Source organism: uncultured Sphingomonas sp. (assembly GCF_964021865.1).
Lineage (GTDB): Bacteria > Pseudomonadota > Alphaproteobacteria > Sphingomonadales > Sphingomonadaceae > Sphingomonas.
In genome coordinates, this window is record NZ_CAXIAM010000023.1 from 1 (window position 1) to 48235 (window position 48235).

The 48235-nt window shown below is 66.5% G+C and carries 43 protein-coding genes and 2 pseudogenes; 13 read left to right on the forward strand and 32 right to left on the reverse strand.

What is annotated here, in order from left to right:
• Positions 1 to 13: 13 nt before the first annotated feature.
• From AADI75_RS08170 to AADI75_RS08180, 3 genes are all read right to left on the reverse strand, one after another.
• Positions 14 to 433 carry a hypothetical protein gene (locus tag AADI75_RS08170; protein WP_341208543.1) on the reverse strand — a complete coding sequence of 140 codons (420 nt, stop codon included), beginning with the start codon at positions 431 to 433 and terminating at the stop codon, positions 14 to 16.
• Positions 434 to 558: 125 nt separating this feature from the next.
• The gene (locus tag AADI75_RS08175; RefSeq protein WP_341208544.1) at positions 559 to 921 is read right to left on the reverse strand and encodes a hypothetical protein; all 363 of its coding nucleotides are present in this window, start codon (positions 919 to 921) and stop codon (positions 559 to 561) included.
• 71 nt (positions 922 to 992) lie between these two features.
• Positions 993 to 1637: a hypothetical protein gene (locus AADI75_RS08180; protein WP_341208545.1), complete on the reverse strand. Its 645-nt coding sequence runs from the start codon at positions 1635 to 1637 to the stop codon at positions 993 to 995.
• A 567-nt stretch (positions 1638 to 2204) separates the two neighbouring features.
• Here AADI75_RS08180 and AADI75_RS08185 point away from each other — a divergent pair.
• On the forward strand, positions 2205 to 3122 hold the full coding sequence (locus tag AADI75_RS08185; protein WP_341208546.1) for a restriction endonuclease: 918 nt from the start codon (positions 2205 to 2207) through the stop codon (positions 3120 to 3122).
• 9 nt (positions 3123 to 3131) lie between these two features.
• Here AADI75_RS08185 and AADI75_RS08190 read toward each other — a convergent pair whose 3' ends face one another.
• The 11 genes from AADI75_RS08190 to panC all read right to left on the reverse strand — a co-directional run bounded on the left by AADI75_RS08190 (position 3132) and on the right by panC (position 14900).
• Positions 3132 to 6278 (reverse strand): type I restriction endonuclease subunit R, encoded by a 3147-nt coding sequence (locus AADI75_RS08190; protein WP_341208547.1) that lies wholly within the window; start codon positions 6276 to 6278, stop codon positions 3132 to 3134.
• Positions 6275 to 6964, reverse strand: coding sequence for an abortive infection family protein (locus tag AADI75_RS08195; RefSeq protein WP_341208548.1), 690 nt, complete (start codon positions 6962 to 6964; stop codon positions 6275 to 6277). The genes AADI75_RS08190 and AADI75_RS08195 overlap by 4 nt, the downstream gene beginning before the upstream one ends.
• Before the next feature lie 8 nt (positions 6965 to 6972).
• Positions 6973 to 7911, reverse strand: a complete 939-nt coding sequence (locus tag AADI75_RS08200) for a hypothetical protein (RefSeq protein ID WP_341208549.1) — start codon at positions 7909 to 7911, stop codon at positions 6973 to 6975.
• Between the two features lie 345 nt (positions 7912 to 8256).
• The gene (locus AADI75_RS08205; protein ID WP_341208550.1) at positions 8257 to 9837 is read right to left on the reverse strand and encodes a class I SAM-dependent DNA methyltransferase; all 1581 of its coding nucleotides are present in this window, start codon (positions 9835 to 9837) and stop codon (positions 8257 to 8259) included.
• A gap of 147 nt (positions 9838 to 9984) precedes the next feature.
• A complete protein-coding gene (queA, locus tag AADI75_RS08210; protein WP_341208551.1) occupies positions 9985 to 11010 on the reverse strand; it encodes a tRNA preQ1(34) S-adenosylmethionine ribosyltransferase-isomerase QueA in 1026 nt (341 codons plus the stop codon).
• 4 nt (positions 11011 to 11014) lie between these two features.
• Positions 11015 to 11683 carry a peptidylprolyl isomerase gene (locus AADI75_RS08215; protein WP_341208552.1) on the reverse strand — a complete coding sequence of 223 codons (669 nt, stop codon included), beginning with the start codon at positions 11681 to 11683 and terminating at the stop codon, positions 11015 to 11017.
• A gap of 263 nt (positions 11684 to 11946) precedes the next feature.
• Entirely contained in the window at positions 11947 to 12447 is a 501-nt protein-coding gene (gene coaD / locus AADI75_RS08220; protein ID WP_341208553.1) for a pantetheine-phosphate adenylyltransferase, read from the reverse strand.
• Between the two features lie 15 nt (positions 12448 to 12462).
• Positions 12463 to 13371, reverse strand: a complete 909-nt coding sequence (locus tag AADI75_RS08225) for a farnesyl diphosphate synthase (protein ID WP_341208554.1) — start codon at positions 13369 to 13371, stop codon at positions 12463 to 12465.
• Positions 13368 to 13607, reverse strand: coding sequence for an exodeoxyribonuclease VII small subunit (locus tag AADI75_RS08230; RefSeq protein ID WP_028967147.1), 240 nt, complete (start codon positions 13605 to 13607; stop codon positions 13368 to 13370). The genes AADI75_RS08225 and AADI75_RS08230 overlap by 4 nt, the downstream gene beginning before the upstream one ends.
• A 50-nt stretch (positions 13608 to 13657) precedes the next feature.
• Positions 13658 to 13948 carry a hypothetical protein gene (locus AADI75_RS08235; RefSeq protein ID WP_341208555.1) on the reverse strand — a complete coding sequence of 97 codons (291 nt, stop codon included), beginning with the start codon at positions 13946 to 13948 and terminating at the stop codon, positions 13658 to 13660.
• Between the two features lie 109 nt (positions 13949 to 14057).
• Complete coding sequence (gene panC, locus AADI75_RS08240; protein ID WP_341208556.1) at positions 14058 to 14900, reverse strand: pantoate--beta-alanine ligase; 843 nt, start codon at positions 14898 to 14900, stop codon at positions 14058 to 14060.
• Between the two features lie 122 nt (positions 14901 to 15022).
• Between panC and AADI75_RS08245 the strand changes: the two genes are divergently transcribed.
• Genes AADI75_RS08245 through AADI75_RS08255 form a run of 3 tightly spaced genes read left to right on the forward strand, consistent with a single transcriptional unit; the run spans position 15023 to position 17420 of the window.
• Positions 15023 to 15784 carry a division plane positioning ATPase MipZ gene (locus AADI75_RS08245; RefSeq protein WP_341208557.1) on the forward strand — a complete coding sequence of 254 codons (762 nt, stop codon included), beginning with the start codon at positions 15023 to 15025 and terminating at the stop codon, positions 15782 to 15784.
• A gap of 2 nt (positions 15785 to 15786) precedes the next feature.
• Complete coding sequence (locus AADI75_RS08250; protein ID WP_341208558.1) at positions 15787 to 16053, forward strand: DnaJ domain-containing protein; 267 nt, start codon at positions 15787 to 15789, stop codon at positions 16051 to 16053.
• Entirely contained in the window at positions 16050 to 17420 is a 1371-nt protein-coding gene (locus AADI75_RS08255) for a phosphomannomutase/phosphoglucomutase (protein WP_341208559.1), read from the forward strand. The genes AADI75_RS08250 and AADI75_RS08255 overlap by 4 nt, the downstream gene beginning before the upstream one ends.
• 30 nt (positions 17421 to 17450) lie before the next feature.
• On the opposite strand, the gene AADI75_RS08260 is transcribed toward AADI75_RS08255, so the two are convergent.
• On the reverse strand, positions 17451 to 18191 hold the full coding sequence (locus AADI75_RS08260; RefSeq protein WP_341208560.1) for a Crp/Fnr family transcriptional regulator: 741 nt from the start codon (positions 18189 to 18191) through the stop codon (positions 17451 to 17453).
• A gap of 127 nt (positions 18192 to 18318) precedes the next feature.
• Here AADI75_RS08260 and murA point away from each other — a divergent pair, with 127 nt between their 5' ends.
• From murA to AADI75_RS08275, 3 genes and pseudogenes are all read left to right on the forward strand, one after another.
• Positions 18319 to 19602, forward strand: coding sequence for a UDP-N-acetylglucosamine 1-carboxyvinyltransferase (gene murA / locus AADI75_RS08265; RefSeq protein ID WP_341208561.1), 1284 nt, complete (start codon positions 18319 to 18321; stop codon positions 19600 to 19602).
• A gap of 145 nt (positions 19603 to 19747) precedes the next feature.
• Complete coding sequence (locus AADI75_RS08270; RefSeq protein ID WP_341208562.1) at positions 19748 to 19960, forward strand: hypothetical protein; 213 nt, start codon at positions 19748 to 19750, stop codon at positions 19958 to 19960.
• A gap of 176 nt (positions 19961 to 20136) precedes the next feature.
• Positions 20137 to 20216: pseudogene (locus tag AADI75_RS08275) on the forward strand.
• 880 nt (positions 20217 to 21096) lie between these two features.
• Here AADI75_RS08275 and AADI75_RS08280 read toward each other — a convergent pair.
• The 3 genes from AADI75_RS08280 to AADI75_RS08290 form a co-directional block, all read right to left on the reverse strand.
• Complete coding sequence (locus AADI75_RS08280; RefSeq protein ID WP_341208563.1) at positions 21097 to 22320, reverse strand: threonine synthase; 1224 nt, start codon at positions 22318 to 22320, stop codon at positions 21097 to 21099.
• 70 nt (positions 22321 to 22390) lie between these two features.
• Positions 22391 to 23677, reverse strand: a complete 1287-nt coding sequence (locus AADI75_RS08285) for a homoserine dehydrogenase (RefSeq protein ID WP_341208564.1) — start codon at positions 23675 to 23677, stop codon at positions 22391 to 22393.
• Between the two features lie 341 nt (positions 23678 to 24018).
• Complete coding sequence (locus AADI75_RS08290; protein WP_341208565.1) at positions 24019 to 24501, reverse strand: GNAT family N-acetyltransferase; 483 nt, start codon at positions 24499 to 24501, stop codon at positions 24019 to 24021.
• 111 nt (positions 24502 to 24612) lie between these two features.
• Here AADI75_RS08290 and AADI75_RS08295 point away from each other — a divergent pair, with 111 nt between their 5' ends.
• From AADI75_RS08295 to AADI75_RS08315, 5 genes are all read left to right on the forward strand, one after another.
• The gene (locus AADI75_RS08295; RefSeq protein ID WP_341208566.1) at positions 24613 to 25401 is read left to right on the forward strand and encodes a DUF6454 family protein; all 789 of its coding nucleotides are present in this window, start codon (positions 24613 to 24615) and stop codon (positions 25399 to 25401) included.
• A gap of 159 nt (positions 25402 to 25560) precedes the next feature.
• Positions 25561 to 27498 (forward strand): oligopeptide transporter, OPT family, encoded by a 1938-nt coding sequence (locus tag AADI75_RS08300; RefSeq protein ID WP_341208567.1) that lies wholly within the window; start codon positions 25561 to 25563, stop codon positions 27496 to 27498.
• Positions 27495 to 27956, forward strand: coding sequence for an OsmC family protein (locus AADI75_RS08305; protein WP_341208568.1), 462 nt, complete (start codon positions 27495 to 27497; stop codon positions 27954 to 27956). The genes AADI75_RS08300 and AADI75_RS08305 overlap by 4 nt, the downstream gene beginning before the upstream one ends.
• A 59-nt stretch (positions 27957 to 28015) precedes the next feature.
• Complete coding sequence (locus AADI75_RS08310) at positions 28016 to 28402, forward strand: DUF2946 family protein (protein WP_341208569.1); 387 nt, start codon at positions 28016 to 28018, stop codon at positions 28400 to 28402.
• Between the two features lie 45 nt (positions 28403 to 28447).
• Positions 28448 to 29764 (forward strand): PepSY domain-containing protein, encoded by a 1317-nt coding sequence (locus AADI75_RS08315; RefSeq protein ID WP_341208570.1) that lies wholly within the window; start codon positions 28448 to 28450, stop codon positions 29762 to 29764.
• Here AADI75_RS08315 and AADI75_RS08320 read toward each other — a convergent pair.
• Both AADI75_RS08320 and AADI75_RS08325 read right to left on the reverse strand, forming a co-directional pair.
• A complete protein-coding gene (locus AADI75_RS08320; RefSeq protein ID WP_341208583.1) occupies positions 29719 to 30912 on the reverse strand; it encodes a multidrug effflux MFS transporter in 1194 nt (397 codons plus the stop codon). The genes AADI75_RS08315 and AADI75_RS08320 overlap by 46 nt on opposite strands.
• 43 nt (positions 30913 to 30955) lie before the next feature.
• Entirely contained in the window at positions 30956 to 32137 is a 1182-nt protein-coding gene (locus AADI75_RS08325) for a Xaa-Pro peptidase family protein (protein ID WP_341208571.1), read from the reverse strand.
• A gap of 121 nt (positions 32138 to 32258) precedes the next feature.
• Between AADI75_RS08325 and AADI75_RS08330 the strand changes: the two genes are divergently transcribed.
• Positions 32259 to 32576, forward strand: coding sequence for a hypothetical protein (locus tag AADI75_RS08330; protein WP_341208572.1), 318 nt, complete (start codon positions 32259 to 32261; stop codon positions 32574 to 32576).
• Here AADI75_RS08330 and AADI75_RS08335 read toward each other — a convergent pair.
• The 12 genes and pseudogenes from AADI75_RS08335 to sufC all read right to left on the reverse strand — a co-directional run.
• Entirely contained in the window at positions 32558 to 34306 is a 1749-nt protein-coding gene (locus AADI75_RS08335) for a glycogen debranching enzyme (RefSeq protein ID WP_341208573.1), read from the reverse strand. The two genes, AADI75_RS08330 and AADI75_RS08335, sit on opposite strands and share 19 nt — an antisense overlap.
• Positions 34303 to 35922, reverse strand: coding sequence for an alpha-D-glucose phosphate-specific phosphoglucomutase (locus AADI75_RS08340; protein WP_341208574.1), 1620 nt, complete (start codon positions 35920 to 35922; stop codon positions 34303 to 34305). Before AADI75_RS08340 ends, AADI75_RS08335 begins: the two co-directional genes overlap by 4 nt.
• Positions 35919 to 37367, reverse strand: coding sequence for a glycogen synthase GlgA (glgA, locus tag AADI75_RS08345; RefSeq protein ID WP_341208575.1), 1449 nt, complete (start codon positions 37365 to 37367; stop codon positions 35919 to 35921). The genes AADI75_RS08340 and glgA overlap by 4 nt, the downstream gene beginning before the upstream one ends.
• Before the next feature lie 4 nt (positions 37368 to 37371).
• Complete coding sequence (glgC, locus tag AADI75_RS08350) at positions 37372 to 38634, reverse strand: glucose-1-phosphate adenylyltransferase (protein WP_341208576.1); 1263 nt, start codon at positions 38632 to 38634, stop codon at positions 37372 to 37374.
• Positions 38635 to 38898: 264 nt separating this feature from the next.
• Positions 38899 to 41070 (reverse strand): 1,4-alpha-glucan branching protein GlgB, encoded by a 2172-nt coding sequence (gene glgB, locus AADI75_RS08355; protein WP_341208577.1) that lies wholly within the window; start codon positions 41068 to 41070, stop codon positions 38899 to 38901.
• The gene (locus AADI75_RS08360; RefSeq protein ID WP_341208578.1) at positions 41067 to 43490 is read right to left on the reverse strand and encodes a glycogen/starch/alpha-glucan phosphorylase; all 2424 of its coding nucleotides are present in this window, start codon (positions 43488 to 43490) and stop codon (positions 41067 to 41069) included. The genes glgB and AADI75_RS08360 overlap by 4 nt, the downstream gene beginning before the upstream one ends.
• Positions 43491 to 43519: 29 nt before the next feature.
• Positions 43520 to 44419: a YihY/virulence factor BrkB family protein gene (locus AADI75_RS08365; protein WP_341208579.1), complete on the reverse strand. Its 900-nt coding sequence runs from the start codon at positions 44417 to 44419 to the stop codon at positions 43520 to 43522.
• Positions 44420 to 44519: 100 nt separating this feature from the next.
• Positions 44520 to 44873 carry an iron-sulfur cluster assembly accessory protein gene (locus tag AADI75_RS08370; RefSeq protein ID WP_341208580.1) on the reverse strand — a complete coding sequence of 118 codons (354 nt, stop codon included), beginning with the start codon at positions 44871 to 44873 and terminating at the stop codon, positions 44520 to 44522.
• Positions 44873 to 45337: an SUF system Fe-S cluster assembly protein gene (locus AADI75_RS08375; RefSeq protein WP_335309451.1), complete on the reverse strand. Its 465-nt coding sequence runs from the start codon at positions 45335 to 45337 to the stop codon at positions 44873 to 44875. Before AADI75_RS08375 ends, AADI75_RS08370 begins: the two co-directional genes overlap by 1 nt.
• Entirely contained in the window at positions 45334 to 46545 is a 1212-nt protein-coding gene (locus AADI75_RS08380; protein ID WP_341208581.1) for a cysteine desulfurase, read from the reverse strand. Before AADI75_RS08380 ends, AADI75_RS08375 begins: the two co-directional genes overlap by 4 nt.
• A gap of 43 nt (positions 46546 to 46588) precedes the next feature.
• Positions 46589 to 47653: a SufD family Fe-S cluster assembly protein gene (locus tag AADI75_RS08385; RefSeq protein WP_341208582.1), complete on the reverse strand. Its 1065-nt coding sequence runs from the start codon at positions 47651 to 47653 to the stop codon at positions 46589 to 46591.
• A gap of 220 nt (positions 47654 to 47873) precedes the next feature.
• Positions 47874 to 48235 (reverse strand): annotated as a pseudogene (gene sufC, locus AADI75_RS08390) (Fe-S cluster assembly ATPase SufC); the annotation flags it as partial.

A 48235-nucleotide genomic window follows, 5' to 3' on the forward strand; every position in this document is an offset into this window, starting at 1 on the left:
TTTTCGACGCCGATCACCCCGCTACCGGGGTCCCTTTTCCACGCCGATCCACAGCCCGGCAAAGCGATAGCAGCTCCGGCTGGGTGTCGTCGGCGTCTTGGATCAACAGCACGTAGGCGAAGGTGCTGCCGAATGTGACGATCATTTCGAACCAGCCGCCGTGGTCAGCCAGCCAATCCCAGAACGGGTGAAAGCCGGGATCGCCGAAGCGGATGCCGTCGATCGGCTCGACGAGAGGGGAGAAGCCGACGGTGCGCTGAATGTCGTCTTCGGTGTCGCCCGGCTGGACGATGACGAACTCGGTGTCGGCAGTCAGATCGAACGGCCCTATCGTCAGGGCGTCGATCCTCTGTTGGAGAAGCGTCTCCAGCCGTGGGTCCAAATTGCTGGTGAGCGCGCGCGCCATGGTGGCACGGTCGTACAGGTGGATCATGATGGTGCCTTTCAGACATAAAAAATGCGCCCGAGGCGGGATGCCTGGACGCTGCGGTTTCGATGGATTTGCTGGGCGAGGCGTTCAGGAGGCCACGCCCGAGAGGGTAGTTTGCTGTTGGTCGGTCAGCTCCGAGGATCGGGGAGAGGGCTGATTCCTTCCGACGATTCGGCATGATCGCGAAGGATCGCCCTCAGGGTCGGATCGATGGTATCGTCGTCGGGGACGATCAGCACGACGCCCGAACCGTCATCGCTGGTGATGATCGGCGCTTCGAAGGTGCCACCGTGATCGAGGACCCATTCCCAAGGCGGGTAGTCGTGGTCGATCGGATAGCCGGCTGCATCCTCGACCGCCTGTTTCGTGTCACCCGCACCGACGATCACGAACGTGGCAAGATCGATCAGGTCACGGCGCAGATCGAGGATGTGGCGCGCATAGCTAGGAAGCGGCCGGCTGAGCGCCTCCGCGGTGTTGATGATAAGCATGTGGTCGGCTCCAAAAAGCAAAACCCCCGGCGGTGAAGCCGAGGGTTTGTGGTGGGGGTGGGTAGTGGGCGTCAGCGAAGCTGCATCGTAACGAGCTCTTTGCCTTGCGGCGTTCGCCTGGCTCCAAAGTCGATATCGCGATCGCCATTGGTCGTGATGGCGGACCCGGTGCAGGAGATCGCCTCGGCGTCGCCAGTGAGGCTATGTTTGACATCGTTGATTTCGATAACCGTCGGGCCGCTTCGCTCTTTCGACAGCTCGATCACGTTCGGGACGATGCTTTCGCAGAATGCCAGCCCCTGCTGTTCGACCCGATCGAGGTTGGCAGCGGCTTCCTCACGTTCCTTTGCTTGCTGCTCGGCCTTGGCGTTCTCGGCTTCCTTGGCCTGTTGAGCCGCCTCTAGCTGCTCGGCTTGCTTGCGTTCAGCGGCTTCTTTGGCTCCTTGCGGCGTGCGTTCCCATACCGGCTGTATTTGGCCGGCGTAGGTGCCGAGCAGGATCATCATCGGAAAAATCGCACCGTATGCCGCCCACTTGGCCTGCTTCGGCAGACGCCGGAAAGCAAACGGGAGATGGACGATCGCCAGCAGTACCGCAGCGGCTATGCTGGCATAGAGCAAGGCGACCGGTGCGCCCGGTAGCGAGGCCTTCGAAATGTCTGATACGATCGCGACCGCGATGAGCGTCAGCAGTGCGAACACGATCCACTGCAGCACATGTAGCAGCCTAGCGAATGCGCCGCGTTTAGGCGCAGGTGTAGCGTCTTTCATAGTCACTCCCTGTTGATTGGCTGGTGGAAGCGTCCGCTCGGGACGCGCGTCATCGCGTCAGGGACAAAAGCCGCTGACGTTGAATCTTTGAAACTGTCACCTGTATCGCCCCTGTTTCAGCGGCGATCTTCGGCTCAACCCTCGTGCCGCCCCTATGTACCTCTCGGGAGCAGCGGCCGAAGCCGGATGTTGGAAACCTGACCAAAGGAACAGGCGCATGCGCCTTTATCGGCCGGAGCCGACTGGACATGCGCGCATGCCACCCGGCCACAGTTATCCTGTCGACCGAGTCCTTTGGTTTTGAGGTTTCCACGCCCCTCCCCCTGGCTTTCACAGGAGGCGCGGCGATCATGAAAGGCTGATAGGCGGATCGCAATAGCTGTTTGCAGGCGCTGCGATCGCGCGTTTTCAAGACCTTCAAATATGATACCGCAGTCTGCGTGTGCTCGGCGGTGACATCGTGTGCCATGTAAGCCAAACAGCAGCTGCAAAAATGTGAGTGGAGCGGACCTGTTGCCGATACCTGACTACCAAGCGCTGATGCTACCGGTCCTGCGCGAAGCAGCAGCCCGCGAAACGCGCGTTCCTATCGCCGCCGACCGGATCGCCGACCAGCTTGGCCTCTCAGATGAGGAGCGGGAGGAGATGCTGCCGAGCGGACGGCAGCGTGTGCTGCACAATCGGCTGCACTGGGCCAAGTTCTACATGACAAAGGCTGGCCTGATCGAAAGCCCCAGCCGCGGGCGGTTCGTAGCTAGCGACGAGGGACGGGCTTTGCTTGCGCGGACGCCGCCCGCCATCGACATCGACGTGCTGAGCACCTTTCCGGCGTTTCGCGAGTGGTATCAGAAGACGGGGGAGGCTGCGGGCGAGGAGGAGCCGGCGACGAAGGCGGCGGTGGCGTCTGAGGCAACGCCGGAGGAGCAGATCGACGCGGCTTACGCGGCGATCCAGGCGGCGCTGAAAGCGGACCTGCTGCAGCGCGTGCTGGGGCAGACGCCTGCCTTCTTCGAGCGGCTAATCGTCGAGCTGCTAGTCGCGATGGGGTACGGCGGGACCCACGACCGAGCCGCCCTCCAGCTTGGCAAGAGTGGTGACGGGGGTGTGGACGGTGTGATTGATGAGGACCGGCTCGGGCTCGATCGCATCTATGTTCAGGCGAAGCGTTACGCGCCGCACGTCGGGGTTGGGCGTCCGGAAATACAGGGCTTTGTCGGTAGTCTTGTTGGGCTAGGTGCGACCAAGGGCGTGTTCGTCACCACATCGACATTCAGCACGCCAGCTGTGGAATATGTCAGGCACCTGCCGCAGCGCGTGATACTGCTAGATGGAGAGCGCCTCGCTGCTTTGCTAATTGAGCATGATGTCGGCGTTCGTGTAAGCCGAAATATTGCGGTAAAACGAATAGATGAGGACTTCTTCGAATATTGATAGGGACTGCTAGAGAGCCCAGTCAACTGCGATCGTATTGGCCTGCGCCAGAACAAGATCCACTGCCGCTTTCTGCAAGTCCGGCGGATAGCCGTAGCGGGCAAGCAGCTTGCGAACCTCGATTCGCATCTTTGCGCGCACACTTTCCTTCTGCGTCCAGTCCACCGTCACGGTGCTTCGGATCGTTTTAACCAGCAGTTGGGCAAGGGTGCGGAGCGTCTCGCGTTCCATCAACTCTCTTGCTGAGCCGTTCTCAGCCAGTGCGTCGTAAAAAGCCAGCTCCTCAGGGGCCATGCCAAGCTCGTCGCCCCGCCTCGCGGATGCGGAAACGTCGCGCGCCAATGAGATCAGCTCATCAATGACCTGCAAGCTATCCACAGCCCGGTTGTGGTAGCGGGTCAGCACATCGTCCAGCCGTTTACTTAGCGTGCGCGCCTCGACAATATTCAGTCGCTCCCGTGCCTTGATGTTGCCCTGCAAGAGACGCCGCAGTGTCTCGACGGCAAGGTTCGGCTGCTTCGTCTGTCGGACTTCCATCAGGAAATCGTCCGACAGAATGGCAAGATCGGGCTGCTCCAAACCTGCATTCTTGAACACGTCAAGGATGCCCTCAGACATGACCGCCTGCGACATGAGCTGGCGGATTTCTTGCTCGATAGTTTGCCTGCCGCGAGCACCTTTGCCCGACGTGTATTTAATAAGATTGGCACGCAAGGCGACGATCAACGCCACTTCCTGCCGCTTGGCTGACGCACGTTCATCACCCGCTGCAATGGCGAAGGCGGCTTCGGCCTGTGTCGCCAAGTCGATGAACTCGGCCCGGTGATCGCCAGACAGGATTTCCTCAAGGCACTGTTTGAGAATTGTCAGTCGGGCCGTTGGCTCCGCATCGAAAAAGGCTCGCCAATCGGCCTTGCCGAGCAAGGCAAGCGCCGATTCCACCTTACTCAGAAGCTGGCGCACCGCCTCATCCATGTTGAGGCTAACTTGTTCCTGATCACGGGCGCTATACTGTGCCAGCGCCGCGCGAAGCTCCGCGCCAATACCCAGATAATCGACGATCAGGCCGCCCGGCTTCGCGCCGAACACGCGATTAACCCGCGCGATGGCCTGCATGAGGCCATGCCCGCGCATCGGCTTGTCGATGTAGAGGGTATGCAGTGACGGCGCGTCAAAGCCGGTAAGCCACATATCCCGCACGATTACGAGGTCAAAACCGGACTCCGGATTCTTGAACCGGTCTGCCACTTCCTCCAGCCGCGATTTGGTGCGGATGTGCGGCTGCATCGCCTGTGGATCAGAATTGTTGCCGGTGATGACAACCTTCAACATGCCGTCGGTGTCATCCGTCGGATTGGCACCCGCCCAGTCCGGGCGAAGCCGGGCAATCTCATCGTAAAGGGCAACCGCAACCTGGCGGCTGATCGCCACGATCATGCCCTTGCCGCCGCCCATCGCCACTCGGCGTTCCTCGAAATGGGCGACAATATCGGCGGCAACGGTGGCGATGCGTTCCGGTGCGCCGACAATCTCCTCAAAGCGGCTGAACTTCGCCTTCAGCTGCTCGGCGGCGCGCACGTCGCTGCCTTCGGTCAGCTGTTCCGCCAGTGCGTCTAGCTCTTCCCGCTGCTCGGCATCCAGTCGCAGCATCAGCTTCGCGAGCCGGGCGGAATAGTGGATCGGCACGGTAGCCTTGTCGATGACCGATTGGGTCATGTCGTAGGTGTCGATGACATCGCCGAACACCGCCGCCGTGCTGCGATCCTTTTCGTCAATCGGAGTGCCGGTGAAGCCGATGAAGGTGGCGTTGGGCAGGGCTTGGCGCAGATATTCGGCGAAGCCCACTTCCTCGCGCACTTCCTCGCCTCGCGTCACGAAACGGCGGTTGAGGCCATATTGAGAACGGTGCGCTTCATCGGCGATCACGATCACGTTGCTGCGATCGGTCAGGAGCGGATGCTCGCCTTCATCACCGCGAAAACGCTGGATCGTAGTGAAGACAAGTCCGCCGATATCGACCTTGAGAAGGTCTCGCACTGCCGCAACCGTTTCCGCATTGCGAGGCGTGCCGCGAATGGCACTGCTATGTGCGGCGAAAGTCTTGAAGAGCTGATCGTCTAGGTCGTTTCGATCCGTTACCACTACAATGGTCGGATTCTTTAGCTTCTTCGCCAGTTGAAGCTGGCGGACGTAGAACAGCATGGTCAGCGACTTTCCGCTACCTTGCGTGTGCCAGACCACGCCACCCTTTCGGTGCCCGCCTTCGCCCGCTGCCTTGACAGTCGAGGCAAGCGCCCGCCGCACGGCATGGAACTGGTGATAGCCCGCCAGCTTCTTCGATTTGACCACACCATCGGCTATTTCGAAGGCGGTGTAATCGAAGGCCAGGTCGAGCAACCGCGCCGGGTCCAACGCGCCCTTGATGAGCACTTCCAATTCCGCCCGGCCAAAGTCATCATGCTTTTCGCCGTCGATGGTGCGCCACGGCTGGAAGCGGTCAAGCCCGGCAGTCAGCGAGCCGATGCGCGCTTCTATCCCGTCGCTGATGACGAGCGCGGCGTTGAAGCGGAACAGTTCCTGGGCTTTGTTCTTGTAGTTCTGGAGCTGCTCATGCGCCCGGTCCATGGTGGCGTTTTCGTCGGCAGGGTTCTTCAACTCCATCACGGCCAGCGGCAGGCCGTTCACAAACAGCACGATATCGGGGCGGATCGTATGGCGATTCGCCTGCACAACGAATTGGTTTGCAGCGATGAAGCTGTTTTTGGCGGGCTGCTTCTGGTCGATCAGGCGGAGCCGCACGGTCCGGCTTTCGCCATTCTCGTTCAACTCGACCGGGACGCCGAACACCAGTAGTTCATGGAACGCCCGGTTATTCTCCAGCAAATTTTGCGTTGGCGCGGCGAGAACAGCGCGCATCGCCGCTTCGATAGTGCTCGATTTCGCGTCCGGGTTGAGCGTGGCCAGCGCGTCGCGGAGCTGCCCCTCCAACACTGTTTGCCGGTAGTCAGTGCGGGCGCTCATCGGCCCATCAGGGGCAAGATAGTCGCCCGGCAGCACGCGCCAGCCGGAAAGGTCAAGCCAGCTCATCGCGGCCAACTCAACCGCGCCTTCATTGAAGCGGCTGGGAGGCAATGCACCGCCGGTTGGATAGGTCATGCGGCGACCTCTTGTTCCTCATCATCAGGCTTAGTCTGCCGCCATTCGGTCAGCGCCGCCTCGTATTGCGTTCGGTCGAGCGTGAAGAGAATATGGCTGGGTTCAAAAATAGACCCAGCGATTTCGACCAGCTCATATTCGCTGTCGAGGCTTTCGTTGAACTCGCCTTCCTCGGCATAGATCGGGCCGGACGGCGCTTCAGCTGCCTCTGACGGTCGGCTCCATGCCACATCAAGCAGGAACGAAACCAGCGCATCGCACAGCCCGCCAAGCATGTAAGCGTGCTGGCGTTCCAATGTTGGCCAATCGAGTGCGCCGCCGTGCCGCAGATTTGGTATGTTGCTTAACGCGGCCAACGACGAAGCAGCACCGTTGATGCTGCCGAGCAGCCTCTTGAGGTGAAGGTCGACTTTGTCCTTTTGCGGGTGGTCGCCCAATGCTAGATCGAGAGATTTGATAACCAAGCTGGTGCGTTTGGCGAAGTCGTCGCCGTCACCATAGGTGATTTTTAGTACACCATTCACGCTTAGCTGCATTGCCTCGAACATTGATCGGACATTGGACAGGCAAGTGAAGGGAAGTTCCTCGATGCTCTGCTCCAGCGCCCGGACGTGCAGCTCAAGATTGCCTGCCCGTTCCGGGTGGCGCTCGATGAGGTTGCGGAGAAGCTGGAGCTGATAGGCCATGCGTCCCTCTATGCGGCAGCAATCACGACTTCCGCGTCCGGCAACCGCAATTCGCCCGCCAGGAGCTTGGGTAGGAGCGTGTCTCTCAGTTCGGTCAGTTTCTCCGCCTCAAGGCTAGTTGCCTTGATACGGTCAAACATGGGCAGCACTGCATTGCCCCAAGCTGAAATTACTGCGTCGGTTGGAACGGCAATGCTCCATCGACCGACAGCTTCCGCAGGTGCCCGTTGACGGCCTGAGGTGCCCGACATTGAAGCAATCACGTGTGCTCGGAAAGCTGCGTCCCTCGCGATCAGATATGGGAGCGGTGCAGGGACTCTCTCTCTGGGACGCATCACGATAAACTCAGTTGATCCCCAAGCAACTTCCTCATCGGCCAAGCGATCGACGAGGGCGGTTTTGCCGTTTTCAAGGCAAGGCGTGATGCGAGCGAGAAGCGTATCGCCGTTTTTGAACTTGGAGCCAGAGCCCACGGGGCGAGAAACTATCGATGTGATACCCGGTCCTCGCGTCGGGAGCGCCGCCATGTCGATATAAGAAGCCTCGGCTGCACGATTGATCCGCGTTGTTGGGTTGATCTCTACAAAGCTCTCTGGCGTTCCTGAGGTCCAACCCATTGGCAAGCCTTCGTCATCAAAGCTGTCTGGGAACAATGCGGCGATGTCGGCAGGCAAACCGGGGTCGCGCCCCTCGGCTTTGGCGTGAACAGGGTTGAAGTCGACAAACCAGCTCTTGAACAGCGCTCGCGCCATTTCCTCCAGCGTCGCAGCCATCTGGCGATTAAGGTCGATCTTTTTCCTGATAGCGCCCAAAAAGGAGCTGACTGCCGGGAGCGAGACTCCAGGACCAAGCCTAACCGGAAGTTCCGACAATTGATCCCGGGAAACATTCGGAAAAGTTGATCCGGTTGCTGCTTTTAGCAATGCCGGTAGCTCTGCTTCGATCAAGCCGCACATTGCATCTGCCGTCCCCGCAGCCTTTGGCCGGATCGCAGCTATTCCACGTCCAATAGCGTATCGCTGATCTGCCCAATTCATCCGCCCCGTGGTCGACCCCCTCACGCAAAATAGCAGATCGCCGGGTTCAGCGATGCGAGGACTCTCACTGGTCCATTGCACAGGGAAAGGATGCGCGGCTCCAAACTCACTTGGGCCATTAAGAAGCGGCAATCCTGAAGACGGATCGTCAGATACGACACTCCCAGAAGGCGACTGACCCATAATGATCGTCGCAATATCTCGCAGCTCCTTCATCGGCCGAGACCGTAAAGGCGTGATCCAATAAAATCGAATTCACCAGCCATAACCAACCTTCGTCAGTTGGCTGCGGATTTCCAAATCGAGCGAGTTACCGCGCTCCATCTGCGCTTTCAGGGTTGTAGTTAGCCGGGCCATCTTGTCTGCGAACGCTTCGCCATCGTCGACCCGCGCCGCCTGCTCTACATACATGCCGGGAGTGAGCACGAACCGCTTGGCCGTGATGTCTGCAAGGCTGACCGACTTGGCGAAGCCCGGCACATCCTCATACTTCCCGCCCTTCTCCCGCCAAGCGTGATAGGTGTCGGCGATGGTGGCGATGTCATCGGCGTTCAGCTCCTTGAGCGTCCGCGTTACCATGCTGCCCATGTTGCGTGCGTCGATAAACAGCACATCGCCGCGCCGGTCACGCAGTTTCTTGTCCTTCACAATGCCGTTCGATTTGTCGCGCGCAACGAACCACAGGCAAACCGGAATCTGCGTGGTCGAAAAGAGCTGACCGGGCAGCGCCACGATGCAGTCAATGACGTCCTTCTCGATCAGCCGCTGGCGGATTTCACCTTCGCCTGACTGCTGGCTGGACAGCGAGCCGTTGGCCAATACGAAGCCCGCGATGCCGTGCGGGGCCAGATGGTGATAAATGTGCTGCACCCAGCCGAAATTGGCATTGCCAGCGGGCGGCGTGCCGAATTGCCAACGCGCATCACCCTGCAACTTCTCCTGCCCCCAATCGCTCTGGTTGAACGGCGGGTTGGCCAGGATGTAATCCGCCTTGATGCTGGGGTGCATATCCTCGTGAAAGCTGTCGGCCCATTTGCTGCCAAGGTTGGCCTCGATGCCTCTAATGGCGAGGTTCATCTTGGCCAGGCGCCAGGTCGTGGGGTTAGACTCCTGCCCGTAGATCGAGATATCGTTGCGCCCGCCTTCGTGCGCCTCGATGAACTGTTCGGATTGCACGAACATGCCGCCTGACCCGCAGCAGGGGTCATAAACGCGGCCCTTGAACGGTTCAATCATCGCCACCAGCAAGCGGACGACGCACCCGGCGGTGTAATACTGCCCGCCGCGCTTGCCTTCGGCGATGGCAAATTGACCCAGGAAATACTCATAGACGCGGCCCAGCACGTCCTGCCCATGATGCTCATCGCGGAACGCCAGATCGGAGAACAGCTTGACCACCTCGGCTAGCTTGGTCTGGTCCAGCTCAGGCCGGGCATAATTCTTGGTCAGCACGCCTTTGAGCGAGGGGTTCTCACTCTCGATGGAAAGCATGGCCCGGTCGATAAGGGTGCCGATGGTGGGATCGATGCTGGTGGCGTTCTCCTTCAGATATTCCCAACGTGCATGTTCCGGCACCCAGAACACGCTTTCGGCCGAATACCAGTCCCGCTCATCGGCAAGGAAGGCATTTTCCACGTCGGCTTCGGCTTCAGCTTTGCGCTCGTAGAAACGGTCAGAAATGTATTTGAGAAAGATAAGCCCAAGCGCGACATGCTTGTATTCCGCCGCGTCCATGTTGCCGCGCAGCTTATCCGCCGCAGCCCACAAGGTCGTCTCAACCGCGGGTTGCACGGTCGGGCGTGTGATTGCGCCCGTCCCCTTAGCTCCCTTCGGCATCAATCACTTCCCTTCTGTCTGGTAGCGACCCTAACGCCGCTATGGTGACCGGCAACTGGTTTGTGAGCCTCTCGAGGCGGCTCACCCGCCACCCACTCGACAGCGCCTTCCGCATGACTCTCCTATCTCGCACTATCGAACGCCCGTTCACGGCAACAACAGCGACGCATCCCCGTAGGAGTAGAAACGGTATTCATTTTCAATGGCATGGTCGTAAGCCGCTTTCATCCGGTCGAGCCCCATTAGAGCAGAGACCAGCATGAACAAGGTCGAGCGCGGCAGATGGAAGTTGGTCATCAGCCCGTCGATCCCCCGAAAGCGATAGCCGGGGGTGATGAAGATCGCGGTGTCGCCCTCGAACGGCTGGATGCGGCCATCCTGCCCGGTCGCGCTCTCGATCAGGCGTAACGAGGTGGTGCCGACCGCGATCACGCGCCCGCCGCGCGCACGCACCGCGTTGAGCCGGTCCGCCGTGGCCGCGTCGATCCGCCCCCATTCGGCGTGCATCCGGTGGTCGGCGGTATCCTCGGCCTTGACCGGCAGGAACGTGCCCGCGCCGACGTGCAGCGTCAGCGTCGCGTGTTCGATCCCGGCTGCGGCCAGCGCGTCGAGCAGCGCGGGGGTGAAGTGCAGCGCAGCGGTCGGTGCGGCGACCGCGCCGGGCTCGGCCGCGAACATTGTCTGATAATCCTGCGCGTCGCGCGCGTCGGTGTCGCGCTTGCCCGCGATATAGGGCGGCAGCGGCATCCGCCCGGCGCGGTCGAGCAGCAATTCGACCGGCTCGTCACCCGCGAAGACCAGCGCCCAGCTGCCGTCGTCGGCGCGGTCGTGCGCCGTCGCCGTCACGTCGTGGCCGAAGTCGATCGCATCGCCGTCGCGCAGTCGCCGCGCGTTGCGGACGAACGCGCGCCAGCGGCGCGGCCCCTCGCGCTTGTGGAGCGTCGCGCCAATCCGCGCCGATCCGCGCGTGCCCTCCAGCTGCGCCGGGATCACGCGCGTGTCGTTGAAGACCAGCAGGTCGCCCGCGCGCAATTGCCCGGGCAGATCGGAGACGATGCGGTCGGCCAGCCCCGCGGGCGTCACCACCAGCAGCCGCGCCGCATCGCGCGGGGCGGCGGGGCGCAACGCGATCCGCTCCGGCGGGAGCGCGAAGTCGAACAGATCGACGTTCATCGCGTCAGCGGCGGGCGGCGCGCTTTCTTGGCGCCGGCTGCGTGGCCGGCAGCGTCGGGAGCGTGGCGGGCAGCGTCGGTGCCGCCGCCGCCGGCAGCGGCTGATAGGCCGGCGGATTGTCCGACGCGATATAGGCGTGGACGATCCGCGACGGGTTCTGCGGCGGCTCTCCCTTCTCGATCGCGTCGACATAGTTCATGCCGGTCAGCACGCGGCCGAACACGGTGTACTTCTTGTCGAGCTGGAAGCGCGGTTGCAGCACGATGTAGAACTGGCTGTTTGCGCTGTCTTCCTTCTCGGCCCGCGCCGCCGCCACCGCGCCGCGGACGTGCGGCAGGTAGTTGAACTCGGCGGGCAGGTCGGGAAGCGTGCTGCCGCCGGTGCCGTCGCCCTTGGGATCGCCGCCCTGCGCCATGAAACCGTCGATCACGCGATGGAAGACGAGGCCATCGTAGAAATGCTGGCGCGTCAGCGTCTTGATCCGCTCGACCATCTTCGGCGCGACATCGGGACGCAACGCCACCTCGACCCGGCCGCCGGTCGAGAGATCGAGCACCCAGATGTTGGTCTTGTCGCCCAGCGGCGGGGCGGGAAGCCGGTCCTGCGCGGCGGCGGGGGTGGCGACGGACACGGTCGCGGCGAGCGCGGCGGCGAGAAGGGCGAACGGGCGCATCGGGTCTTTCGGATCGGTCAGTGGGTTCCGTGTCGCCCTAGACCAGAAACGCGCTTGCGCCAAACTGAACGCGTGCGGGCGCGAACCGCGAAACGTCCCACGTCGTCATTCCCGCGCAGGCGCCCCACCTCGCCGTCATTCCCGCGCAGGCGGGAATCCAGAACCTCTGACGCCTACGCTTCTATCGACGGACCTGCGCGTCTGGATTCCCGCCTTCGCGGGAATGACGAAGGGCGCGGAAATGACGGTGGGCGAGAAGCGGATCAGCTTCCCCGCCGACCATCCCGCTCGACACGCGCCACCACTTCCTCGCAAACCGCCGGACTGACGAACTTGCCGATATGTCCGCCGAAGATCGCGATCTCCTTCACCAGCCGCGACGCGATCGGTTGCAGGCAGACGTCGGCCATCAGGAAGACCGTCTCGATCCGATCGTTCAGCTGCTGGTTCATCCCCGCCATCTGATATTCATATTCGAAGTCGGCGACCGCGCGCAGGCCGCGGACGATCATCGTCGCGCGCTCGCGCTCGGCGAAGTCCATGAGCAGCGAATCGAACGAGACGACGCGGATGTCGCCTCCGATGTCGGCGACTTCGCGCTCGACCATCGCCATCCGCTCGTCGAGCGCGAACATCGGCGACTTGCCGGGATTGGTGGTGACGCCGACCACCAGCCGATCGACCAGCTTCGCCCCGCGCCGGATGATGTCCATATGCCCCAGCGTGATCGGATCGAAGGTGCCGGGATAGACGCCGATACGCATGGGAAAGCCTTTCGGTCAGCCGCGACGATCGATGACGAAGCGCGCGATCGCGCGGAGCAGTTCGGCCTCCTCGCCATAGCTGCGCAGATGGTCGATCGCCTGGTCGACCAGCATCCGCGATTGCTGACGCGCGCGATCGACGCCCAGCAGCGAGACGAACGTCTCCTTGCCCTGCTCGCCGTCCTTGCGCAGCTTCTTGCCGGCCAGTTCCTCGTCGCCCTCGACGTCGAGCAGGTCGTCGACGATCTGGAAGGCGAGCCCGAGGTCGTGCGCATAGCCGCGCAGGTGGCGTCGGCCCTCCGGGGGGATGCGCCCGAGGATCGCGCCGCCCTCGACCGCCGCGCCGATCAGCGCGCCGGTCTTCATCTGCTGGAGCCGGGTGACGGTGCTGAGGTCGAAGCGCGTGCCGTCGGCCTTCAGGTCCATCGCCTGCCCGCCCGCCATGCCCGACGGACCGGAAGCGCGCGCGAGATCGGCGATCAGCTCGGCACGGACGAACGGATCGGCGTGCGTCGCCGGGTCCGCGAGCACCTCGAACGCCAAAGCGTGGAGGCAGTCGCCGGCCAGGATCGCGGTCGCCTCGTCGAACGCCTTGTGGACGGTCGGCTTGCCGTGGCGCAGGTCGTCGTCGTCCATCGCGGGCAGATCGTCGTGGATCAGCGAATAGACGTGGATCGCCTCCAGCGCGACCGCGACGCGCGCCGCGGCATCACGCGCGACGTCGAACAACCGCGCGGTCGCGAAGACGAGCAGCGGGCGCAGCCGCTTGCCTCCGCCGATCGTGGCGTGGCGCATCGCGCGGTACAGATCCGCACGCGGATCGTTCGGCACCGGCAGCAGCGCGTCGAAGCGCCGGTCCATTTCCGCCGACACTTCCTTGAGCGCCGCTTTCAGCTGCGGCGAGGCGTTGGCGGCGACGCTCATCCGGCGGCGAACGGCTCGACCGCGGCGGGGCGCCCGTCGGCACCGGTACGGATCGCCTCGATGCGCGCCTGTGCGGCATCCAGCCGGTCGGCACACCGCTGCCGCAGCACGCTGCCGCGCTCGTAAAGGCGGATCGCCTCCTCCAGCGGGGTGTCCCCGGATTCGAGCCGCGCGACGATCTCCTCGAGTTCGCGCAGACCGGCTTCGAAAGACAGCGTTTCGGTCGAATTCTCCATGACCGGGCTATGCGCCGCGCAAGCGCGACGGGTCAAGGAGATGCCGCAGGTTAGGCGGCGCGGCGCTGCATCCCGCCGAGCACGTCACGCGCGGCGCGCTGCGCATTGGAGATTTCGCGCGCGGTCATGTCCTCGGCGATCTCCGAGCGCGCGGCGGCGGCGGCATCGTTGCCCCACGCGGCGGCCAGGTTGAACCACTTGTGCGCCTCGATCAGGTCGAGCGTGGCACCCACGGTGCCGGTCGAATAGGCGACGCCCAGGTCATAGGCGGCGTCGGAATCGCCGCGGGTCGCTTCGTTGGTGCGGCGCGCTAACAGCGCGATGTCGAATTCGGTTACCATCGGATCACCCCTCCATCCTTCAATGTAAGAGGGGTTGTGCACCGATTCGGCTCACCAAATGGTTAAGGCCGCGATCACGCAAATCGCTGATCGTCAACGCGCCGGATGGTCAGCCCGGATCGACCGCGAGATTGTCGATCAGCCGCGTGTTGCCCAGCCGCGCCGCCGCCAGCAACTGGCGTCGGCGCCCGGGGGCAGGATCGCTTTGCAGCGTTTCGGCATCGACCAGCGCGACGTAATCGACCGCAAAGCCTGCCGCGACGAGCATGGCGGTCGCATCCGCCAACGCCTTGTCGACAGCGCCGCCGCCGAGCACCGCGCGCGCCGCGACGCCCAGCGCGCGGGGCAGCGCGACCGCCTTCTGGCGCTCCTCGGGCAAGAGATAGACGTTGCGCGACGACAGCGCGAGCCCGTCGTCCTCGCGCTGCGTCGGGACGCCGGTGATCTCGATATCGAAATCGAGATCGGCGACCATCCGGCGGATCACCGCCAGTTGCTGGAAATCCTTTTCGCCGAAATAGGCGCGGGTCGGGCGGACCTGGTTGAACAATTTGGCGACGACGGTCGCGACGCCGTCGAAATGCCCCGGCCGCGCCGCACCGTCCCAGCCGTCGCTGACGCCCGAGACCGACACGTTGGTGGCGAAACCGGCCGGGTACATCTGCTCGACCGGCGGCAGCCACAGCACGTCGCAGCCGGCGTCGGTGAGCATCGCGATGTCGCTCACCTCCTTGCGGGGATAGCGCGACAGGTCCTCGTTGGCGCCGAACTGCTTCGGGTTCACGAAGATCGAGGCAACGACCAGCGCACCGGGGCGCCGCGCGGCCTCGACCAGCGCGACGTGGCCGGCATGGAGCGCGCCCATCGTCGGCACCAGCGCCACCTCACGCCCGCCGGCGCGCGCCGCCTCCAGCGCGGCGCGCAGGCCGGCGAGATCACGATACACTTCCACCCGTTACCCCTCGAAACTCGCGGACGGGGGTTCTATGGTCGGGGCAGGACGCAATCAATCGAGGATGCGACGAATTGTCCGAAACGGGGACGGAAGCGCAACACGGTCGCACGCATGTGATCGTGTTCGCCAACGAAAAAGGGGGAACGGGCAAGTCGACGACGGCGGTTCACGTCGCGATCGCCTTGGCCGCGAAGGGCGCGCGCGTGGCGTGCATCGACCTCGATCATCGCCAGCGGACGCTGGGGCGCTATCTCGACAATCGCGAGGCGACGGTGAAGCGCGCCGGGATCGATCTGGCGCTGCCGGTCCATGCCACCGGTGACGGGCGCGCCGATGGCAATTTCCCGGAGATGTACCGCGCCTTCACCGACGGCTATGACTTTCTCGTGATCGACACGCCGGGGCGCGACGACCCGGCGGCGCGGATCGCGGCGGCGCTGGCGGATACGCTGGTGACGCCGATGAACGACAGTTTCGTCGACTTCGACCTGATCGGGCAGGTCGATCCCGAAACCTACAAGGTGGTGCGGCCAAGCTTCTATTCGGAGCTGATCTGGGACGCGCGCAAGGCCCGCGCACGGGAGGACGGGACGACGATCGACTGGGTCGTGCTGCGCAACCGCCTGCAATATCTGGAGGCGCGCAACATGCGCCGCGTGTCCGAGGCGCTCGACCAGCTCGCGCGGCGTGTCGGGTTCCGGATCATCCCGGGGCTGGGCGAGCGCGTGATCTACCGCGAACTGTTCCCCAAGGGGCTGACCTTGCTCGACGCCAAGGAATTCGGCGGGATGGGGCTGAGCCATGTCGCCGCGCGGCAGGAGCTGCGCGAGATGATGGCGGCGCTGGCGCTGCCCGACGTCGGCGCGACGCAGGCGGCCTGACGATGCTGATGAAATGGATCGTCGCGGCGCTGATCGTGTGGGGCGTGTGGGTGCTGCTGCGCAAGCCGGCGAAGAAGCGCCCCTCCCCCCTCGGCGAGGCGCGGCGGGTGCTGGGGGTCGATGCGCGCGCCGACGCGGGCGAGATCCGCGCCGCGCATCGCCGGCTGATGAGCGAGCTGCACCCCGATCGCGGCGGCTCCGAACAGCGCGCGCGGCGGGTAAATGCCGCGCGCGACACGCTGCTGGCGGCGCTCAAGGACCCGCGATGACGCACCGGCTCTCGCCCGAGATCCTGCGCGCCTATGACATTCGCGGGCGCGTCGGCGACACGCTGACCGAGGCCGACGCCTGGGCGGTCGGGCGCGGCTTCGCGACACGCCTCCGGCGCGCGGGCGGAACGCGCGTCGCGGTCGGCTATGACGGGCGGACGCACTCGCCGATGCTGGAGGCGGCGCTGGTCGCGGGGCTGACCGCATCCGGGCTCGACGTGGTCCGCATCGGCATCGGGCCGTCGCCGATGCTCTATTTCGCCGCGGCGACGCTAGAGGTGGATGGCGGCGTACAGGTAACCGGCAGCCATAATCCCCGCGAGGACAATGGCTTCAAGCTGGTGATGCAGGGGAACAGCTTCTGTGGGCCGGACGTGCGCGATCTCGCGCGGCTCGCGGAGGCCGGCGACTGGGAGGTCGGCGCCGGCATCGTCACGCAGGCCGACGTGCTCGACCGGTACGTCGGCCGGCTGCTCGCCGGCTATGCCGGCGGCAGTTACCGGATCGGCTGGGACGCCGGCAACGGCGCGGCCGGGCCGGCAATCCGCGCGCTCACCGCGCGGCTTCCGGGCGAACATCATCTGCTGTTCTGCGACATCGACGGCACCTTCCCCAACCACCATCCCGATCCGACGGTGGAGGCCAATCTGGCGCACCTGCAGGCACTGGTCGCGGAGAAGAAGCTCGATTTCGGACTGGCTTTCGACGGCGACGGCGACCGGATCGGCGCGGTCGATGCGCAGGGCCGCGTGCTGTGGGGTGACGAGATCCTGTCGATCCTCGTGGGGCCGATCCTCGCCGCGCTGCCGGGCAGCACGATCGTCGCCGACGTGAAATCGAGCGACGCGCTGTTCGAGCGGATCGCCGATCTTGGCGGCACGCCGGTGATGTGGCGGACCGGGCACAGCGAGATCAAGACGAAGATGAAGGCGCTGGGCGCGCCGCTGGCCGGCGAACTGTCGGGACACATCTTCTTCGCGCACGATTATTACGGGTTCGACGATGCGCTTTATGCGGCGGTGCGGCTAATCCATGCGGTGCATCTGTCCGGGCGATCGCTGACCGCGCTGCGCGAGGGCACCTCCGCGCGCGTCGCCACCCCCGAATGGCGCGTGCCGGTCGCCGAAGCGCGCAAGGTCGCGGTGGTCGAGGCGGTCGCCGCGCGACTGACCGAACAGGGCGCGCGGGTGACGATCACCGATGGCGTGCGCGTATCGACCGACGACGGCTGGTGGCTGCTGCGCGCCTCGAACACGCAAGCGGCGCTGACACTGCGCGCAGAGGGGCGCGACGCCAACGCGCTGGGGCGGCTGGTGGCGGCGATCGACGCGCAGCTCGCGGCGTGCGGGCTGTCGCGCGACGGGTGAACCGTCCGCGGCGATGCGGATGTCCGTGCCTTACGCCGGCGCCACCTCGGGCAACCACGACAGATCGCCTTCGTAACTCCGATCGTTGCGGCCCGCGGCCCGGCGCAGCCCCGCTTCGTCGAGGATCGTCACCCGGCCGCCCATCCGCGCGATCAGCGCCTGATCCTCGAGCTGGCGCAGCATCCGGTTGACGTGCACCGCGGTCAGCCCGATCGCGTCGCCGATCTCCTCCTGCGTCAGCCCCGGCGCGAAGCTGTCGCCGATCGCGGGATCGCCGCGCCGCATCCGCCCGCGGATTTCGATCAGCATCCCCGCCACCCGCGCGCGCGCCGGCAGCTTCGCGACCGCTGCCAGCCGCTCCGCCAGCGACGCGCTCTCGATCTGTTCGAGCGCGGTCAGCGCCAGCGCCAGCCGCGGATGGCGCAGCGCCGCCTCGGCCAGCGCGGCGCGGTCGATCGGCGACACCACGCTGTCGGCGGCCGCCACCAGCGTCTGTTGCGCCTTGCCGAACGCCATCACCTGCGTCCCGAACAGATCGCCCGGAAAGATCAGCCGCAGGATCTGCCGGCTGCCGTCGCCGAGCAGCACATAGCCCATCATCATCCCGCTTTTCAGCGCGAAGAGATCGGTGCCGCGCTCGTTTTGGCGCACGAGCGTCGCGCCGCGGCGCAGCGGGCGTTCCCGCTCGACAAGCCCCGACAGCACGCCACGTTCGACCGTGGTAAGGGACAGAAAATCGCCGACCCGATCGGCGAAACTAGGCGTCGGCACGCAATGTTGATCCTCAAGTTCCTCGAATCGTTACGCGGGCGTGGCCCCGACCCGCATTAAAGCCGATCAACCGGCGGATGCGTTCGCTCGCTTGGCGTCGGCACGCGGCTTCGATAGAGCGTAGCTGATGGACCGTATCATCATCCGCGGCGGCCGCCGCCTGTCTGGCAAGCTCCCTGTTTCCGGCGCCAAGAACGCCGCCTTGACGCTGATGCCGTGCGCGTTGCTCACCGACGAGCCGTTGACCCTGCGCAACCTGCCGCGCCTCGCCGACGTCGACGGCTTCGGCCACCTGCTCAACCAGCTGGGCGCCTCGACCCGGATCGAGGGCAGCAAGCCCGACGAATTCGGCCGCGTCATGACGATCCGCGCCGGACAGCTCACCTCGACCGAGGCGCCGTACGATATCGTCCGCAAGATGCGCGCGTCGATCCTGGTGCTCGGCCCGATCCTCGCGCGCGCCGGGCAGGCGCGGGTGTCGCTGCCGGGCGGGTGCGCGATCGGTAACCGCCCGATCGACCTCCACCTGAAGGCGCTGGAGGCGATCGGCGCGACGCTGGAGATGAGCGCGGGCTATGTCACCGCTACGGCGCCGGGCGGACGTCTGTCGGGCGGTAGCTATACGTTCCCGGTCGTCTCGGTCGGCGCGACCGAGAACGTCGTGATGGCCGCGGTGACGGCCAAGGGCAGCAGCCGGATCGAGAATGCCGCGCGCGAGCCGGAGATCGTCGACCTGTGCCGCTGCCTGATCGCGATGGGCGCGCGGATCGAGGGCGTCGGCACCGGGACGCTGGAGATCGAGGGCGTCGACGAGCTGCACGGCGCGACCTATGCGGTGATGCCCGACCGGATCGAGGCGGGCAGCTATGCCTGCGCGGTGGCCGTCACCGGCGGCGCGGTCGAGCTGACCAACGTCAACGCCGCCGACATGGGCGCGACGCTCGACGCGTTGCGCGAAGCCGGCGTCGGGATCGAGGAACGGCGCGGGTCGATCATGGTCACGTCGGAGGCGGAGCTGAAGCCGCTGTCGCTGTCGACTGCCCCCTACCCCGGCTTCGCCACCGACATGCAGGCGCAGTTCATGGCGATGCTGTGCAAGGCGCCGGGCACCAGCACGCTGACCGAGACGATTTTCGAGAACCGCTACATGCACGTTCCCGAACTGGCGCGGATGGGCGCGGACATCACCGTGCGCGGGCGCACCGCGGAGGTGACCGGGGTCGCGCGGCTGGTCGGCGCGCCGGTGATGGCGACCGACCTGCGCGCGTCGATGAGCCTGATCATCGCCGGGCTGGTCGCGGACGGCGAGACGACCGTCTCGCGCGTCTATCACCTCGATCGCGGGTACGAGCGGCTGGAGGAAAAGCTGCAGGCGGTCGGCGCGGATATCGAGCGCGACGGCGGCGGCTGACCGGGCGCTTCGCCGTGCGGCGTTAACGGTTCGTCAATCAATTTCGATCAAGATCGCGGCGGGGCGTTGACGAACCGGCGCGCAGTCGTTCCTGTCTCGGCCCTGCGGCGACACGAGTCGCCCGCACGCCCGAGGGTGGGATACGATGGACGCGATGATGGGCGGTGCGCCGTCCGAGCAACTGGCAACGATCCTGTGGAGCGCCCGCAGCGCCGGCGCGACGCTGATCATCTCACGCGGGCAGGACCCGGCGACGATCCGGCTGTTGATCGACGAAGGGCTGGTCCGCGAGCGGCTGGGGCATCTGGTGCTGACGATCAAGGGCTTGCAGCGCCGCCGGGCGTGTGCGCCGTATTGAAGGCGACGGTCGGCCCCACACGCCCCGTCATTCCCGCGAAGGCGGGAATCCAGAATCTCTGACGTTCGTGGCTCCCGCGAGGATCTGCGCGTCTGGATTTCGCCGGCGTGGGATGACGGGATGTGGTGGAAAGCGGACATTCGGCTCACGCGAAAAGGCGTGCTATCCCGCTGCCGCCAGCGTGACGGAATTGGTAGACGTATCGCTACAGCGATCCGCGGCAACGGGGTGCGGGTTCGATCCCCAGCCGCTGGAAAGGAATAAAAGTGGTGGATAGCAAAAGCTAGTGTTAGGCCAGAGTGGCTGAAGGAGGCGACCTATGCTCGATCTCATGCTGCTAGCGGTTGCCAGTCGATGCGCGGACCTCCAGGTTTGTCCTAGCGATAGCGAGTTGATCTCGGCCCTACTTGTCCAAGACGAGACTGTAAGGAAGGCGACTGCTGACGACGCCATGCAAAAAGGAGAGCTCGCCCTTTTTCACCATCTGCAAAGTCCCTACAGGCTTGAGAACGTGACCTGCGGTGAACGCGATCTTCGGGAGCCGTCGACGGTCACTTGCCGGCTTACCGCCCGGTATACCACGCATGGTGCCCTTCTTGTCGTCAGATTGGTGCAGCTAAATGGTAGTTGGCGCATTGTTGAACGTGCCGCACGGTGAGGCGCTGAATGCTTGTGTCAGCGCTGGTTGGCACGTCCTGTCAACGGTAAATGGCACGCCGGGACGGCTAAAGTTGGTGGAAATTCGCCGTTCACTATTTGGGCGCAGGGCACGGTATGCGTAACGTTCCGATTCGAACTCCTTTCACCCCGCTTGCGGCGCTTGGTGGTGCTATTCTGCTCGTCGGCTGCCAAAGCCTTGGCGAGCGCTTGATGGCACGGGCTCAGCGCGAAGATACATGCGGCGCTAAGCCGCTGTGGGTCTTTATAGGGCGCAAGGCCGATCAAGCTACTCGGAACGCCATTGAACGTCGCGTTTCGAACCGGCGTGGGGTCCGATGGATTGTGCCCGGTGAGGAGATAATAGCAGACCTTAACACCGGCCGGTTAAACGTCGCGTTGGACGACAACGGCATGATCATGGGTGTAGGCTGTTATTGAGCGTTGGCGCAATGTCCGCAACTGGGCGAGAGCCGTCCCTACAACACGTCGAAGTCCATCACCCCATGCCGGTCCAGCCGCTGCTCGGCCGCCGGCATCGAATACTTCAACCCCGTCGCGCAATTGAACAGCACGACCTCTTCCTCCTCGTCGACCAGCCCGTCGCGCAGCGCCTGCCGGTACGCCGCCAGCGTCGCGCCGCCCTCCGGGCACAGCAACAGCCCATCCTTGCGCGCGCAATCGTCCACCGCCTTCAGGATCGCGGGGTCGCCGACCGCCAGCGCGCGGCCGCCGCTCTCGCGCACCGCACGCAGGATCAGGAAGTCGCCGACCGCGCGCGGCACACGGATGCCCGCGGCGACGGTATGCGCGTCCTCCCAGCGCTCGGCATGTTCCTCGCCCGCCTCATAGGCGCGCACGATCGGCGCACATCCCGCGGCCTGTACCGCAAACATCCGCGGCCGTTCCGCGCCGATCCAGCCGAGCCGCTCCAGCTCGTCGAACGCCTTCCACATTCCGATCAACCCGGTGCCGCCGCCGGTCGGGTAGAAGATCGCTTTGGGCAGCCGCCAGCCGAGCTGCGCGGCCAGTTCCAGCCCCATCGTCTTCTTGCCCTCGATCCGGTACGGCTCCTTCAGCGTCGAGAAATCGAACCAGCGCCCCTCGGCCGCACCTTTGGCGACGATCGCGCCGCAATCGTCGATCAGCCCGTTGACCCGCCACACGCGCGCGCCCTGTGCCGCGATCTCGCGCACGTTCACTTCCGGCGTATCCTCCGGGCAGAAGACGATCGTCTCGATCCCGCAGCGGGTGGCATAGGCCGCCAGCGCCGCGCCGGCATTGCCGTTGGTCGGCATCGCGATCCGCGTGACGCCGAGTTCCCTGGCCATCGCCACCGCCATCACCAGCCCGCGCGCCTTGAAGCTGCCGGTCGGCAAGCGGCCCTCGTCCTTGACCCAGACATTGGGGCCGGCACTGGCGGGGATCAGGATCAGCGGGGTTTCGATCTCGCCGAGGCTGACGACGTTGCGCGTCTCCCGCACCGGCAGCAACTCGCGCCATCGCCACAGGTCGGTCGCGCGCGCGGCAAGCGTCTCGCGCGGCAGCGCGGCGCGGACCGCGTCGAGATCATAGCGCACGAGCAGCGGCCGGCCGGCGCGGGAAAGATTGTGGCGCTGGTCCGCCTCGTACCGCTCGCCGGTGAGCGAGCATTCGAGATGCGTGACGAAGGTCGCGCGGTCGGCGGTGAGGTTTTCGTTCATGCCCGTGGGTTTAGCGGGCGGGTGCGCGGGCGTCACCCCGCACACCCGCCGATCATTCCCGCCGTACACTTCACCCCAGAATATGCATCCACAGCGGTTCGCCGGTCAGGCTCTGCGACCCACGCAGCCGCTCCAGCGCGGCGGCGACGCAGCGTTCCGGGCCGTCGTGCGTGACGATCGCGACCAGCACGCTGCCGTCGGCGTGCGCGCCGCGCTGGATCAGGCTTTCGATCGACACGCCCGCGTCGCGCATCGCCGCCGCGATCTCCGCGAGCACCCCGACGCGGTCCGCGACCGCGAAGCGCAGATAGGCGCGGCCGCGCCGCTCGCCGCTGTCCGCCGCCGCGGCTGTCGCCAGGGCGTCAGCGGGCATCGCGAACGGCGGGCCGGATTCGCCGCGCGCAATGTCGATCAGGTCGGCGACCACCGCGCTGGCGGTCGGCCCCGCGCCCGCGCCCGCGCCCTGGAACAGCAGCCGGCCGACGAAATTGCCCTCGGCCACCACCGCGTTGGTCGCCCCGGTGACGTGGGCGAGCGGATGATCGTTGGGGACGAGATGCGCGTGGACACGCTGGAACAGCTTCTCGCCATCCGCCTCCGCGACCCCGACCAATCGGACGCGATAACCGAGCGCCGCCGCCTCCGCGATATCGGCGGCGAGCAGATGGCGGATCCCGCTGATCGCCACGTCGCCGAACGCCGGCGCGGTGCCGAAGGCGAGGCTGGCGAGGATCGACAGCTTGTGCGCGGCATCGACGCCGTCGATGTCGAACGACGGGTCGGCCTCGGCAAAGCCGAGCGCCTGCGCCTCGGCGAGCACTTCTGCGAAGTCGCGCCCCTCGGCTTCCATCTTCGAGACGATGAAATTGCACGTCCCGTTGAGGATGCCATAGACGCGCGCGATCGCGTTCGCCGCCGCGCCCTCGCGCAGCCCCTTGATGACCGGGATACCCCCCGCCACCGCCGCCTCGAACTTCAGCGGCACCCCCGCGCCTTCCGCGACGCGCGCCAGTTCGAGCCCGTGGTGCGCGAGCATAGCCTTGTTGGCGGTAACGAAGCCCTTGCCCGCCGCCAGCGTGCGACGCGCCAGCGCCAGCGCCGGCCCATCCGAGCCGCCGATCAGCTCGACCACCACATCGGCGTCCGCCTCGGCGAGCGACGCGGTGTCGTCGACCCACGAAAAGCGCGACAGGTCGACTCCGCGATCCTTGAACCGATCCCGCGCGGACACCGCGACGACCTCGATCGGACGACCGGCACGGCGAGTGATCAGCGCGCGGTTCTCGTCCAGCACGCGGATCACGCCGCCTCCGACCGTCCCCAATCCCGCCAATGCCACCCGCAACGCTTGCGCCATGTTCGCCTCCGTATCCTTAGCCCGCGCTGCTAGGCGGTGCGGCTGATGCTGTCGAGCGCGTTGAATTCGGCTGGATTGCAATTCCTGCAATCGAAGTGGGAATTATTGCACTTGCGTCCTGACGTGCTGCGGCGCAAAAAAGATGTGCCTTTCAGGCATCCTCTCCTAAAAACCTTTACAGCCGGGCCTTGCCCGGCTTTTTTTTGGCCCCGACGTCCGCTAGGCAGCGACTCGCCGCACCGAAGAGCGCGGACAAACAGGAAAAAACAGGACAGGATGCGCCGGTCGAACCGGCAGCGGAGCGGGGGACGGTCGGCGGGCCGTTCCCCCGGCGGGGCAGTTCACAACGAACGAAACATCACCAAAGCGTCAACCGGCCCGAGCATCGGATGCCGGAACGCGCCGGGCAGTCGCCCGACGATCGCAAAACCAAGCGATTGCCATAGATCGACCGCGCGGCGATTGCTCGCCACCACGAAATTGAACTGCATCGCTGTGAAGCCGTGCGCCCGCGCGCGATCAAACGAATCGTGCGCCATCGCGCGCGCGACGCCGCGGCCACGCGCGGCAGGGTCGACCATATAGCCGGCATTGGCGACGTGATCGCCGCCGCCGGCTTGATTCGCGCGAAGAAAATAGCTGCCGATCAGCCGGCCTTCCTCTTCGACGACCAAGGTTTGGCGATCCGCCCCGTGCCAATAGGCCATGGCGGCCGCCGCATCCATGTCGCGCGGCAAGGCATAGGTCTCGCCGGCCGCGATTATGGGGAGGATCAACGCGGCAATCGCCGCCGCATCATCGGGCGAGGCTGGACGGATGATCATCGCCGCCGTCTTTAGAACGACGCAGGACGCTCATCAAATCGCAACGCAACTTGCGCGCTGCTGACATGAAGCGCGGGCATGGGCGTCGCAGGCAAGCTGCGGGGTCCGGCCATGAACCGTCGATGGATGCGATCGGGGACGACCCTCGCCTTGCTGCTGCTGTCGAGCCTGTCGGTCGCCGCCGCGCCGCAGACCGCCGAGGACGAGGTGGAGGGCGCGCGGTTTCGCAGCGCGACGGCGCTGGGCGGGCAAGTCTTCCACGTTCAGGGCTTGGCCTTGCAGGGCCAGCGCGTGTGGGTGACCTCGGTCGATCGCTTCACCCGGCGCGGCTTCCTGCACCTGTTCGACCGTGCGACGGGCCGGTTCGTGCGGCAGGTCGAACTGACGGACGGCGCGCGTTATCATCCCGGCGGGATTTCGGTCGATGGGCACTCGCTGTGGGTGCCGGTCGCGGAGCTGCGCGCGAACAGCTCGGCGGTGCTGGTCGAACTGGACACCGAGACGCTGCGCATGCGTCGGCGGATCCGGGTCGCCGATCATCTCGGCTGCGTTGCGGCGCAGGGGCGCTGGCTGGTGGCGGGAAACTGGAACAGCCGTTTGCTTTATGTCATCGACCGCGATGCGCCGGCACGAATGCGGGTTGTCCCCAACCCTTCGCCGACACGGTATCAGGACATCAAATTCGCCGGCGGCCATCTGGTCGGGGGTGGCCCGCGGTCATGGTGGAGCGGCACGGTCGACTGGCTCGACTGGCCGAAACTGACGCTGCGCCGCTCGATCGATGCGGGGACCTACACCGCCGAGGGCATGGCGATCGAGGGCCGCGACCTGTATTTCGCGCCGGAGGACGGGCCGGGTCGGCTTTACCGGTTCCGGTTAGAGGACGGTGCGTCGGCGTAGCGGTGGATCTGGAACCCTTGCCGACGTTTTAAACGGTCGCCCCGGACGTGGTCCGAGGAAACGAAGGGGGCACGTCAATCCCGCCTCGCATTGCCGCCCTTGACCATCCTGGGTGTGCCTGCCCTGTAACCGGTCGCGGACTTGTGGCACGGAGGCGACATGGCTTCTGCGTCCACCCGCTCCCCCGTCGAACTCACGCTGCGCGGCGTGCTGCTCGGTGGCGTGATCACGTTGCTGTTCACCGCCGCCAACGTTTATCTCGGCCTCAAGATCGGACTAACCTTTGCCACCTCGATCCCCGCGGCGGTGATCTCGATGGCGGTGCTGCGCGCGTTCCGCGATTCGACGATCCTCGAGAACAATATCGTCCAAACGGTCGCATCGGCCGCCGGAACGCTGGCAGCGATCATCTTCGTGCTGCCGGGCCTCGTCATGATCGGCTGGTGGCAGGGCTTTCCGTTCGTCACCACCGCGACGATCACCGCCACCGGGGGCATCCTCGGCGTGATGTTCTCGGTGCCGCTGCGCCGGGCGCTGGTGGTCGACACCGTGCTGCCCTTCCCCGAAGGCCGCGCCGCCGCCGAGGTGCTCAAGGTCGGCGAGGAGAGCCGGCACGGCGGGGTGGAGAGCGCCAAGGGACTGTCGGCGATCGTCGCGAGCACACTGGCCGCCGCGGGCTTCTCGATCCTGACGCAGACGCGGCTGATCGCAGGCGAGGCCGCGCAGTTCTTCCGCGTCGGCGCGGGCGCGACGGGGGTGAGCGCCGGGCTGTCGTTCGCGCTGCTGGGCGCGGGGCATCTGATCGGGCTGTCGGCGGGGCTCGCGATCCTGCTGGGCGTTGTGGTCGGCTGGTGGATCGTGCTGCCGATCCTGACCGCCGCCGCGCCGCAGGCCGGTGACGTCGCGGCGTGGGCGAGCGGCGTGTTCCGCAGCGACGTGCGCTTCTTCGGCGCGGGCGTGATCGGGGTAGCGGCGATCTGGACGTTGCTGCGCATCGCCAGGCCGGTGATCGGCGGGCTGCGCGCGTCGCTGACCGCCACGCGCGGCGACAGCGTCGCGATCGAGGAACGCGACCTGCCGATCGGCATCGTCGCGGCGGTGAGCCTCGCCACTCTGATGCCGATCGCGGTGCTGCTCCATTCGGTGGTGAGCGGTGGGCCACTCGCGGGGCATGAATGGGTGCTGGTCGCGGGCAGCCTGCTGTTCGTCGCGGTGATCGGGCTCGTGATCGCGGCGGTGTGCGGCTATATGGCCGGGCTGATCGGCGCATCGAACTCGCCGGTGTCGGGGATCGGCATCCTGTCGGTGATCGCGGCGGCGACCTTGCTGGTCGGGCTGTTCGGACGCGAGGGCGAGGTGGTGCAGACGCAGGCGTTGGTCGCCTATGCGCTGATCGTGACCGGGATCGTGTTCGGCGTGGCAACGATCTCGAATGACAATCTCCAGGATCTCAAGACCGGGCAACTGGTCGGCGCGACGCCGTGGAAGCAGCAGGTTGCGCTGGTGATCGGCGTCTGCTTCGGCTCGGTCGTGGTCCCGCCGGTGATGCAATTACTCTACACCTCGTTCGGTTTCGCCGGAATGCCGGGCGCGGGGCCGAACGCGCTCGCCGCGCCGCAGGCGGCGCTGATCTCGGCGCTGGCGCAGGGCGTGCTGGGCGGCAACCTCAACTGGGCGATGATCGGCTGGGGAGCGCTCGCCGGGGTGGCCGCAATCGCGCTCGACGAGGCGCTGGGGCGCGCCGAGCGATTGCGGCTGCCGCCGCTGGGGGTCGGGCTCGGCATCTATTTGCCCATGAGCGCGACATTGACCGTGGTGGTCGGCGCGGTGATCGGCCATCTCTACGACAAGCGCGCTGACGCGCGCCCCGATGCCGAGGCGGCGAAGCGGCTGGGCGTGCTGACGGCGACCGGCATGATCGTCGGCGAGAGCCTGTGGAACGTCGTCTTCGCAGGGATCGTCTACGAGACCGGCACCGAGACACCGCTGGCGCTGGTCGACGGGTTCGAGGGGCCGGCGCTCGTCGCGGGGACCTTGCTGTTCGCGCTGGTCGCGTGGTGGCTCTACCGCCGCACGCGAAGGCTGGCGGCAGCATGACGCGCGTCCGGCTGCGCTGGACCGGCAATCGCGGCGTCGGGACCGCGGGCTATACCAGCTATGCGCGCGATCATGAGATCGCGGCCGACGGCAAGCCGGTCATCGCGGGATCGTCGGACCCACGCTTCCGCGGCGATGCGGCGCGCTGGAATCCCGAGGAATTGCTGCTGGGGGCGATCAGCGCCTGCCATCAATTATGGTATCTGCATCTGTGCGCCGATGTCGGGATCGTCGTCACCAGCTATCGTGACGAGGCGGATGCAGTGCTGACGCTCGACAAGGACGGCAACGGTCAGGTGACCGAGGCGACATTGCGCCCGCACGTCACGATCGCCGCCGGAACCGACCCCGCGCTCGCCGAGGCGCTTCATGCCGAGGCGCAACGGCGCTGCTTCATCGCGCGCTCGGTCGCCTTTCCGGTGCGTCACGCGGTGGTGATCGCGATCGACGCGGTATAGGCGCGTTAACCATCGGGCGTTACGGTGCGGCACATGGCACTTGTTATCCGTCATCCGAGATGAGCGGCGTTCGCACACGATCGACGCTGTTCGCGATCGTGGCCGCGCTGGCATTGCTGGTGCGATTGCTGGTGCCCGCCGGGTTCATGCCGCAGGTCGCGCACGGGCAGGTCGCGATCGTCGCCTGCCCCGGAATGGCGATGGCGAGCACGGCGCATCATCACGCGCAGGACGCTCCGGTGCACGACGGCTTTGAACGACCGTGCGCCTACGCCGCGGTCACCGGCCCGGCGACGTTGCTCGCGATTGTGCTGCTGCTGGTCCCGCCGCTGGCGGCGGTGTCTCGGCGTCCTCTTCTCACCAAGGCGCAGGTCGCGCCACGCAGCGCACTCCGCTGGCGTCCCCCACTCCGCGCGCCCCCGACGATCCTCCCCCCGACCCGCTGACCTGCTGTCGCGGCGCGCCAGACGCGCCGAACCCGAGGATTCGTCATGACCCCTTCCCGTCCGGCCGCGATCGCGGCCGAACTCCAGCGCGCGGTGTGGCGCTGGCACTTTTTCGCCGGCCTGCTGGTGCTGCCGTTCCTGCTGTGGCTGGCGGTGACCGGCGCACTATACCTCTACAAGCCCGAGATCGAGCGGCAGGTCTATGCCGACTGGATCCACGTCACGCCGGCGCGCGCGACGCTCCCGCTCGACACGCTGGCCGCGCGGGTCGGAGCGTCGGTCGGTGGTACGGTGACGCAGGTTCAGAGGCCCGCCCGCCTCGACGAAAGCTGGCGCGTGACAGTGCGGCGCGCCGACGGCGACCTGCGAATGGCGTTCGTCGATCCGCATGACGCGCATGTCTTCGGCACCACCAACCCCGGCGGGATCATGCAGACCGTCAAGCATCTCCACAGCCTGGCGATCACCGGCTGGGTCGGCAACTGGCTGATCGAGATCGCCGCCGGCTGGTCGATCATCCTGGTCGTCAGCGGGCTGTATCTGTGGTGGGGACGCGGCCGGACCGTGGCGGTGCGTGGGCGGGCAAGCGGGCGGCTGTTCTGGCGCGACCTCCATGCGGTGACCGGGCTGTTCGCGGGGGGGCTGATCCTGTTTCTCGCGCTCAGCGGGATGCCGTGGAGCGCGGTCTGGGGGCATGAAGTGCAGGCGGGGGTCGCGGGCGCGGGCTGGGGTCGCCCCGACGCACCGGGCGGCGCGGGTCATGCCGGGCACGACCTGCCGTGGTCACTCCAGCAACAAACGATGCCGATGGGGCATGACGGCCCGCGCATCTCCGCCGACCGCCCGCTGGCGGCGGCGCGGGCGCGCGGCATGGCGCCCGACTGGACGCTGACGTGGCCGGAGGGACCGGGCGCGCCCTATCTAATCAGCGCGACGCTCGGGCCTTCGGGGGCAGCGCATGTTGTCTATGTCGATGCCGGCACCGGGCAGGTGTTGCAGGACGCCGGGTTCAAGGATTTCGGCCGCCCCGGTCAGGTGATCGAATGGAGCGCCGCAGTTCATCAGGGCAAGGAATATGGCGAGGCGAACCGGCTGATCATGCTGTTCGCCTGCGTCGCGCTCGCGCTGCTGACGATTACCGCGCCGGTGATGTGGTGGAAGCGCGGCCCGCGCGGGCGGAGCACGCTGCCCGATGCGCGGACCGGCACCGGCTTGCTCGCGATCATGGGGGTGGCGGGATTGCTGTTCCCGCTGACCGGTCTGACGATGCTCATCGCGCTCGGCTATGGGCGGATCAAGGCCGTCGTCGGTGCGGCTCAGGCGAGCCGCGCGCGGAAGAGCTGGCCCTCCTCCACGATATAGACGATCACAAACGCCGCAACGCCGATCGCGAGATAGCCCAGCGTCAGCGGCAGCGTGGTGCCGGCATAGGATTGGCCGATCGCCGATCCGACCAGCACCGCGCCGACGCTGGTGATGAAGCCCTGCACCGAGGAGGCGGTGCCCGCGATTCGCCCGACCGGCTCCATCGCCATCGCGCCGAAGTTCGACCCGCACAGGCCGATGCACGTCATGCTCAGCGACTGGAAAACCATGTAGCTGGCGAGCGTCTCCCAGCCCATCCATACCACCGACAGGTGCAGCACCGACAGCACGACCAACGCGATCACCGCGGTCTGCGAGATCAGCCGGGTGCCGAGCCGCTCGACCAGCCGGCTGTTCATGAACGACGCCACCCCCATCGCCCCCGCGCAGATCGCGAACAGGAGCGTGAAGCGGTCGCCCGCGCCAAATTCGTCGACGAACACCTGTTGCGCCGAAGAGACGAACGCGATGATCCCGCCGAAGGTCAGCGACGCGGCGAGCGCATAACCGAGCGAATAGCGATTGGTGAGCGTCAGCCGGTAGCTGCTGGAAAGATTGGCGAGCGAAATGTCGGTGCGGCGCTCGACCGGCAGCGTCTCGGGCAGCCGCGTCAGCGTCCAGACCAGCACCAACCCCGCAAAGCCGCCGAGCGCGTAGAAGACGAACCGCCACGGCCCGATCACCAGCAATCCCTGCCCGATCGTCGGCGCGAGGATCGGGACGAGGAAGAAGATCATCTGCGCCACCGACATGGTGCGCGCCATCGCGCGACCCGAGGCGTTGTCGCGCACCACCGCCACCGCGATCACGCGCGTCGAAGCGGACATCAGCCCCTGCAACACCCGTGCGCCGAGCAGCGCCGCGAACGTCACCGACGCCGCGGCAAAGACGCTCGCCCCGACGAACCCGATCAACGTCGCGACCAGCACTGGCTTGCGGCCGTAGCGATCGGCGAGCGGGCCGTAGAGCAACTGCCCGACGCCAAATCCCAGCACATAGGCGGTCACCACCCATTGCCGGTGATTGGCCTGATCAATCGCCAGATCACGCCCGATATCGGCAAGCGCGGGAAGCATCAGGTCGACCCCCAGCGCGTTCACCGCCATCACCGCTGCGACGAAAATGACGAACTCGGTCGCGTGCATACCCGGAGGCGCGGCGTGGGGCTTCATAGATTCAGTCCGTTTTTCAATCGAATGGGCGGTCGATACTCGGTTGTGGCTCGGTAAACCACGCCGCTCCAGCGTCCGTGACGTAGAAATGATCCTCCAGACGGATGCCGAACCGCTCCGGCACGACGATCATCGGCTCGTTCGAGAAGCACATGCCGGGTGCGAGCGGGGTCTTGTCGCCACGCACCAGATAGGCGGGCTCGTGGATCGACAGCCCGATGCCGTGTCCGGTGCGATGCGGCAGGCCGGGCAGGCGATAGTCGGGCCCCAGCCCCTCGCGCACCAGCACGGCGCGCGCCGCAGCGTCGATATTCTCGCACGGCACGTCCGGCGCGACCGCCGCGAAAGCGGCGGCCTGCGCGGCATGTTCGATGTCCCAGATCGCGCGCACCTCGTCGGCGACCGGGCCGAAGGCATAGGTGCGGGTGATATCGGAATGGTAGCCGTGGACACGGCAACCGGTGTCGACCAGCACCAGATCGCCCTCCGCCAGCACGCGGTCGCCGGGCAGGCCGTGCGGATAGGCGGTCGCCCGCCCGAACTGCACCGCGCAGAAATACGACGGGCCGCCGCCAATCGCGCGATGCGCGTCGTCGATGAAGCGCACCACCTCGCTCTCGCGGATGCCGGGTTGCAGGATGCGCGCAGCAGCGGCGTGGACCGCCAGCGTCATCCGCATCGCCTGACTCATCAGCGCGATCTCGGCGGGCGACTTGATCATCCGGCCGCCGTCGATCGCGGGCGCGCCGTCGACGGTGGTCAGCCCCGCGCCCGTCAGTCGTCGAACCCAGCTGTAGAACAGCATCGGATCGAATGCGAGCGTCGCGCCGGCGGGCAGCACGTCTGCGATCAGCGCGACCGGGTCCTCATCCTCTTCCCACAGCGCCAGATCGGCGGCGATCGCGAGTTCGGCTTCCAGCGAACCGCGTTCGAACGCCGGGCAGATCAGCCGTGGCGTGCCGATGACGGGTAGCAACAGCGCGACCAGCCGTTCGGTTGGGTTCCACGGCACGCCGGTGAAGTAATGGAGTGACGGGCCGGCCTGCACCAGCAGCGCATCCGCACCCAGCGCCGCCGTCAGCGCGCGGGCGCGCTCCAGCCGGGCATTCCGCTCGGCCACGTCAATCGGCGCGGCCTTCTCCGCCCAAGGGGTAATGGCCGCGAGTTCCGCCGCCGCGCTGGATCCGCCGATCGTCATGCAACGCTCCATCAATCGATTGATGCCGCCGCGATGCCGGCGGATCATAACATAGGTGGTTACCGCTTCTTTACTCCTGCCCCGTAGGACAGGCGCAGGACATAAGAAGTGAGAAGGGGCAATGGCATCCAAACCGGTTATCGACAACCGTCGCGAACCACGCATTCCGGCGGAGTGCCGCGGGCTCGCGCGGCTCGCCGTCTCGATCGAAATCCTCGACGCCTCGGCGGCGGGACTGCGCGCGCGTACCACGCTGCCGCTGGCGGCGGGCACGCTGCTGAAGCTGACGCTGCCCGGCGGGGCCGAGCGTCATGCGCGGATCGCCTGGGTCGACGATCACGTCTTTGGCTGCGAGTTCATGAAGCCGTTGACCGCAAAGGAGCTGCGCGAGTTGGTCGACGCGACCGCCAACGCGGCGCCCTATGCGATCTGCGCCTGAGGCCGAGGACTCAGCATCACCACGCGCGCGGTGCAGTCAACGGTGATCGTCGCATCGCGTAGCCGCAGGACGAAGCCGGACGCACCGTCCCAGTCGATGTCGCGCATCGGCTGACCGTCGAGGCGGTGCCAGGTCGCATCATGCGCGATCGCCGGGTCGGCGAGCGACGGGCAGGCCGCGCGACGCTGCGCCAGATCGGCGACGAACGATTCGAGCGCCAGATCACGGCCCTCCCAGTCGAGCCACAGCAATTCGTCCTGCGCATAGCTGTTGTTGTTGCCGGCCTGCGTGCGCCCGAACTCGTCACCGGCGGTCAGCATGATTGTGCCACACGTCGCGAAGAGTGTCGCGAGCAGCGCGCGCTTGTCGGCCTCGCGCGCGGCGCGGACGGCGGCGTCGTCGCTTTCGCCCTCGACGCCATTATTCCACGCGATCTCGCCGGCGTGGCCGTCGCGATTGTCCTCGCCATTGGCGTGATTGTGGCGGGTGGCGAAGGCGACGGTGTCGGCGATCGTGAAGCCGTCGTGCGCCGCGACGAAGTTGACACCGCGCGTGCGGTCGCCGAAGAGCTCGCTGGAGCCCATCAGCCGCGTCGCGAGCACGCCGGGACTCCCGTCGCCACGCCAGAAACGGCGGACATCATCGCGAAAGCGGTCATTCCATTCGAGCCAGTCGCCGGGAAAATTTCCCAATTGATAGCCACCGGGGCCGACATCCCACGGCTCGGCGATCAACACCCGGTCGCGCAGCACGGGGTCGGCGGCGATCTCGGCGAAGATCGGTGCGGCGGGATCGAAGCCGGGACCACGCGCCATCACCGTGGCGAGATCGAAGCGGAAGCCGTCGACCCCCGCCTGCGTGACGAAATGCCGCAACGTGTCGAGCGTCAGCGCACGCACTGCCGGCTTCGCGAAGTCGAGCGTGTTGCCGGTACCCGCATCGTTGATGAGCGCGCCATCGGGCGCGCGCGCATAAGCCGAGTCATCCAGCCCGCGCAGCGACAGCGTCGGGCCGAGCAGGTCGCTCTCGCCGGTATGATTGAAGACGAGATCGAGGATCGTACCGATCCCGGCCGCCCGCAGCGCCGCGACGGTGGCGCGCAGTTCGGCGATCCCGCCGGGGGCGAGCCGGGGGTCGAGCGCCATCGGCACGACCGGATTATACCCCCAGCCATTGGCGAGCCCGAGCGGCGGCAGATGGCGTTCGTCGATCCATGCGACGACCGGCATTAGCTCGACCGCCGCGACGCCGATCCGCCGGAAATGCGCGATCACTGCGGGATGTGCGACCGCGGCGATCGTCCCGCGCTGCGTTGCGGGTACGTCGGGGTGGCGCATCGTCAAAGCGCGGACGTTGACCTCGTAGATCAGCCCGCCGGGGCGGAACATCGGCGGCAGATCGAGTGGCGCGAGCGGCGCGGTGACGATCGCCTTGGGCACCAGCGCCGCGGTGTCGATCCGCGGCTCGCGCAGATGCGGGTCATAGCCGAAGCGACGGTCGAGCGTCACCGCGTGCGGATCGACCAGCAGCTTGGCGGAATCGGCATCGGTGCGAAAGCCGTAGCGCGTTCCCTCGCCCGCCCCCGCGGCGTGCGCGTGCCAGACGTCGCCGCTGCGCACCATCGCGACGCGGCGCTCGGCGTCGCCGTCGAACAGGCACAGCCATACCGCCACCGCGCGCGGCGCGCGAACCGTGAAGTCGACGCCGCCCGCGACCAGCGTCGCGGTCACGTCACGACGTCGGGCTGCTCGCGTCCGGTATGCGCGCGGATGCCGGCAATCGCGTCGGCTGCGGCGACAATGTCCGCCAGCATCGCCCCGGTTTCGGCATCCATGTTGCCGCCGACCGGCTCGTAGCGTTCGAGATAGACGCGCAACGTCGCCCCGCTCGTCCCGGTGCCCGACAGCCGAAACACGACGCGGCTGCCGCCCTCGAACAGCACGCGAACGCCCTGGTTGCGGCTGACCGAAGCGTCGGTCGGGTCCTCATAGGCGAAGTCGTCCGCCGCCACGACGGCGAGCGGGCCGAACGACGTCCCCGGCAGCGTGTCGAGCTTGCCGCGCAGTTCCGCCATCAACGTGTCGGCAGCGGCGCTGTCGACGCCCTCGTAATCGTGGCGCGCGTAATAATTGCGGCCATATTCCGCCCAATGATCGCGCGCGATCCGGTCGACGCTCTTGCCGGTCGCGGCGAGGATATTGAGCCAGAGCAGCACCGCCCACAGCCCGTCCTTCTCGCGGACATGGTCGCTGCCGGTCCCGGCGCTTTCCTCGCCGCAGATCGTCGCCATCCCCGCATCGAGCAGGTTGCCGAAGAATTTCCAGCCGGTCGGCGTCTCGAAAGACGGGATGCCGAGTTTCTCGGCAACCCGGTCCGCCGCGGCGCTGGTCGGCATCGAGCGCGCGATCCCCTTTAGTCCGCCGGCATAGCCAGGCGCGAGATGCGCATTGGCGGCGAGCATCGCGAGGCTGTCCGACGGCGTCACGAAGCGGCTGCGCCCGATGATGAGGTTACGGTCGCCATCACCGTCCGACGCGGCGCCGAAATCCGGCGCGTCGTCCGCCATCATCGTTTCGTAGAGTTCGTGCGCGTGGACGAGGTTGGGGTCCGGGTGGTGCCCGCCGAAATCCTCCAGCGGGGTGCCGTGGCGCACTGTCCCTGGCGCGAAGCCGAGCCGCCGCTCGAGGATCTCGGTCGCATACGGCCCGGTCACCGCGCTCATCGCGTCGAACGCCATCGTCAGTTTCGCGGCGCGGATCGCGTCGAAATTGAACAGCGTCTCCATCAGCTCAGCATAGTCGGCGACCGGGTCGATCACCTCGACTGTCAGCGCCTCGACCTGCGTCTCGCCGAGCGTATCGAGATCGATATCCGCTGTTTCGGCAGCGTGCCATTCGGCGATCGACAAAGTGCGCGCGTGGATCGCCTCGGTCACCTTCTCAGGCGCGGGGCCGCCGTTCGAGACATTGTACTTGATCCCGAAATCCTCGTCCGGCCCGCCTGGATTGTGGCTCGCCGACAGCACCAGCCCGCCGATCGCACCACGCTTGCGGATGACGTTCGACGCGGCGGGGGTCGACAGAATGCCGCCCTGGCCGACGACGACCCGCGCGAAACCCGCCGCCGCGGCCATGCGGATCGCGGTCTGGATCACGTCGCGGTTGAGGTAGCGTCCGTCGCCGCCGATCACCAGCGTCGCGCCCGCCTTGCCCTCCACGACGTCGAACACCGATTGGATGAAATTCTCGGCATAGTTCGGCTGCTGAAAGACCTTCACCTTCTTGCGCAGCCCGGAGGTGCCGGGCTTCTGATCGGTGAAGGGCGAGGTCGAGACGGTACGGATCATGCGGACAGCAGCTCCCGGTAGAGATCGGCATAGCGGCGTCCGCTGGTCGCCCAGGAGAAGTCCGCGGCCATGCCCGCGCGCTGGAGCGAGGTCCAGCGATCGGGCGTGGCAAATAGCCGTATCGCAAGCGCAATGGCCTGCGCCAGTGACTCGTGCGTGACGGCATCGAACTGGATGCCGGTCGCCACGCCGGCGTCGAGCGCCGCATCATTGGCGTGGATCACCGTATCGGCCAGCCCGCCGGTGCGCGCGACGACCGGCACGCAGCCATAGGCCAGGCCATAAAGCTGGGTCAGCCCGCACGGCTCGAACCGCGACGGGATCAGGATCGCGTCCGCCCCGCCCTGCAGCAGATGCGACAGCGCCTCGTCGTAACCGATCCGCACCCCGATCCGGCCGGGATGCCGCGCCGCCGCCTCCTGGAAGGCATGTTCGAGCCACGCGTCGCCCGAGCCGAGCAACGCCAGCCGTCCGCCGCCCGCGACCAGCGCGTCGAGCGTGTCGGCGAGCACGTCCATCCCCTTTTGCCACGTCAGCCGCGAGACGACGCAGAACAATGGACCGTCGCCCGGTTCGAGCGCAAATGCCTGTTCTAGCGCGTGTTTGTTGATCGCGCGCGGGGCCAGGTCGCCGGCGTCATAGCGCTGGGGCAGCGCGGCGTCCGTCGCCGGGTTCCATACCGCCGGGTCGATGCCGTTGACGATCCCCAACACGCGCTCGCGGCGTGCGCGGATAAGTCCTTCGAGTCCCATGCCGAATTCTGGGCGCAGGATCTCGGCGGCGTAAGTGGGGCTGACGGTGGTGATCGCGTCGGCGGCCTCCAGCCCGGCCTTCAGATAGCCGACCCCGCCATAATATTCGACGCCATCGACCGCGAAAGCACGGTCCGGGAGCGCAAGTGACCCGAAAATACCGGCGTCATACCGCCCCTGGAACGCAATATTGTGGATCGTCATCACCGATTTCGCAGCCCGGGCGCGCGCGGGCGCAAAACGGAGATACGCCGGCGCGAGCCCCGACTGCCAATCGTGCGCGTGGAGGACGTCGAAGCGGAAGCCCTTGACCGCGCCCGAGGCGAGATCGGCAGCCGCGCGCCCGAAAGCGGCGAAGCGCCGCCAATTGTCGTCCCAGTCGCGCCCGGACGGATCGCCATACGGCCCGCCCTCGCGCGCGAAATAGCCAGGCGCGTCGAGGACCAGCAATTTGTGGCCGCCGAGCGTGCCCGACAGCAGCCGTGCCGGTGCGCCGATCAGGTCCGGCCAGTCGTGGAGCGCCGCCGATCCCTGGACCGCCGCCATCACGCGCGGATAACCGGGGACCAGCGTGACGACGTTGACGTCGTGCGGCATCAGCGCCGCCGGCAGCGCGCCGACGACATCGCCGAGCCCGCCGGTCTTGACGAGCGGATAGGCTTCGGAGGCGACCGACAGGACCGAGATCGTCATGCCGTCACAGCTCCAGCCGGTCGATCATCGGCTGGGTGATAAGGCATACGCCCTTGTCGGTGCGGCGGAAGCGATGCCCGTCGAGCGCCGGGTCCTCGCCGACGACCAGCCCGTCGGGGATGACGACACCGCGATCGAGCACCACCTTCTTGAGCCGCGCATGGCGGCCGATCTTGCAATAAGGCAGCACCACCGCTTCATCGAGCGACGAGTAACTGTGCGTGCGCACGCCGGTCGAGATCAGGCTGCGGTGCACGTTCGACCCGGAAATGATCGTGTCGCCGGCCACCAGGCTCGACACCGCCTGCCCGCGTCGCCCCTCGATATCATGGACGAACTTGGCCGGCGGGGTCAGCTCCGAATAGGTCCACAGCGGCCACTCGCGATCGTAGAGGTCGAGTTGCGGGACGACATCGGTCAGGTCGATGTTCGCCTCCCAATAGGCGTCGACTGTCCCGACATCGCGCCAGTAAGCCGCGGGCTCCTCGGGCGAGCGGACGCAGCTCGCCGAAAAGCGGTGCGCGTGCGCATGGCCGTGCTTGACCAGATAGGGGATGATGTCCTTGCCGAAGTCGCGCGACGACCCTTCGGTCGCGGCGTCACGGCGCAACTCCTCGATCAACAGCCTGGTGTTGAAGACATAGATGCCGAGGCTGGCGAGCGCGACATCGGGCTGGCCGGGGATCGACGGCGGATCGGCGGGCTTTTCGACAAAGTCGACGATCCGGTCGTTTTCATCGACGTGCATGACGCCGAACGCCACCGCCTCCATCCGCGGGACTTCCATGCACGCGACGGTAACGTCGGCACCGCTGTCGCAGTGCTGCCGCAGCATGATCTCGTAATCCATCTTGTAGATATGATCGCCGGCGAGGATGACCATATATTCCGGCGCGCTCTCCGCGATGATGTCGATATTCTGGTAGACCGCGTCGGCGGTGCCTTCATACCATTGAAATTCACTGATTCGTTGCGATGCCGGCAGGATGTCGAAGCTCTCATTGCGCTCCGGCCGCAAGAAGTTCCAGCCGCGCTGGAGATGGCGGATCAGCGAATGCGCCTTATATTGGGTCGCAACACCGATCCGGCGAATGCCGGAGTTGATCGCGTTCGACAAGGCGAAGTCGATGATGCGGCTCTTACCACCGAAGTAGACCGCTGGTTTCGCGCGCGTATCGGTCAGCTCCTTGAGCCGACTTCCCCTGCCCCCGGCGAGAACATAGGCCATGGCGTCGCGCGCCAGCGGCTGACCTTTGCGTTCGTCCACGTCAGGCTCTCCTTCCCAGCATCTTTACTTGTCGTTCATCAGGCATTAACCATGTTGTCACGGTCTTGACGCCAAAAGGCGCGGGTAACGTGAGTGTGTGCGTAGTCAGAACAAGACGACTATCGAGAGGATCGCCGATGCACCCCGCCTGCCAACCCCGTTCCGCCGACGGTTTGATCCGCGGCGTCGCCTGCGCACTCGTCCCGTCGCTGCTCGCCTGGGGCGCGATCTTCGCGATCGTCGGCCGGATCGTCTGAACCGCGGTCACGCCGTCGGTTCCCATTCGAGCATCACCGTCGCCAGCGGCGGCAGCGTCACTTCCGCGTGACCGCCGCTCGCGACCACGCCACCCAGATTGCCCAGCCCCGATCCCCAATAATCGTGCGCGTCGGAATTGAGCACCTCGCGCCAGCGACCGTCATGCGGCAGCGGCACGCGATACGGCATCCGCGCCACCGGGGTCATGTTGACGATCACTGCGATCGGCGCGGCGCCCGGCGCACTGCGTAGCCAGACGAACACCGAATTGGCGGCATCGTCCTGCACCAGCCAGCGGAAACCGTCGCGCTCGCAATCGCGGGCATGGAGCGCGCGCTTCTCGCGATAGAGCCGGTTGAGGTCGCGGACCAGTTTGCGGACCCCGTCGTGCGCGTGCGAGTGAAGCAGGTCCCAGTCGAGCGAGCGCTCCTCGCTCCATTCGGCGCGCTGCGCGAATTCCTGCCCCATGAACAGCAGCTTCTTGCCGGGATAGCCCCACATCATCGCATAATAGGTGCGGAGATTGGCGAACTTCTGCCAATCGTCGCCAGGCATCTTGGTCAGCATCGAGCCCTTGCCGTGCACGACCTCGTCATGGCTGATCGGCAGCACGAAATTCTCGTCGAAGGCGTAGACCAGGCCGAAGGTGATCGCGTCGTGGTGATGCTTCCGGTGGACCGGCTCCCGCGCCATGTACTTCAGCGTGTCGTGCATCCAGCCCATGTTCCACTTGAACCCGAAGCCGAGCGCAGTGCGTGGGGCCTCGTCATAGGCGGGAGCGGACACGCCCGGCCAGCTGGTCGATTCCTCGGCGACGGTGAACACCCCGGGCTCGCGCGCATAGAGCGCGCGATTGGCGGCGCGCATGAAGTCGACCGCCTCCCAATTCTCGCGCCCGCCCTCGCGGTTGGCGATCCACTCGCCGTCCTTGCGCGAATAGTCGCGGTACAGCATCGAGGCGACCGCATCGACGCGCAGCCCGTCGACGTGATAGCGCTCGGCCCAGAACAGCGCGTTGTTGACGAGGAACGCCGATACCTCGCGCCGCCCGAAATTGTAGATCGCGGTGTTCCAGTCGGGGTGATAGCCGAGCCGCGGGTCCTCATGTTCGTACAGCGCGGTGCCGTCGAAGCGCGACAGGCCATGCGCGTCGGTCGGGAAATGCGCGGGGACCCAGTCGAGCAGCACGCCGAGCCCGGCGCGGTGCGCGCCGTCGACGAAGCGCGCGAAGCCCTCATGATCGCCGAAGCGTGCGCTGGGGGCGTAGAGGCCGGTCGTCTGATAGCCCCAGCTGGGATCGTACGGGTGCTCCGAGATCGGCATGAACTCGATGTGCGTGAAGCCCATCGATACCGCATAGGGGATCAGCCGCTCGGCAAGCTGGTCCCAGGTCAGGAACCAGCCGTTCTCGTCACGCTGCCAGCTGCCGGCGTGCACCTCGTAGATGCTGATCGGCGCGCGGCGCGGATCGACGGACGCCCATGCCTCGCGATGCGCGGCGTCGCCCCATTCATGGTGCATCGGCGCGGTGGTGAGCGAAGCGGTCTTCGGGCGCAGTTCGGCGGCGAAGGCGTAGGGATCGGCCTTGAGCGGCTGGAGCGTGCCGTCCGGGCCGGTGATCGCGTATTTATAGGCACGGCCGGCGCCGATATCGGGCAGGAACAGTTCCCAGACGCCGGTATCGCCGCGCCGGCGCATCCCGTGGCGGCGTAGATCCCAATCGTTGAAGTCACCGACGACCGCCACGCGCCGCGCATTCGGCGCCCAGACCGCGAAATGCACGCCCTCCGCGCCCTCATGCGCGATCAGATGCGCCCCCATCTTGTCATGGAGGCGAAAATGCGTGCCCTCATTCATCAGGAAATCGTCGGTGGGGCCGAGCACCGGACCGAAGCTGTACGGGTCGGTCACCCACCATTCCGCGCCCCCGCCCTGCGCGACATAGCGCAACGGCTGCGGATCGCCGTCGATAAGCCCTTCGAACAGACCGCGATCGTCGACGCGCTCCAGCGTGCCGAGCACCTCGCCCGCCAACGTGCGCGCGACCGCAGCGTCGGCCCCCGGTATCCACACCCGCGCGAACGTACCCTGGGGCCCACGGTGCGGGCCGAGCAGCGCGAAGGGATCCTCGTTGGTGCCGTCCAGCAGCGCGTCGATCGCGGCGGCGGGCGGCTTCACTTCACGCCCCAGATCTCGTGTGCATATTCGCCGATCGTTCGATCCGAGGAGAACCAGCCCATGTTCGCGACGTTGCGGATCGCGCTGCGGCTCCACCCGTCACGATTCGCCCAGCGCGCATCCACCTCGCGCTGCGCGGCGGCATAGGCGTCGAAATCGGCCGCCACCATGAACCAGTCATGGTCGTACAGGCCGTTCATGAGATCGCGATAACGGTCGTGGTCATCCGGTGAAAACACACCGGACGCGATCGCGTTCACCGCCTGCGCGAGTTCGGCCGAATTTTCGATCACCTCCCGCGGGTTGTAGCCCCCGGCGCGCTTGGCCGCGACCTCGTCGGCGGTCAGGCCGAAGATCAAGATATTCTCCGCGCCGACCTGGTCGCGGATCTCGACGTTCGCGCCGTCGAGCGTGCCGATCGTCAGCGCGCCGTTGAGCGCGAACTTCATGTTGCCGGTGCCCGATGCCTCCATGCCGGCAGTCGAAATCTGTTCGGACAGGTCGGCGGCCGGCACCATCCGCTCGGCGAGGCTGACGTTGTAATTGGGGACGAACGCGACCTTGAGCAGCCCGCCGATCGACGGATCGGCATTGACGCGGCGCGCGACGTCGCCGGCCAGCTTGATGATGAGCTTGGCCTGGTGATAGCTCGACGCCGCCTTGCCCGCGAACAGCTTGACGCGCGGCGTCCAGTCGCGCTCCGGGTGGCTGCGGATCTGGTCGTAGAGCGCGACCGTCTCGATGATGTTGAGCAGCTGGCGCTTGTATTCGTGGATGCGCTTGATCTGCACGTCGAAGATCGCCGACGGATCGAGCCGCACGCCCATCTCGGTGCGCAGATAATCCGACAGCGAAGCCTTATTCGCGCGCTTCACCGCCGCGAAGCGTTCGCGGAACGACGCATCCTCGGCGAACGGTGCGAGCGCGGTCAGCCGCTGCGCATCGTCCATGAACGCGTCGCCGATCGCCTCGCGGATCAGCGCGGTCAGCCCCGGATTGCATTCCTGCAACCAGCGGCGCGGGGTGATGCCGTTGGTCTTGTTGTTGATCCGCTCCGGATACAGGTGGTGCAGGTCGGCGAAGACCGTCGTCTTCATCAGGCCCGTATGCAGCGCGGCGACGCCGTTGACGCTGTGCGAACCGGCGAAGGCGAGATTGGCCATCCGCACGCGCCGCTCGCCACCCTCGTCGATCAGGCTGATCGCGGCGATCGCACGGTCGTCCATCCCCTCCGCCTTCCGCGCGGCACGCAGCAGCTTGGCGTTGATCGCATAGACCAATTGCATGTGCCGCGGCAGCAACCGCTCGAACAGCGGCAGCGGCCAGCTCTCCAGCGCCTCGGGCAGCAGCGTGTGGTTGGTATAGCCGAACGTCGCCTGCGTGATCTCCCACGCCTCGTCGAACGACAGGCCGTGCTCGTCGAGCAGCAGCCGCATCAGCTCGGCGACCGACACCGCGGGATGCGTGTCGTTGAGCTGGATCGCGGCGCGCGTCGGCAGCGTGCGGATATCGCCGAAATACTGGACGTGGCGGCGGACGATGTCCTGGATCGACGCCGAGGAGAAGAAATATTCCTGCCGCAGCCGCAATTCCTGCCCGGCCGCGGTCGAATCGTTCGGATAAAGGACGCGCACGAGGCTCTCGGCACGGAGCTGGTCGGCCATCGCGCCGGCGAAATCGCCGCGGTTGAACGCCTCCAGCTTGAAGGGGTCGAGGCTGCGCGCGGTCCACAGCCGCAGCGTGTTGACGCGCTTCCCGCGCCAGCCGACGACGGGCGTGTCGACCGCCATCGCCTCGACGATCTCGCCCGGCTTCCATGTCACCGCACCGCTTTCGTCGCCGTGCACCTCGCCGCCGAAGCCGATGACATAGGCGCTCTCGCGGCGGCGGAATTCCCATGGGTTGCCGTATTGCAGCCACGTCTCGGGCAGCTCGACCTGCCAGCCGTCGTCGATCCGCTGGCGGAACATGCCGTTCACGTAGCGGATGCCATAGCCGTAGGCGGGCAGGTCGAGCGTCGCGAGGCTTTCCATGAAGCAGGCCGCCAGCCGCCCGAGCCCGCCGTTGCCGAGCGCGGCATCGGGCTCGATCTCCTCCAGCGCGGCGAGGTCGACGCCGAGTTCACGCAGCGCGCCCGCCACCTCGTCGCGTGCGGACAGATTGGCGAGCGTGTCGCGCAGCAAGCGGCCGATCAGGAATTCGAGGCTGAGGTAATAGACGCGCTTCGCGCCAGCGGCATGGGCGGCCTTGGTGGAGACCATCCACCGCTCGATGATCTCGTTGCGGATGGTGAGGATCGTCGCGGCGAGCCAGTCGTGCGGACGCGCGGCCTGCTCGTCCTTGCCGATGCGATGCACCAGCGTGTCGAGGATGTTGAGCGCCAGCGGACCCCGCTGCTGCACGGTTTCGGTCTCGATCACGCCCACCCCCTTGTTCGTACGTGCAATGCCTAGGCGGTCGCCGGTGTCGCAGCAACGCTTTCCGCGGAGCGCCCGCGATACGCCTGCACGTCGAGCGCGGCGCCGAGCAGGAAGGCATAGACGCTGAGCCACAGCCACGTCAGCGCGACGATGATCGCGCCCAGCGAGCCGTAGGTCGCGCCGTAATTGCCGAAATTGGCGACGTAGAGGCTGAAGCCGGTCGTCGCGAGCAGCCAGACGAGCGTCGCGGTCACCGTCCCCGGCGTCGCCCAGCGCAGCCGCGCGCCGTGGCGGTAGGGGCCGAAGCGGAAGAGCAGCGACGCACCGGTGATGACGATCGTCGCGAGCAGCGCATAGGTCGCGATGCGGATCAGCGCCAGGACGATGCCGGGGAACCACGGGATCAGCGTGCCGACGAACGCCACGACGGCGCTGGCGGCGATGCCGAGGAAGATCAGCACGATCCCGCCGAGCACGATCGCGAACGAGGTCAGCGTCCAGACGATGAAGTTGCGTTTGTCCTTCACCTCATAGGCGACGTTGAGCGCGGTCATCATCGCAGTCGCTGCCTTGCTGCCGCCATAGAGCGCGATCAGCAACGCGACGATCAGGCCCAGTCCCTTGCGCCCCTGCGATCCCGAGGTGACGATATCGAGCTGTTCGCCGATCAGCGTCGCGACATCGCCGGGCAGCGCGACGAACAGCTCGCGTATGTCCTGCTGGACCGTCGCCGGATCGGCGAACAGGCCGTACGTGAAGACCGTCACCGCCAGGATCGGCGCGATCGAGGAAATGATGTAGAAGGCCGCGCCGGCCGCGATCAGCCCGAGATTGTCGTCGTTCGACGCGGTGTAGGCAGCCTTCATCTGCCCCCACCAGTCACGCCGGAAGGATCGCCAGAGGTCGGTCGAGGACAGGTCGATGTTCATTACGGGGGCGAACGCCGCGCAACGGCGTAGGCTCCCAGCGGAGCGACTGTTTTGGGTTAGTCCGCCCCCGTCATCCCGCCTGCGCGGGAACGACGGAGGGTCAGACCGTAAAGCTCTCGCCGCAGCCGCACGCACCCTTGGCATTGGGGTTGTCGAACACGAAGCCGGCGGTGAAATCGTCCTCGACCCAGTTCATCGTCGAGCCGATCAGATACAGGATCGACCCGCCGTCGACGAACAAGGTGCCGCCGGGCGTCTCGATCCGCTCGTCCATCGGCGTGGCCTGGGTGACGTAGTCGACCGAATAGGCGAGCCCCGAACAGCCGCGGCGCGGGGTCGACAGCTTGACCCCGATCGCCTCGGCAGGCGCCTTCGCCATCAGATCGGCGATGCGCGCCTCCGCGGTCGGCGTAAGGAGCAGTGGCGCGGGGCGGGCGCGGAGCGTGGTGGCCATCACAGCATTCCCAGTTCGAGCCGCGCGTCGTCGGACATCTTTTGCGGGTCCCACGGCGGATCCCAGACGAGGTTGACGTCGGCAAAGGCGATGCCCGGCACCGCCGCGACGCGCATCTCGACCTCACCGGGCATCGACTCGGCGACCGGGCAATGCGGCGTCGTCAGCGTCATCGTCACCGCGGCATGGCCGTCCTCGGTGACATCGACGCCGTAGATCAGCCCCAGGTCATAGATATTGACCGGGATTTCGGGATCGAAAATGTCCTTGAGCGCGTCGATCACCGCCTCGTAAAGCGCGCCGCCGGGTTCGTGCGCGGCCTCGCCGGTCGGTTTTTGCGCGAGGAAGCCCGACAGATAGTCGCGCTGCCGCTCCGCGCCGCCCGTATCGACCGCATCGGAGACCTGCGCGCGCGGCGGTTTGTCGACCGCTTCAACCGTTTCGCTCCGCACCGAGTCGCTCATCCGAAAATCCTCTTCACTCGCTCGATCCCGGCCGCCAGCGCCGCCACGTCATCGGGGCCGTTATAGACCGCGAAGCTGGCGCGCGCGGTCGCCTCGACGCCCAGCGCCGCCATCAACGGCTGGGCACAATGATGCCCGGCGCGGATCGCGACCCGGCTTTCGTCCAAGATGGTGCCGATGTCGTGCGGATGCACCCCCTCCATGACGAAGGAGACGATCCCGGCGCTGTCGTCCGGCCCGAGCACGCGGATCGAATTGATGTGCGACAGCGCGGCACGCGCCTCGCGCACCAAAGCGGTTTCGTGTGCGTGGATCCGGTCGAGCCCGATCGCGCGGACGTAATCGACCGCAGCCGACAGGCCGAGCGCGCCGACGATATGCGGCGTCCCCGCCTCGAAGCGGGTCGGCGCGGGGGCGTAGGTGGTGCGCTCGAACGAGACGCGGTCGATCATCGACCCGCCGCCCTGATAGGGCGGCATCGCGTCGAGCAGTTCGGCACGCGCCCACAGCACGCCGATCCCGGTCGGGCCGTAGAGCTTGTGCCCGGAAAAGACGTAGAAATCGCAGCCGAGCGCAGCGACGTCGACCGCGACGCGCGGCACCGCCTGACAGCCGTCGATCAGGATCTTCGCGCCGACCGAATGCGCGATTTCGCTCGCCTTCGCCACGTCGAGGATCGAGCCGAGCACGTTCGAGACATGCGCCAGCGCGACGAGCTTGTGCTCGGGGCGGATCATCACCGCCATCGCATCGAGGTCGATGCGGTGATCGGCGGTGAGCGGAATCACGTCGATCGCGGCGCCGACGCGCTCGGCGACCATCTGCCACGGCACGATGTTGCTGTGATGCTCGAGCATCGACAGCAGGATGCGGTCGCCCGCCTTGAGGGTCTGCGCCGCCCAAGAGTGCGCGACCAGGTTGATCGCCTCGGTCGCGCCGCGCACGAAGACGATCTCGTTCGCAGGGGCTCCGACAAGGTTCGCGATGTTGGCGCGGGCGGCCTCATAGGCCAGCGTCATGTCCGCCGAGCGTTGATAGACGCCGCGGTGGACGGTGGCGTAGGTGGTGTCGTAGCCGCGCGTGATCGCGTCGATCACGGGCTGCGGCTTCTGCGCGGTGGCGGCGGTGTCGAGATACGCCCAACCTTGCGGAATTGCGGGAAAATCCGCGACCACGTCGAGCGGGCGATCGGTGAGGGTCACGCTCATGACCGCGCCCGTATGTTGCGAATGTTGAGACGCCGGCGGGGTATCACAGCGCGCTCTCCAGCCAGGCATCGGCATCGGCGGCGAAGGCGTCGCGGACGGTCTCGTCGCCGATCCGGTCGAGCGCGTCGGCGACGAAGGCGCGCGTCAGCAGCGCCTTGGCGCGTGCCGCCGGGATGCCGCGGCTTTCCATGTAGAACAGTGCGCGCGCGTCGAGTTCGCCGACCGTCGCACCGTGCGCGCACTTCACGTCGTCGGCAAAGATCTCCAGCTCGGGCTTGAGGTTGACGGTCGCGGTGCGGTGCAGGAGCAACCCGCGCAGCGACTGTTCGCCGTCGGTCTTCTGCGCGTGCCGCGCGACCTCGACCGCGGCGGCGAGGCTCGCCTGCGACTGGTCGGCAGCGACCGCGCGCCACAATTGATGCGACTGGCCGTTCGGTTGCGCGTGGCGGACACGCACCGCGCATTCCTGCTTCAGACGGTCGCGGGTGAGCAATGCGCCGCCATATTCGGCATAGCCGCCCTCGCCGCCCAGCGTGATCGCCGCGTCGATGCGCACGCCCTGATCGCCCGCGGCGAGCATCGTGCCGATCAGGCTGGCGCCCTCGCCCAGTTCGGCCTCGTCGCGGATCGAGACGAAGCCCGCGGCCTGCGTCATGCGGACAGCGCGCATCAGCCGCGCGGCCTTGCCGAGGCGGATGCGGGTGTTGCGGTTCGACCAGCCTGCGCCGACGAACGTCTCGACGACCTGCGCCGAGGTGTCGGCGTCGAGGACGATCTCGGCCGCAACGTGGTTGTCGCCGCCAGTCGCGACATGGACGACCTGTACCGGGTGCGCGACCGCCTGTTCGTCGAGGTGGAGCGACCAGCCGCGCGTGGCGCGCTTGCCGAGCGCGTGCGCGCCGGGGGTCAAGTCGCCGACGCGGACACGGTGGAGGTCGCTGGCGGCGTCATCGAGGACGCCGTCGACGAACAGCAGTTTCGCGCCGGGCAGGTCGAGGAATTGCGCGTCGGGGCGCGCGATCGGGGCCAGCGCGGCGGCGGCGGCGATCCCGCCGAGATCCGCCCAGCGCCACGCTTCCTCGCGGTTGGAGGGAAGGTCGAGGGTCATGCGAGAGAGCCTTGGGTGTCGTGCGACGCGGTGAAGATGCCAAAAAGGGGGTTCACGCGGAGGCGCGGAGACGCGGAGGCGAAGCGCGCGCGGCAGCGCGCCCGCATCATCGCGGTCGAGGAGAGGGAGTGCCGCTGGCGCGGCGAAGCGCTACAGTTCCGCGCCTCCGCGCCTCCGCGTGCACACTTCCCCTTAGCGGCTTCATGGCCTCGCGTGACCATCACGCCGCCACCTCGGCATAGCCCTGCCGCTCGAGTTCGTGCGCCAGTTCCGGGCCGCCCGAGCGGGTGATGCGGCCGTCGGCGAGGACGTGGACGCGATCGGGCTGCACGTAATCGAGCAGGCGCTGGTAATGGGTGATGAGCAGCACGGCCTTGTCGGGCTTGCGCATGATGCGATTGATGCCGTCGCCGACGATGCGCAGCGCGTCGATATCGAGGCCGGAGTCGGTTTCGTCGAGGATCGCGAAGGCGGGGTCGATGATCCCCATCTGCACCATCTCGTTGCGCTTCTTCTCGCCGCCCGAGAAGCCGACGTTGACCGGGCGCTTGAGCATGTCCTGCTGGAGCCCGAGCGCATCGG

Bases quoted from the DNA above. Each gene is read 5' to 3' on its own strand.
- AADI75_RS08270 (WP_341208562.1), top strand. From the start codon at position 19,748: ATGGACGCGATGATGGGCGGTGCGCCGTCCGAGCAACTGGCAACGATC.
- AADI75_RS08315 (WP_341208570.1), top strand. From the start codon at position 28,448: ATGACCCCTTCCCGTCCGGCCGCGATCGCGGCCGAACTCCAGCGCGCG.
- AADI75_RS08370 (WP_341208580.1), bottom strand. From the start codon at position 44,873: ATGGCCACCACGCTCCGCGCCCGCCCCGCGCCACTGCTCCTTACGCCG.
- AADI75_RS08250 (WP_341208558.1), top strand. From the start codon at position 15,787: ATGCTGATGAAATGGATCGTCGCGGCGCTGATCGTGTGGGGCGTGTGG.
- AADI75_RS08195 (WP_341208548.1), bottom strand. From the start codon at position 6,964: ATGGCCTATCAGCTCCAGCTTCTCCGCAACCTCATCGAGCGCCACCCG.
- AADI75_RS08235 (WP_341208555.1), bottom strand. From the start codon at position 13,948: ATGGTAACCGAATTCGACATCGCGCTGTTAGCGCGCCGCACCAACGAA.
- murA (WP_341208561.1), top strand. From the start codon at position 18,319: ATGGACCGTATCATCATCCGCGGCGGCCGCCGCCTGTCTGGCAAGCTC.
- AADI75_RS08295 (WP_341208566.1), top strand. From the start codon at position 24,613: ATGAACCGTCGATGGATGCGATCGGGGACGACCCTCGCCTTGCTGCTG.
- AADI75_RS08175 (WP_341208544.1), bottom strand. From the start codon at position 921: ATGCTTATCATCAACACCGCGGAGGCGCTCAGCCGGCCGCTTCCTAGC.
- AADI75_RS08170 (WP_341208543.1), bottom strand. From the start codon at position 433: ATGATCCACCTGTACGACCGTGCCACCATGGCGCGCGCGCTCACCAGC.
- AADI75_RS08230 (WP_028967147.1), bottom strand. From the start codon at position 13,607: ATGGAGAATTCGACCGAAACGCTGTCTTTCGAAGCCGGTCTGCGCGAA.
- AADI75_RS08325 (WP_341208571.1), bottom strand. From the start codon at position 32,137: ATGACGATCGGCGGATCCAGCGCGGCGGCGGAACTCGCGGCCATTACC.
- AADI75_RS08310 (WP_341208569.1), top strand. From the start codon at position 28,016: ATGAGCGGCGTTCGCACACGATCGACGCTGTTCGCGATCGTGGCCGCG.
- AADI75_RS08215 (WP_341208552.1), bottom strand. From the start codon at position 11,683: ATGCGCCCGTTCGCCCTTCTCGCCGCCGCGCTCGCCGCGACCGTGTCC.
- AADI75_RS08205 (WP_341208550.1), bottom strand. From the start codon at position 9,837: ATGCCGAAGGGAGCTAAGGGGACGGGCGCAATCACACGCCCGACCGTG.
- AADI75_RS08340 (WP_341208574.1), bottom strand. From the start codon at position 35,922: ATGATCCGTACCGTCTCGACCTCGCCCTTCACCGATCAGAAGCCCGGC.
- AADI75_RS08375 (WP_335309451.1), bottom strand. From the start codon at position 45,337: ATGAGCGACTCGGTGCGGAGCGAAACGGTTGAAGCGGTCGACAAACCG.
- coaD (WP_341208553.1), bottom strand. From the start codon at position 12,447: ATGCGTATCGGCGTCTATCCCGGCACCTTCGATCCGATCACGCTGGGG.
- AADI75_RS08300 (WP_341208567.1), top strand. From the start codon at position 25,561: ATGGCTTCTGCGTCCACCCGCTCCCCCGTCGAACTCACGCTGCGCGGC.
- AADI75_RS08255 (WP_341208559.1), top strand. From the start codon at position 16,050: ATGACGCACCGGCTCTCGCCCGAGATCCTGCGCGCCTATGACATTCGC.
- AADI75_RS08285 (WP_341208564.1), bottom strand. From the start codon at position 23,677: ATGGCGCAAGCGTTGCGGGTGGCATTGGCGGGATTGGGGACGGTCGGA.
- AADI75_RS08190 (WP_341208547.1), bottom strand. From the start codon at position 6,278: ATGACCTATCCAACCGGCGGTGCATTGCCTCCCAGCCGCTTCAATGAA.
- AADI75_RS08380 (WP_341208581.1), bottom strand. From the start codon at position 46,545: ATGAGCGTGACCCTCACCGATCGCCCGCTCGACGTGGTCGCGGATTTT.
- AADI75_RS08365 (WP_341208579.1), bottom strand. From the start codon at position 44,419: ATGAACATCGACCTGTCCTCGACCGACCTCTGGCGATCCTTCCGGCGT.
- AADI75_RS08290 (WP_341208565.1), bottom strand. From the start codon at position 24,501: ATGATCATCCGTCCAGCCTCGCCCGATGATGCGGCGGCGATTGCCGCG.
- glgA (WP_341208575.1), bottom strand. From the start codon at position 37,367: ATGACGATCTCGGTCCTGTCGGTCGCCTCCGAAGCCTATCCGCTCGTC.
- AADI75_RS08320 (WP_341208583.1), bottom strand. From the start codon at position 30,912: ATGCACGCGACCGAGTTCGTCATTTTCGTCGCAGCGGTGATGGCGGTG.
- AADI75_RS08305 (WP_341208568.1), top strand. From the start codon at position 27,495: ATGACGCGCGTCCGGCTGCGCTGGACCGGCAATCGCGGCGTCGGGACC.
- AADI75_RS08330 (WP_341208572.1), top strand. From the start codon at position 32,259: ATGGCATCCAAACCGGTTATCGACAACCGTCGCGAACCACGCATTCCG.
- AADI75_RS08225 (WP_341208554.1), bottom strand. From the start codon at position 13,371: ATGAGCGTCGCCGCCAACGCCTCGCCGCAGCTGAAAGCGGCGCTCAAG.
- queA (WP_341208551.1), bottom strand. From the start codon at position 11,010: ATGAACGTCGATCTGTTCGACTTCGCGCTCCCGCCGGAGCGGATCGCG.
- AADI75_RS08385 (WP_341208582.1), bottom strand. From the start codon at position 47,653: ATGACCCTCGACCTTCCCTCCAACCGCGAGGAAGCGTGGCGCTGGGCG.
- AADI75_RS08280 (WP_341208563.1), bottom strand. From the start codon at position 22,320: ATGAACGAAAACCTCACCGCCGACCGCGCGACCTTCGTCACGCATCTC.